A 57,671-nucleotide genomic window follows, 5' to 3' on the forward strand; every position below is an offset into this window, starting at 1 on the left:
GTAATTTTACGTAAAGAATTAGATATAACGTATTTAGAAGCACTTGTAGAAACGGGTGACAATTTATTTGAAGGAACAATTTTACAAGAAGGCTTAGAACAACCAACAATTGAACGATTAGAGCGTGAATATAGCAAGTTTAATGAAGAAAACTATAAAGGCGAAGAAATTCGCAAAGCGTTCCAACTTGCCATCTTAAAAGGGATGAAAGATGGCGTACAAGCAAATCATGAAATGACGCCTGATGCAGTTGGGATGTTTATGAGTTATTTATTCCATAAATTTATGAAGGATCAAAAGGAAATAACTGTACTAGATCCTGCAGTTGGAACGGGAAATTTATTAACGACAATTTTCAATGGCTGCTTAGAAGGGACAACGATGAGTGGCTTTGGAGTAGATGTGGATGACTTGCTTGTTAAACTTGCATTAGTCAATGCAAATTTACAAAAACAAGCGGTCGAGTTCTTTAATCAAGATGGACTAGCTTCTCTTTATATTGATCCAGTTGATGCGGTTGTATGTGATTTACCAATCGGCTATTATCCAAATGAAATCGGTGCAAGTGAATATACGTTAAAAGCAGATGAAGGTATGTCTTATGCACATCATCTTTTTATTGAACAAAGTGTCAAACATACAAAAGAAGGCGGCTATTTATTTTTCTTAGTGCCAAACTTCATTTTTGAAAGTGACCAAGCACCAAAGCTTCATGCATTTATTAAAGAAACATGTTTTGTGCAAGGATTACTACAGTTACCTGTTTCCATGTTTAAGAATGAAAAAAATGCAAAAAGTATATTTGTTCTCCAAAAGAAAGGGCAAAACGTAAACATGCCAAAACAAGCGTTATTAGTAGAATTACCGAAATTCTCTAATATGCAAGCGATGGAGAACATTATGCAGCAAATTAACGGCTGGTTTGTTGAGAAAAACTAAAAGGGTTCATATATAACAGATATACACTTATATATAGTACAGTTTTATATTGTTTACAAAATTCAGTAATATTTATAGGTGACAAAATTGAAAACTTTAAATCTGTAATATAAAAAAAAACGTTGTGTTACAATTTTTTCTCTTGAAATATGTGTCGTACGATGTTTAAATTAAAATCGTGAGTATTAAATTTTTATCAGTGGAACGGTTCTGTTATCTGAGAAAAATTGAAGACATAAAATTGAGCGGTTTGTGGAGAGATTCCACACAGCTAGAGAAAAAGGGGCGAAAGACTAGATGTCAAAAATCATCGCGATTAATGCAGGAAGCTCTTCCTTAAAGTTCCAATTATTTGAAATGCCAAGTGAAACAGTATTAACAAAAGGTTTAGTAGAACGTATCGGTTTAGACGATGCTATCTTCACAATTACTGTGAACGGTGAAAAACAAACTGAAGTAACAAATATCGCAGACCATGGCGTTGCGGTTAATATGCTTTTAAACAAATTAACTGAAACAGGTATTATTAAATCTCTTGATGAGATTAGCGGTATTGGTCACCGTGTTGTACACGGCGGTGAAAAATTCCCAGATTCTGCTCTAATTACTGATGAAGTATTAGCAGAAATCGATGCTTTAAGTGAGTTAGCACCACTTCATAACCCAGCACACGTTGTTGGTATTAAAGCATTCCAAGCAGTTCTTCCGAACGTACCTTCAGTAGCAGTGTTTGATACAGCGTTCCATCAAACAATGCCAGAAGAATCTTTCTTATATAGCTTACCTTATGAATACTATGAAAAATACGGCATCCGTAAATACGGCTTCCACGGTACTTCTCATAAGTATGTAACAGAGCGTGCAGCTGAATTATTAGGCCGTCCACTTGAAAGTTTACGTTTACTTTCTTGTCACTTAGGTAACGGTGCAAGTATCGCAGCTGTTGAAGGCGGAAAATCAATTGATACGTCTATGGGCTTCACACCACTTGCTGGTGTAACAATGGGTACACGTTCTGGTAACCTTGATCCTGCGTTAATTCCATATATTATGAAGAAAACAGGACAATCTGTAGATGAAGTTCTTAACGTATTAAACAAGAAAAGTGGTATGTTAGGTCTTTCTGGATTCTCAAGTGACTTACGTGATATTGAGCAAGCTGAAGAAGAAGGAAATCACCGTGCAGAAGTAGCACTAGAGATCTTTGTTGACCGCATCCATAAATACATCGGTTCTTATGCAGCTCGCATGAAAGGTGTAGACGCAATCATCTTTACAGCTGGTATTGGTGAGAACAGTGCACTAATTCGTGAGCGCGTATTAGAAGGACTTGAGTTTATGGGCGTATACTTCGATCCAAAACGCAACAACTTCCGTGGTGAAGAAGCATTCATCAGCTTCCCTCACTCTCCAGTAAAAGTAATCGTAATTCCAACAGACGAAGAAGTTATGATTGCTCGTGACGTAGTACGTCTTGGTAATATTGGTTAATATATGATGAAAAGACGGGATGATTCCCGTCTTTTTCTGTTATCTTTTTGAAAGTAGTTCGGTTAATCCGTTTGGGTATAATGTTTTTTCCTTTTGCAAAAACATTTCAATTGGGATCCATACAGCATAAGAGATGGTATCTCCTTCTGCAATTGTGATCTTATTCCTTTTATAAAGTTCTTTGTTTGAAAAGCAGATAGAATACAATTGGACTATTTCATGGCCAATTGTATTGCCTATTTGAAAGATGTTTTCTAAACAGCCTAAGTATGTACCGATTTCTACAGTGACGCCAAGTTCTTCTTTAAATTCTCGCATAACGGTTTGCGCCGCGTATTCCCCAAGTTCAATCGTTCCTCCAAGTGGTCGGTAATAACGTCCCTCACCACTTTCATGTTTTTCGTTATATTCTTCAACGAGGATGCAATCATTGTGTTCAATAATACCTAACGCTTTCGCACGTGGATACATAACATCCCTCTCCTTTTTTATTAGGACTTATTTGAAAATAACATATTTTTCAGAAAAAAACAGGGCGTACGGCCTCTCACGGCAAATATATTACAAGGTAGAAAAATAATCCAAGGGGATGTTTGTATGCTGTCAAAGGGCGAGGAACGAATTTTACATGATCTAAAAGGCTGGGAGCAACAACTAGTGCAATACGAATCAACGGATTTTCAGCAAATGTTTAATAAATGGTTAAATCGTACATTTTCGAAATTGCCAGAGAAGAAACGAAATGAAATTTTTTCGAAGGCAGATGGATGGCTCTTTCATTTACATGCGTTCATACAAAGCTCGCAGTCGCAGCTCGATGCGCGAGGGCGGATTTTGGGGGCGGCGCGTGTGTTTGATGATTCTATTGAACATATTGAAGAAATGAGAGAACTATCTATTCATCAACTAACATACATAGCAGAACAACAAACAGCTCGTCATCGTTTATATTCTTTCGTGCAAGGAGGAGTAACAGGAATTGGCGGTTTTTTATTATTAAGTGCAGACTTCCCTGTATTGATTGGTTTAAATGTGAAAGCTGTGCAGCTTATTGCCACATCATTTGGTCATGATGTGAATAAACCGTATGAAATGATGTTAGCGTTAAAGGTGTTTCATGCGGCTATATTGCCAGCGCATTTGCAGCAGTATGCTTGGTATAACTTACTGCAAGAGTTAGAACAAGAAGAGCCAGCGCCATTCTTTTATGAGGGAGAAGAGGAAGTAGTAAATCCGGCATCAGTACAAGTACTGTTAAAACAAATTTTGAAAACGTTCATTATTTATTCGCTACGCCGCAAGTTGTTTCAAGGTGTACCGGTACTTGGGATTGCGGTTGGATCTACGGCGAACTATCGGTTAACGCGGAGTGTGACAGAGTTTGCGAATCGATTTTATCAAATGCGTTATTTACGCCAAAAGTAAAAAGCGAAAGGCAGCTGCCTTTCGCTTCTAATTTGTTGCATGTTGTTTTGATAATGGAATTGCCACTGTTTTCTTTTCCTCTGCTGGATAATAGATTAAATCTAGCGCCTTCGCCTGTACAGCAAGGGAAAGAATTGTAAAGGCAATCTGAGTCCATGTTAAATAGTATAGTGAAAGTGCAATGACAATTACGTCAAAAACGAAGAAAATTTGCCCAACTGTAAAGTGAGTCTTTTTACTTAATACAATCGTTAAAATATCATCTCCGCCTGTTGCACCGCCGAATCGTAAAATAAAACCAAGTCCAACTCCAGCTAAAGCCCCGCCTATTACTGCAGCTACAAATAAATGATTAGATAAATCAACCGTGAATGGAGAATAATTTTCCATTAAAGAATAAAACGCTCCGAATGAAAGCGAACCGATAAATGAATAACCAACCATTTTTTTACCTAAAAATGTAGCACATAGTAAAATGACTGGAATATCCATTAAAACAGTTGAAATGGATGGTGAAATATCAAAAAAGTTTTGTAAAAACAGTGCGATTCCGACAAAGCCACCTTCAGTTAAGTGGTTTTGAAAATGAATGTGATATAGTGCGGTAGCTAAAATAAATGAACCAAGTAAAACCATAAAAATTTCTTTAATAATTCGTCGACTTTGGATGTTCTCCATCGTTATTCCTTCTCTCCGTAGTTAGTAGTTTTCTAGTTTGTATAAACTAACTACGCCTATATAGCAGCAGTTAGTTTACAGATGTCTAACTACGCTATATATCACTGAAGAAATAACGAATAATCCTCTCGTCCATCAATTCTCCCTACTTTCGTTTTAGTTTAGGCCTAAAATAGACTAAACAAAACTCAGAGTAGGATTTTTGTTTAGCAATCCTATTCTCTTCTAGGTTTTGTTTAGTGAGTGTCATACAACCTAAACAAAACGCTACGTGTAAGAAGAGTCTTTTTGTTGCCAAATTATCCTTCGGGTAATCATAATTTCCCCACTTTCGTATTTTTTTCGCTAGACAAAATATCTAAGCAAAAAAATACGCTACGTGTAAGATTCGTCTTTTCGATGCCACATGCTCCTTCGAGCGATCATGATATCTAAATCCTTTCTGTAAAAGATTTTATACTATTATATCATACTTTTTGAAAATGTATGATGCTGGAAACTGAAAGTGGGCAAAGAAAAACCTACATACTTCGTAAATATGAGAGGGTAAGGTGAAGTTCAGTTAAAGTTTGAGGGGAGATGGTGTAATAAAATAATATTTGCTGTCGAAAGTTTTTTATTATGAAAGTAAAATTTTGTGCGGTGTAAATGATCTAAATTCATTTTAATTTTTCGACATCTTTGTCTAGCTTCAGCGGCTAGAATAGTTGGTGGCTTCGCATTTTCCGTTGAGGCAAAAAGTACCTCTATGTCACAAGCTCTATCCCCTCTTGTTTTGAGCGAGTCGCTTTCGCTTTTCTGAAGAAGTTAGGGCCTGTAAAGGGGTGATAATCAGTGGGGATGAAGAAAACACCCATTGATTAAAGATTCGCTTTATGGCTGCTTTTCAACCTGTATTCATACAGAAATTTACTTTAATTAATTACATAATATTCATTTTAAAGTGAATATTCCCTATAATTCGAGTCATATAGGGGATGACTGGAGAGGTTCATATGAAAATAATAGATATGCAAACAAGCGTAGAGGAAAAAAGGGGAGAACTAACTGAACTTGTAAAAATGTATGGATTAAATCATGAGAAGGTAGTTGTATGCAGCAAAGAGTTAGATGAATTAGTCTATCGTTTGATGGGAAGTGTTACTTACCAAGAAAGTATGCATTCTATTTCTGTAAGGAAAAATATGAATGACAATATAAATTCCCCTTAGTTAAAAACGTTTGTGAATATTCATAATGAAAAATTCCCATCAGTAGAGCTCTACTGATGGGAATTTTTTTATTTGGTGGTTTTGTAAATACGTCTAAAGAGGCGACGTGACAAGAGTATATGAATCTGCCAGTGTAAGTGAATGAAGCAGTTTGGATACATTCGTCTCCTTTTACTAGCAGACCTCGCATTCCAAAGTATATTAAATCTCCTATGAAAGAAATTGTAGGTGACGAATGAAGTGTGTAAACTCCAAATAAGAATTACTGATGCGCTTTTCCTTCAGAAACATTTTGAGTAAGGCGGTACCAAAGCCAAAGGTCGTTAATGATGGAGGCAAGATCAGCAATTTCTGTATTCAATTTACAGGAAAGCTCGAAGTTTTCTTCGTTATTTAATTTATGCTGTTTCGTATTAATGATATGTTCAAGCTCCTGAATTCGATCGGGTATTTTCCCGCGAATTTGTTCCCACTTTAATAAAATGGCATGCTGCACAGTGGTAGGAATCTCTTCCCATTTTTCTTGTAAATCAGGTATTTCAATTCCTAGATGTTCATTATATATGAAATATTGTTTCATGCCTCTCCCCTCCATTTTCTGTTTTTATTGTATCGAAAAAGAGAATGAACTTCGATGGAATTGTTTAAAAAAATATTTGCAAATATCCCTTGCGCCATTTTTGAAAAGATGATAAATTATGAATTAATATTAATGATTATGAATAAATATTCTTTTTAGGGGGATATAAAATGGAAAACAAGAAAGTTGTATTAGCTTATTCCGGAGGCCTTGATACTTCCGTTGCAATTAAATGGTTACAAGAAAAAGGATACGATATTATTGCACTTTGTTTAGATTTAGGAGAAGGAAAAGATTTAGAATTTGTGAAAGAAAAGGCACTATCCGTTGGAGCTATTAAATCGTATATGATTGACGTGCAAGAAGAATTTGCGAATGAATATGCATTAAAAGCACTGCAAGCTCACACGTTATACGAAGGGAAATATCCACTTGTATCTGCATTATCTCGTCCGTTAATTGCGAAGAAATTGGTAGAAATCGCAGAGGCAGAAGGGGCAAGTGCAGTTGCACATGGATGTACTGGAAAAGGAAACGACCAAGTACGTTTTGAAGTTTCTATTCAAGCGTTAAATCCGTATTTAAAAGTGATTGCACCGGTGCGTGAATGGAAATGGTCACGTGAAGAGGAAATTGCGTATGCAAAAGAAAACGATGTGCCAATTCCGATTAACTTAGACAGCCCGTTTTCAATTGATCAAAATTTATGGGGACGAAGCAATGAGTGTGGAATTTTAGAAGACCCATGGGCAGCGCCGCCAGAAGAAGCATATGAAATGACGTTAGCACTGGAGAATACACCAAACAAACCAGAATTTGTAGAAATTGGGTTTGAAGCAGGGGTGCCAACAACATTAAATGGTGTATCTTATTCCTTGTCAGAGTTAATTAAATCGTTAAATGCTCTTGCTGGTAAGCATGGGGTTGGTCGCATTGATCACGTAGAAAACCGTCTTGTCGGTATTAAGTCACGTGAAGTATATGAATGTCCAGCAGCGATGACGTTAATTACTGCACATAAGGAATTGGAAGATTTAACGCTTGTAAAAGAAGTAGCGCATTTTAAACCAGTGATTGAACAAAAATTAACAGAGTTAATTTATAACGGCTTATGGTTCTCGCCTTTAAAAGATGCCCTTGCTGCCTTTTTACAAGAAACGCAAAAACATGTAACAGGTACAGTGCGTGTGAAATTGTTTAAAGGACATGCAATTGTAGAAGGACGTAAATCGAATTATTCTCTATATGATGAAAAATTAGCAACATATACAGTAGAAGATGAATTTAATCACGATGCCGCAATTGGATTTATTTCATTATTTGGTTTACCAACAAAAGTATATAGCCAAGTGAATCAAAAGAAGGTGGAGGCATGAGTAAACTTTGGGGCGGTCGCTTTACAGAGCAGGCTGAGCAGTGGGTTGAGGAGTTTGGAGCTTCCATATCCTTTGACCAGCAATTAGCAGTAGAAGATATAGAAGGAAGTATTGCGCATGTTACGATGCTTGCGAAATGCGGCATCGTAACAGCGGAAGAAGGAGAAAAAATTAAAAACGGACTTCAGTATTTACTGGAAAAAGCAAAGAAGCAGGAACTTACGTTCTCTGTTGAAGCAGAAGATATTCATTTGAACATTGAAAAAATGTTAATTCAGCATATTGGAGAAGTTGGTGGTAAGCTGCATACAGGAAGAAGTCGTAATGATCAAGTAGCAACCGACATGCATTTGTATTTGCGAAATGAAGTACAGTATATTATCGAGGCAGTAAAGCAAGTGCAGACTGTACTTACAGTGCAGGCAGAAGAACATATTGAAACAATTATGCCAGGATATACACATTTACAGCGCGCACAGCCAATTTCTTTTGCGCATCATCTTCTTGCATATTTTTGGATGTTAGAACGTGATGTGAATCGTTTTAAAGATTCGTTAAAACGTATTAACATTTCTCCACTCGGAGCCGGGGCACTTGCTGGGACGACATTCCCAATTGATCGTGAATATAGTGCACAGCTGCTCGGATTTGATGGGATATATGAGAATAGTTTAGACGCAGTAAGCGACCGTGATTTCATTCTTGAATTTTTAAGTAATGCTTCTATATTAATGATGCATTTATCGCGCTTTTGTGAAGAACTGATTTTATGGAGCAGTCAGGAATTTCAGTTTATTGAAATGAGTGATAGTTATGCAACGGGCAGCAGCATTATGCCACAAAAGAAAAATCCGGATATGGCAGAGCTCATTCGCGGGAAAACAGGGAGAGTATACGGCAACTTGTTTAGTTTATTAACCGTTATGAAAGGATTGCCGCTTGCTTATAATAAAGATTTACAAGAGGATAAAGAAGGTATGTTTGATACGGTTAATACAGTAAAAGGGTGTTTACATGTAATGGCCGGTATGCTTGAGACGATGACGGTGAAAAAAGATCATATGGCGAAAGCTGTTACGCAAGACTTTTCAAATGCAACCGAGATCGCAGATTATTTAGCGAGTAAAGGATTACCGTTTCGTCAGGCACATGAAATTGTAGGAAAGCTTGTCCTTCTTTGCATTAACAAAGGTGTATATTTACTTGATCTACCATTAGCAATTTATCAAGAGATGAGTCCATTATTTGAGGAAGATTTATACGAAGTCCTTTCGCCGTACGCTGCAGTAAAAAGAAGAAACAGTGCAGGTGGTACAGGATTCGAACAAATTGGGCAAGCGCTTCAAAAAGCAAAAGAACGAGTAGAAACCCCCGTGAATATGTAACATTTCACGGGGGTTTTCATAATTGTTACCTATATTTAATTAATGTACTTTCTAATGCTTTCGTTCTTTGCAGAGATGTTGTTTGCCATTTACGAGTTGTGGCAGTTCCAAACATAATATTTTTAGAATCTAGACTATGTGTTCGATATGAGTTTGTATCTGGATTTTTTCCTTGTAGTTTTCGATGAGAGTAGAATAAAATGTGTCCGAGTTCATGCGCAAGTGTATTTTCTAATGAAGATTTTGTAAGAATAATATGATTAAAACGGCTTTTTGTCATAAGAGAAGAGAACGATCGTCCCGTTGTATTGTTTGAGAGGTGTCTTGCATTTGTATAAAAGATTGAAATACTATTTGGATTTGGAAAGAGATATTTTCTTTCGCTAAATAATTGTTTTATATTTTTACTTTGCTTTTTCCGAAATGAAGTATCATTCGTTCGAACAGAAAAATCTTTCAGCGTTGTGATGCTAGTAATAACAAATTCTATCTTCCATATTTTTGTTGCTAATTCAACTTGTTTCTTAATTTCTTTTTCTGATACATTACAGCCGGAAAGAGTAAAGATGCATAAGTTTATAAACGGAGTAGTGCGCTTGCTTTTGACTGTGGTTTCGCTGTTGGTTTTCTTTTCATTATTCAAGAAAAATCACACCTTTATGCTTGGACATATTTATAGTGTATGCATAAAGGAAAAGGTTGCTTGTATCATATAAGCAACCTAGCGTCTATATTTTTTATTCGTATTTGTGCTTTCCTTCTGTAAGACGAATATATTCGATGTCCATTAAGTCGCGAAATAGTGCGCCATGACTTAATTCTACACCGTGTTTTTCTTTAAAGTGGGCACAAATTGTTTCTACCATGTCGATTTCTTGCCCATTTAAATCAAGTATAATACGTTCAGAACTTTCCATGTTAGCTCCTCCATTCTTTTTTTCTTATCATAACCGCAGAAAATAATTTTATTTAGAAGGAATGAAAAAAACACCAAGCCATTATATAGAGGCTTGGTGTGAGTTTATTAAAGTTATTAAATATCACCTTGTTCTTCTTCGCCGCGAACAACAAGGACATCGCATTTCGCATAGCGAATAATATGTTCAGAGACGCTGCCGATTAAGAAACGTTCTACTGCATTTAAACCAGTTGCACCGCAAATAATTAAATCAACTTGGTTTTTTGGTGCAATATCTTTTGAGATTTTTGATTTTGGATTACCGAATTCTAATACAGTTTCTACTTTTGTAACTCCTGCTTCAAGGGCAACCTTTTTGTAGTCTTCTAACAAATCTTCAGCAAATATATTTGCGCGCTCTGCGATTGCACGGCTATATGCTTCTACTGCAGAGTAAGCTTTAACGTCAACGATATGAACGATTGTTAATGTAGCATCGTTACGTTTTGCAACTTGAATTGCTTTTTTAAATGCTTTTTCAGCTTCCTTAGAACCATCAACTGCGATTAAAATATTTGTATATGTAGTATTCATGAACAATTCCTCCCCGATTTATAAGCGTTATAACTCTTACATTTTTATTATAAAGTAAATTATGGAAAATTGTTTGACAGAAACGTTACAGAATTTTGAAAACTCTGTTTCGAACATTTTAGTTGTAATTGTATAAAGAAGTTGTTACATATGAAGTATAGCAAGAAAAAAGGAGGCTTATGTTTGTGAGACATGCGCTCATTACAGCCGGTACAAAAGGTTTAGGGAAGAAAGTCACAGAGAATTTATTACATAAAGGATACTCGGTAACAGTAACATATCGCAGTGATGTACAAGCGATGGAAACGTTAAAGCAGCAATATAAAAATCTTGCACATCGTATGCAATTTGTACAAGCGGATGTAACGAAACAAGAAGATTTACATACAGTAGTAACAAAAGCGATGGATCGTTTTGGCCGTATTGACTTTCTTATTAATAATGCAGGTCCTTACGTATTCGAGCGTAAAAAGTTAGTTGAATATAAAGATAATGAATGGAATGAAATGATTCATGGTAATTTAACGGCTGTATTTCACTTACTAAAGCTTGTTGTTCCGATTATGCGTCAGCAAAAATTTGGTCGAATTGTGAATTATGGATTTCAAGGGGCAGATAGTGCGCCAGGGTGGGTGTATCGCTCTGCTTTTGCGGCTGCAAAAGTCGGACTAGTTTCGCTTACGAAAACAATTGCTTATGAAGAAGCTGAATATGGGATTACATCAAATATGATATGTCCCGGTGATATTATTGGTGATATGAAAGAAGCAACAATTGCGACGGCGCGTACATTATCTGATCAGCGTACACCGATTGGGCGTTCTGGTACAGGAGAAGATATCGCTCGTACAATTTCTTTTTTATGTGAGGAAGATTCAGATATGATTACGGGAACCGTTATAGAAGTAACAGGAGCAGTTGATGTCATTCATCGATATCGTCAAAATTAGACAAATTCTATCGGACAACTTGTATTGTTTTTGTCAAAAAATGAAAACTTATGATAAAATATAAGAGAATAGAAAGCGCTTTACAAAACTATTATAATCATTTAGGGGTAATTTTTATAATTTCAAGGGGGAATTTCCAATGCGTATCGGTGTACCAACAGAAATTAAAAACAATGAAAATCGTGTAGCGATGACACCAGCGGGTGTTGTTCATTTAGTTCACAACGGTCATGAAGTTTTTGTTCAAAAAGGTGCTGGTTTAGGGTCTGGATTTACAGATGAAGCGTATGTTGAAGCGGGCGCAACAATTGTAGAAACAGCACAAGAAGCGTGGAATCAAGAGATGGTTATGAAAGTGAAAGAGCCAATCCCAAGTGAATACGGCTATTTTCGTGAAGGCTTAATTTTATTCACATACTTACACTTAGCTCCAGAACCAGAATTAACAAAAGCATTAATTGACAACAAAGTAGTTGGTATCGCTTATGAAACAGTTCAATTAGACAACCGTTCTTTACCATTACTTGCACCTATGAGTGAAGTAGCAGGTCGTATGGCTGCGCAAATTGGTGCACAGTTCCTTGAAAAAAATAAAGGCGGTAAAGGTATTTTACTTGCTGGTGTTCCAGGAGTAAAACGCGGCAAAGTAACAATTATCGGCGGTGGTCAAGCTGGTACGAACGCAGCGAAAATTGCCGTTGGTCTAGGTGCGGATGTAACAATTATCGACTTAAGTCCAGATCGTCTTCGTCAATTAGATGATATCTTCGGCAACCAAGTAGCAACATTAATGTCTAACCCATATAACATTGCAGAAGCTGTAAAAGAATCTGACCTTGTTATCGGTGCAGTATTAATTCCAGGTGCAAAAGCACCAAAACTTGTAACAGAAGAAATGATTCAATCGATGGAACCAGGTTCTGTTGTAGTTGACATCGCAATTGACCAAGGTGGTATTTTTGAAACAACTGATCGTATTACAACACATGATAATCCAACTTATGAAAAACATGGCGTTGTTCATTACGCAGTTGCAAACATGCCTGGTGCGGTTCCACGTACATCAACACTTGCGTTAACAAACGTAACAGTACCGTACGCAGTACAAATCGCAAACAAAGGCTACAAAAAAGCTTGCTTAGATAACAATGCCTTATTAAAAGGTATTAATACATTAGATGGTTACGTAACATTTGAAGCAGTTGCAGAAGCACATGGCTTACAATATGCAGATGCAAAAGAGCTTCTTGAAAAAGCACCTGCTTTATCATAAGAAAGATTGTAAAGCGACTATCCGTTGGATAGTCGCTTTTATTATGATTTCATACGTGCTTGTGTCGTTTCGCGTTGCCGATTTACAGGGGTGGATTCACCAGCTTTTGTTAATCCAAAACGCGGCATGTTTACATATACACTTTCATATTGGCCTTTCTCAATCACATATGTTTCATGAAAAATACCAACTGATTCAGTTTTGGAAGATTTTAGGTTATGGTTTTTCCGTGTTTCTACATGGAAGGAAGCGTGGCATGCATAGTGTTCAAGAGCTTCAAAGGATTTCCAATATTGAATTTGTAAAGTGGTGCGGCCGTTGAAAAAAGATTTTGTACCGAGCAAACCTAGTTCTTTATTTTCATATAACTCTTTTAGCATTCCGCCCATTGCCCGGGCTACTGGTAACCATTTTGAAACAGCAAAGGGTCTATTAATACGCATACCAATTACAAATACTACAAAGGAATCATCCATCTGTGCAGTATAACGTTCAGGTATTACAGCTTTCATTATTTATCGCTCTTTCATTATGGATTTAATATACGTAAATGAATGTCGTACATGTCCATTATATGTTGGATTTGAAAGACATGAGATGTTAAATAGGCGCTGTAAAAAATAGAGTGTAATAGTTTTACAATTTGTGAAGTGTCCATCTGAAATGTAATTTCTCCTGCGGCTTTGTCTTCTTCTACGCAGTTTGCAAATACTTCATTCATATGTATACTCCTTTTTAGTCAATCAATTAATTTAATTTTGGGAATTTTCACTCGCTAAACTAGAAAATTTGATATGATGAGATTAGAAAAAATTGTAATATACCACTTGGATAATGGAGCGATAAATATGAACAATGAATTAACAAAAGAAATGAATCTAGAAAAAATTAATTTACTGGAGATCACGAAACATATCACAGAAAATCATAAAAATTTCGTTGTTTCAAATGTAAATAATCACTGTTTACGCATTGCTGTTTTTACAGGAGAATATGAATGGCATTTTCATTCGAATTCAGATGAGTTATTTATGGTAGTAGAAGGAGAACTATTGATTGACTTTCAAGATCGAGAAACGATTATTTTGAAGCCAAATGATACGTTGCTAATTCCAGCGGGAATCATTCATCGGACAAGAGCATTAAAACGTACTGTAAATCTTTGTTTTGAAGATTTAGAGGCTGATACAGTTATCGTGGAATAGGTCTCAATTTCCGGATAATTGCTATGCAATGAAGTGATAGAAAAATATAAATACTAATTTAGAGAAAATTTCAAGAAAGTTGTTAATTGAGGAAGAAATTTACGTGGTATAATGTGGATTTAGTGCTACTAATTTCAATAAACTACGTATGATTAAGGATGACATATACAATGAGAGAAAAGAGAATGAGCAGGACGTTTTTAAAATTTGCATTTACTATTACATGTACAGCTATGTTAAGTGCGTGTGGAAATGATGGGATAGACGGGACATGGGAGTTGTCGCAAAGGAAACAAAATCAATGTCCGGTATATTATAAATTTGACACGGTTACAAAAAAGGAAGAGAAAAAGGACGTTATTTATCATTTGGTAGAAATGCATACAAATGATCAAAAAGACAAATATAAAGGAACGTACAAACAAGAGAATAAAGGAGATTCGTATATCCTTGATTATGGAAATTCTTTTATCTCGAAACAGCAATTGAAAAGAGACGGAGACAATTTAGAAGTGATTTTTAGCGATGTGAATAAACGATGCACATATAAGAAAAGTGCATGAGAATAAAAGAAAAGGTAGTTTGGCGTTAGTGAAATTGAGAGCACATCAAATATTGATGTGCTTATTATTTTTGAACATTTTTTATAAAGTTTGTATACATTTTACATATTCAAACGTTAAGTACATAGAAAGGAGCGAGTGATGAATTATGATACATACGAAGTACTGTTATTAGAAAAATCAAAAGCAGTATATCATTACTTACGAAAGCTTGGCGTTGAAACAAAAGAAGCTGAAGATATTGTGCAAGATACATTATATAAGGCGTTGCTGTTCGAGGAGTGATGGTTGATAAGCAATAGATGAGAGGGAGTTATGATGAAAGGAATATACGTAACTATTTATATGATCTTATTCTTAATTGGAGTATCTTACTGTGTAGAGCAGTATTATGATGGAGCTATGAGTGAATTTGTGAGTGGATTTTGTATGTCAGTAGCTGTTTTTATGAACGTCATATCAATCATTCTCGTACGATTTCAATTAAAAATAAGGGAAAGAAAAGAAGGTACTTTTTAAAGCACCTTCTTTTTGTATTATATTTATTTCACAAACTGTAATTCTTTCGGGAACTTCGTTAAAATTTCTACGCCATCTTTTGTAATATACACATCATCTTCAATACGAACGCCGCCTACGTTTGGTACGTAAATACCTGGCTCAATTGTGAAGACCATGCCTTCACGAAGAGGTGAGTTGTTACCTTCTTTTACGTCTGGGAATTCGTGAACGCTAATGCCAAGTCCATGACCAAGGCGGTGCGGGAAGAAGTCGCCGTAGCCAGCATCTGCGATTACAGAACGAGCTGCACGGTCGATTTCACTAAATGTTGCGCCTGGTTTACATGATTCAACAGCGTTTAATTGACCTTTTAATACAGTTTCATAAATGCGTTTTTGTTCGTCTGAAATTTCGCCAAATGCAACTGTACGTGTAATATCAGAGCAGTAACCGTCGATAATAACACCTAAGTCAAATAGGACGAAATCACCACGTTGTATTTTGTTTGCGCCAGGAACGCCGTGCGGAAGTGCAGAGTTTGCACCTGTTAGTACCATAGTGTCAAAGGACATTTTATGTATGCCTTTTTTCTTTAATTCATGCTCAATTGTTGCAAGTACTTCAAGTTCACTACGATTTTCTTGAATGGCATTTACCCCGATTTCAACTGCATAATCAGCCATCGCAGCAGCTTCGCGTAAAATCGCAAGCTCTTTTTCGTCTTTAATTAAGCGGAGTTCGCGTACTTTTTCTTCAGCTGATCTGAAAGTTGCTTTTGGGAATAATTGTGATAAGTACTCGTAGCGTTCTACATTTAAATGTTCTTTTTCAATTGCTACTGCACTTGCATCGATGCCGCGTGCTTCAATTGCTTTTGCAATCATATCCCATGGGTTGTCTGTATCTGTATATCCAATAATTTCATGAGTCCAGCCAGCGCCTCTCGCGTGCCCTTCTTCCATTTTAGGACAAATTAGCATCGGTTCTTTTTCTTGGAATACAAATAGACCAAGTAGTCTTTCGTGCGGTTCACAGTGGAAGTTCGTCATATAGAAGACGCTCGGTGTAGAAGTTAAGAATGCAACCTCTGTATTTTGTTCTTGCAGCCATTGCATTAATTTTTCTAATCTAGTATTCATAGATTCGCACCTCCGAAATTTTCATTACATGTATAACTTTACATCGAGTGAAAGTATTCTGACAAGCAAATAGATGTTTGAAAAGACAGGGAATTATGAAATCATGTAGAATAAGAGGTGGAATGAAAACAAAGGAGGAATAGGCAGATGAAAGTATCTTATCATGGTCATTCTGTTGTAAAGATTGAAACGAATGGAAAGGTTATTTTAATTGATCCATTTATTACAGGCAATCCGAAAACAGATTTAAAAGTAGAAGATGTAACAGTAGATGTGATTATCCTTTCTCATGGTCATGGCGATCATGTTGGAGATACAGTTGAACTAGCGAAGAAACATAATGCAGTTGTCATTGCGCCGTTTGAACTTGCGACATTTTTAGGTTGGAAAGGTGTTCAGACATATCCAATGCATATCGGTGGTTCTCATACATTTGATTTTGGAACAGTGAAGTTTACACAGGCATTTCACGGCTCTAGTTATGTGGATGAAGAGAATCAAACAATTACATATACAGGAATGCCAGCTGGAATTGTATTTACGGCAGAAGGGAAAACAATTTATCATGCTGGAGATACAGCGTTGTTTTCTGATATGAAATTAATTGGTTCTCGTCATGCGATTGATGTGGCGTTTTTACCAATTGGCGATAACTTTACAATGGGACCAGAAGATGCCGCGCTCGCAGCGGAATGGGTCGGAGCGAAAGTTGTTGTGCCAATGCACTATAATACGTTCCCAGTTATTGAACAAGATCCGCATCAATTTGTAGAGAAACTAACCAGCAGTGTAGGAAAAGTATTAGCAGCTGGGGAAGGTATTGAATTGTAAAAAAGAAACCTTCATTTTGCGCAGCAAAGTGAAGGTTTTTATATATGAGAAGGGTATAATGTAAATGGTGTATTTGTTATATCATTTTTAGATTGCGGTTTGTCTGTTTCTATTTCTGCTGATCCGTTTAATTCTATCGCCACTCTCTTTCCGTCCACAAATGCTAACAATACCGCACCGATTAAAAGTAAAGTTTTTTTCATATCATATCGCTCCTTTTCTCTTAGTTCTTGATTTCATTGTACGATAAGGAAATGAAACAAACCATCGAATGAAGTGACAAGGAAATTACATTATTGTAAGAAACTTGTATAGATTTGTTATAAAAAAAATAGTACAGATATAGAAACATGCAGTGTAACAGTTTTGAAAATATAGTATACTAAAAATACAACACATGAAGAATCTAGGGAAAAGAAAGTATGGTGAAATTTTTTGGCTACGAAACACAACCAAATTTTGGAGTATATCAACAGTTTGCCAATTGGGCATAAAATTTCTGTGCGCCAAATCGCAAAAGAGCTCGGCGTGAGTGAAGGAACAGCGTATCGTGCGATTAAAGATGCAGAAAATAAAGGCTATGTAAGTACAATTGAACGGGTCGGGACAATTCGTATTGAACAAAAAAAGAAAGAAAATATTGAAAAGCTAACATTTGCAGAAGTTGTTAACATTGTTGATGGGCAAGTGCTTGGAGGAAGAGAAGGTTTACATAAAACGCTAAATAAATTTGTAATTGGGGCAATGAAATTAGAGGCGATGATGCGCTATACAGAAGCCGGAAATTTACTTATTATCGGAAACCGTACACAAGCACATCAATTAGCACTTGAAGAGGGCGCAGCTGTGCTCATTACAGGCGGATTCGATACAGAAGAGCATGTAAAGAGATTAGCAGATGAGTTAAAGCTACCAATTATTTCAAGCAGTTATGATACATTTACAGTAGCCACGCTTATTAACCGTGCTATTTATGATCAACTTATTAAAAAAGAAATTGTTCTTGTTGAAGATATTTTAACACCAATTGAAGAGACGATATGTTTACAGCCAAATGATACAGTAGAAAAATGGCATAAGTATAATGAAGAAACGATGCATGGACGTTATCCGATTGTAGATGAAGCAAATAAAGTGCTAGGTATTGTAACGTCTAAAGATATGATTGGTGTAGCAAAAGACACACCAATTGAAAAAGTAATGACAAAACAGCCGATTACTGTAAACGGAAAAATGTCTGTTGCAGCAGCGGCGCGTATGATGGTGTGGGAAGGGATTGAGCTTCTTCCTGTTGTTGACGATAGCAATACATTGCAAGGGATAATTAGTCGTCAAGATGTGCTCCAAGCACTCCAAATGATTCAGCGTCAGCCGCAAGTTGGAGACACGATTGATGATATTGTCACGAGTCAATTTATGAATCAGAAAGAAACAAAGCAAGATCACGCATACCATTTTTCTGTCACGCCGCAAATGACAAATTCAATTGGGACTTTGTCGTACGGTGTATTTACAACAATTGTGACAGAATCGACTAATCGTGTACTACGCGCGCTGAAAAAAGGTGATGTAATTGTTGAAAATTTAACCATTTACTTTGTAAAACCGGTTCAAATTGACAACGTTGTATCCGTCCATCCGAAAGTATTAGAAATTGGACGTAAGTTTGGTAAGGTTGAAGTAGAAGTACATCTCGAAAATAGTGTTGTTGGAAAAGCGTTACTTATGGTGCAATTGATTGATCGTTAAAAAGGGAAAGCTGTCTGAAGGGGCAGCTTTTCTTGTATAAATAAATAGGTTCATCACCAAAAGACGGGGGTGACATATAGATAGATGTACACTCCACTCCGAGTGGACGCTTTCCGCGGGCGAGAGCGAGCCTCCTCGGCAAGCCTGCGGGGTCTCACTTTCCTCGCTATTCCCGCAGGAGTCGCCACTCTCCGTTCCATGTATTGAAAATGATTCACTTTCAAAAAATCAACCCCAAGTTACGGTGATGAACCAATAAATATCTAAATATTCCATTTTATGTGTTATATGGAAGGGGAAGGGGTGTTGGTTATGTTATTTGCAAGTATCTTTTTTGGAGGTATTGCACTTTTTTACTTTCTCATTATGATTCCAATTCAATACTCTTATATATCTGGATTGAAAGAAAGAATGAAACGAACAGGCCTCACGCAAAATGAGTTATATGAAAAGATGTCATTTGAAGAAGAACAAGCGCATTTCAATTTGCAAGGAAGTTTGTTTAATTTGCCGTCTGCGCTTGTTGCGAGTTATATATATAAATTACGTCATCGTTACTCATAAAAAAGTGTTCATCCTTTCAGCGAATATTACTGAAAGGATGAGCGCTTTTTTATTGAATTGCAATGCCAAATTCGCGCAAAGCAAGTGCTTGAAAAGTTTGTATATCAATTGTTTGTTTAGATTTCTGCTTCCCTTTTGTTACGGTATACGTTTTGTCTGTTAGCGTAATGTGACCATCGTCTGTTCGTTTTGCAAGAAGTGGAGATTTATTGAATGGTGATTGTTCATGATGGGTAATGATTTGTTGTGCGTTCCGTAAAGCTGCTTCATTAATTGGCGATGTGAAGAAGTCGTAGCCGATTTCTAAAGTGCCATTTTGATATTTTTCAAATGCATATTCTCCGAAAGTTGTTTTTTTCTTTTGAATGCGGTATTCACCTGTTGAAGAAGGTATTAGTTCCCTTGTAAACGGAAGAGGTTGCAAAGCATGATGGGAACCGAAACCAACATCGATTAGGTATGGCTGATTATTATGCTGAAGAATCGTTGCAAAGTGTGTTCCAATTAGCCGAGTTTCTCCATCATTAAATACCGTACCGCATATCATATGGACTTGAAATCCTAGTTCTTTTAAAGCGTAGTAAAATAACGGATTCAGTTCATAACAAACACCGCCGCGCCGGTTGTCTATAATCTTTCTTTTTAAATCTTCAAAGGTCAGATCAATGTTTTCTTTTTGGATAATGCTCATATTTTCAAAAGGGATATGCTTCGCAAATTGAGATTGCAACACACGAATATCTTCAAATGTTACATCTTGTTTTTCATATTGAATCCGGTTGAAAAAATCGCTTAGAAAAGTATTCATTTCCTCTCACCCCAATTATTTTTGTAACTGCTCTGCTTCCTCAATCGCAAGCGGTAAGAAATGTTTATATTGGCGAAAGCCGTTATAAATACTAGCTCCGCCAACGATTGCAAATAAAACGCCAACGATAATACGAGCTGTTGAAATTTCTAGAAAAAATTGATTTACGCCAAATAAGAAAACGAATAATCCGAGGGCAATGGCTGATTTTCCTGCAAGCCATCCTTTCTCCATAGAACGATTTGTACGAAAATATTTTGTTTTGTAAAAGAGATACAACATAAATGTAACGATAATACAAAAGACTAATACTGGCATGACCCCAATCCCCCATCTATTTGTATGTTATCCTGCTATTCGCGGGCAGTAAGACCCCTACCTCAAGATTGAGAGAGAAACATTGTCCAGCTCTAGCGGCTAGAATCTCTGGTCGTTTCGCTCCCTCGGACGAGGCCAAAAGCGCCTCTCTGTCAGGGGCTCCAACGTCCTGCGATTCTGAATGAGCCGCTTCCGCTTTTCTAAAGAAGATAGGTGGGGGGAACTGCCCGTAAAAGCCCGATTAGTTCAACTAACCATCAGTGGGGGATGAAAAAACCACTGATGGAAGTTTCACTTTATTTCTTCATTGTAATTGAATTCTCCACCTGTATGAAGTGTTTTGAGCTATAATAGGAATAAATTGGCCGAAAAGGAGATTTTACATATGCATGAGAAAATTTTAGAAGCGATTAAGCAATTTGATACAATTATTATCCATCGCCACGTTCGTCCAGATCCAGATGCATTAGGTTCACAGTGTGGACTTGGTACGATGCTGCAAGAGTCGTTCCCAGAGAAAAAGATTTATATGGTAGGATACAATGAACCATCTTTAGCGTACTTACGCGTAATGGATGAAATTGATGATGCAACGTATGAAGAGGCTCTTGTCATTGTGTGTGATACAGCAAATCAAGAGCGTGTTTGCGATCAGCGTTATACAAAAGGAAAGCAGTTAATTAAAATTGATCATCATCCAAATGAAGATCCTTACGGCGATATTGTTTGGGTAGATACAACATCTAGTTCTACAAGTGAACTTATTTATGAATTTTATTTATACGGTAAGGATAAAGGATTAACGTTATCAACAGAAGCGGCACGTCTTATTTTAGCGGGTATAGTTGGTGATACAGGACGGTTCTTATTCCCAAGTACATCTGCTAAAACACTTCGTTATGCATCTGAGCTTGTAGAAAAGGGCGTTGAATTCCCAGCATTATATGATGAAATGTATAAAACAAATGAGCGTATCGCACGTTTAAATGGTTATATTTTACAAAACTTCACAATGACAGAAGAAGGCGCAGCATACGTTAAGCTAACAAAAGAAGTACTAGAACAATTTGGTGTGCTTCCGTCTCAAGCTTCAGGAGTTGTTGGGGCACTTGGGAATATTGAAGGATTAAAAGCGTGGGTACTATTTTTAGAGGAAGAAGATGTAATTCGTGTTCGTCTTCGTTCAAAAGGTCCGGTTATTAATACATTAGCTATGCGATATAACGGCGGAGGGCATCCGATGGCGTCCGGAGCAAAAGCTTTTTCTTGGGAAGAAACAGACCGCATTTTTGCAGACTTACGTGAATTGTGTAAATAACAAGAAAGGTAGAGGGAGCTCTACCTTTCTTGTTTTATTTTGACGCTAATTTCTAGTGTGGTATCAAATGAAACAGTTTCAATTTCAAATCGATAGACACGGTCGTAGTATTTATATACTTTATTTTCAATAACCTTCTTTAGTAGTTCTTTATTGTTTGCGATGCTTTGAATGTTTTGGGTAAGCAAGTGGCGGAGGTCATCACGAATAGAAGTTTGTAATGTTTCCACTGTTAGCGTGTCTAAATTGTATTTTTCGTGATTTGCAATCTCAATTTCAATTTCTTGAATGGTTAACAGTTTTTTGTTTTTTTCATTTTCTTTCTTTTGATCTTCCGTGAGTACACGTAAATCTTCCGTTAGTTTTTCTATTTGTGCTTCTTGTGTTTCAAGTGTTTTAGTTTGCTCTTCTTGAAACACGCCATATATGTACAAAAAAATAATCCAACTTAAAATACCACCAACCGCCGCACCGCCTAAAAATAATTTCCAGCGATTAGAGAGTGAACTTGGAACTTTCATACGTGATCCTGTGTAATCCATTTAATAATTGTGAATCCAGTTTGCATACCGCCCGTGGCAAAGAAAATAAGGAGAATTTGTTTCACAATATCTTTTGTATCTCCTCCAAAAAAGCTGCGTTCAAAGCTATAAAATGTATCGAAAGTTCCGCCAATGGCAGCGACGAGAGCCCAAATTCGTAAATTCTCTGCAAATTGTGTAATCATTGTGAGCGGTGGTTTTCCTACTAAAAAAGCACCAATTCCGCCAATTAATGACCCGCCAATCATAACACCAAGAGCAATAAAATAACTTGTAATGAGAAGAGAGAAAAAGCTTTGGTTCACTTCCATCATCATTCTCCTTTCTTTTTCATCCCGCATTAACGGGCAGTAATACTCCCACCTCAAAATTCGGTAAAGCAAAGAAGTTAGGTGGGAGATAAACTGCCCGTAAAAGCCCGATTGGTGAGGGCTAATAATCAGTGGGGGATGAAGAAAATCCCCACTGATTAAAGTTTCACTGTATGTATATGGACAAAGAAGGGGAAGTATGTTTTGATTTCACGTATAATAGGAAGTAGTCAAATAGATAAAGAGAGGGTATAAAAGTGAAGTTTGTGCATTTACAATGTCAAACCGTTTATAGTTTATTGAAAAGTGCTTGTAAAATAGATGAGCTTGTTCATCAAGCGAAAGAACTTGGATTTCCGGCATTAGCAATTACAGATGAAAATGTGATGTATGGTGTTATACCGTTTTATAAAGCTTGTAAAAAAGCGGGGATTCAGCCGATTATCGGTTTAACAGCTTCCATATGGAATGAAGAGGAGGATCAGTCTTATCCGCTTGTTTTATTGGCTGAAAACGAAACTGGGTATCGGAATTTACTTAAAATTTCTAGCAGCATTATGACAAAGTCAAAAGAGGGTATTCCAAAGAAATGGCTTACGCGTTATGCAGGGGGATTAATTGCGATTTCTCCAGGAAAAGATGGGGAAATTGAAAAGCTTTTATTGCAAGGAAAACATGAGGCTGCTGAGGAAGTAGCAAATATGTATAAGAATATATTTGCCAGCTTTTATATAAGTGTGCAGCACCATGCCATTCAAGAGGAATTGTTGCTTCAAGAAGAGCTTCTACCATTTGCGAAGCAGCTTGAAATTCCACTTGTGGCGACAAATGATATTCGTTATGTAAAACAAAGTGATGCAATTGTGCAGGAGTGTTTATTATCGGTTCATAGCGGGACGAAAATGACCGATTCAGAAAGGCCGCGTTTGCAGACCGATCAATACTACATGAAATCAGCTTCTGAAATGGAGGCATTATTTACCTCTATGCCAGAAGCAATTCAAAACACATTACGTATTGCTGAGCGTTGTCACGTAGAAATTCCGTTTCATACAAATCAATTGCCGAAGTTCCCGGTGCCGACAAATGAATCATCAGATCATTTTTTACGTCGCCTTTGTGAAGAAGGTTTAAAGAAGCGATATGTGGCGGTGACAGAAGTGCATACTTTGCGTTTAAATCATGAACTGCATACTATTTCTCGCATGGGATTTAGTGATTATTTTCTTATTGTATGGGACTTTATGACATACGCTCATAAACATCGTATTTTAACAGGGCCAGGCCGTGGTTCGGCAGCTGGTTCACTTGTATCTTATGTGTTGGAAATTACGGATATCGACCCGATTCAATACAATTTACTATTTGAACGCTTCTTAAATCCAGAGCGCGTTACACTTCCTGATATCGATATTGATTTTCCAGATATTCGCCGCGATGAAATGATTCGTTATGTGAAAAATAAGTACGGAGAACTGCGCGTGGCTCAAATTGTAACATTTGGAACACTTGCAGCAAAAGCGGCAATTCGTGATATTGCAAGAGTAATGGGACTGCCGCCAAATGAAATTGATATTTTTTCAAAACATATTCCGTCTAAGGTTGGGATTACATTAGAAGAAGCTTACGTAGAATCGCCATCATTACAAAGTTATCTACAAAGTAACCTAATCTTTCAAAGGGTATTTGATATTGCAAGGCGGGTGGAAGGTTTGCCGCGTCATACGTCTATTCATGCCGCAGGAGTGATTATGAGTGAAGAGCCGCTTACAAATAGTGTTGCTATTCAAGGCGGCCATGATGATGTATACGTCACGCAATATCCAGCAGAAGTATTAGAAGAACTTGGTCTGTTAAAAATGGATTTTCTTGGTTTGCGTAATTTAACATTGCTTGAAAATATTCGCATGTTTATTGCGAAGACAACGGGGACAAGTTTAGATATACGGAAATTGCCTCTTCAAGATGCAAATACATTTGCACTCCTTGGACGAGGGGATACGACAGGGATTTTTCAGCTTGAATCAAGTGGAATGCGAAATGTTTTGCGTTCGCTAAAACCGAATGAATTTGAAGATATCGTTGCGGTTAACGCCTTATATCGCCCAGGACCGATGGAGCAAATTCCCGTTTTTATTGATTCTAAACATGGGAAACGCGCCATTCAATACTTACATCCTGATTTGAAACCAATTTTAGAAAATACGTATGGCGTTATCGTTTATCAAGAACAAATCATGCAAATTGCCTCCCGTTTAGCAGGATTTTCTCTTGGCGAGGCTGATTTATTACGCCGCGCCGTAAGTAAGAAAAATCGTGATATTTTAGATGAAGAGCGCATGCACTTCGTGAAAGGGTGCTTGCAAAATGGGTATGATGAAGAAACTGCACAGCAAATTTATGATTTAATTGTTCGATTTGCCAATTATGGATTCAACCGAAGTCATGCAGTTGCTTATAGTATGATTGGATATCAGCTTGCTTATTTAAAAGCAAATTATCCACTTCAGTTTATGACAGCATTATTATCAAGTGCAATTGGAAATGAAGAGAAGATTGTACAATATGTTCGGGAAACGAAGCGGAAAGGATTCCGTGTTTTACCGCCGTCTCTTGATAAGAGCAGTTATGAGTTTCAAGTAGAAGGAAATGCAATCCGATATAGTTTACTTGCAATTCGCAATGTAGGGATGGCGACAGTAAACGCTGTAATTGAAGAAAGAAATAAAAAGCCATTTCAAGATTTATTTGAGTTTTGTTTGCGCATGCCGACGAAATTTGTGACAGAACGCAATTTAGAAACGATGATTTGGGCCGGTTGTTTTGATGATTTTAACGTTTCACGTTCTGTCTTATTTAACAGTATTAAAGGTGCGTTAGAATATGCGAGTTTAGCACGGGAAATTGGTGAGGAGCTTGTGCCGAAGTCGGAGTATGCACAGGAGGCAGAACTATCTTTTATAGAGCAGTTAAATAAAGAAAAAGAAGCGCTAGGCTTTTATTTAACAAGTTACCCAACCGCACAGTACGCAAAACTTGTTAAGGAATTGGAAATCCCTACACTTGCAGGAGCGATGAAGCAGCAAAAAAAAGTACAACGGGCCATTGTATATTTGACAAATATAAAAGTAATTCGGACGAAAAAATTACAAAAGATGGCGTTTATCACGTTTTGTGATCAAAATCATGAAATGGAAGGGGTTGTATTTCCAGAAACGTATATCCACTTTGCAGAGCGATTACAAGAAGGCGAAATTGTTTTAATAGAGGGGACAATTGAACAGCGAAACAATAAGCTCCAATGGATTGTAAATGGCTTGTATCCGTTAGAGAAGATGGACACTTACGAGGAAATGAAAGACGCTTCTATTTACGTGAAAATACCATCACAGTATGAAAAAAGGCTGTTAAACAATGTCAAGAAAATATTGTTTAACTATTCAGGTTTTGCGAAAGTACTAATTTATTATGAAAAAGAGCATAAGATGGTACAATTATCTCGCAGCTTATCCATTCATCCAAGTGAAGGGTGTTTACAAGCGCTTTATGAGATAGTCGGAAAGGAAAATGTCGTTGTAAAAATATAATGGACAATTTCCTACCATTTCGATTATAGTAGTAATAGCATTCGTGGTCAGACCACCTTGGAGAATGAATAACGTTATGCAGCAAGAAAATATGAGGAGAGTGGATCGTTTGTCAACACTTCGTGAAGAAGCACTTCACATGCATAGAGTGCATCAAGGAAAACTAGAAACAGTATCAAAGGTAAAGGTAGAAAATGCAAAAGATTTAAGTCTTGCGTATTCTCCAGGGGTTGCAGAACCATGTAAGGTTATTTATGACGATAAGAGCAAGGTATATGAATATACAATGAAGGGCAATATGGTAGCAGTTGTAACAGATGGAACGGCTGTATTAGGTCTTGGAAATATTGGACCGGAAGCATCACTTCCTGTTATGGAAGGTAAAGCTGTATTATTCAAGAGCTTTGCTGGTGTAGATGCATTTCCAATTGCTTTAAATACAAATGATGTAGATAAAATTGTTGAAACTGTAAAATTAATGGAGCCAACTTTTGGTGGCGTAAACTTAGAAGATATTGCAGCACCAAACTGCTTTATTATTGAAGAGCGTTTGAAAAAAGAAACAAATATTCCTGTATTCCACGATGACCAGCATGGAACAGCAATTGTAACAGTAGCGGGTCTTGTGAATGCATTGAAGCTAGTTGGAAAGAAAATGTCTGATATTAAAGTTGTTGCAAATGGTGCTGGGGCAGCGGGTATTGCAATTATTAAACTTTTATATCGCTACGGTGTACGCGACATTATTATGTGCGATACGAAAGGTGCGATTTTTGAAGGGCGCCCTGTCGGTATGAACCCTGTGAAAAATGAAGTTGCAAAATACACGAATAAAAATCGTGTAGAAGGTTCATTAGCAGAAGTGATTCAAGGTGCAGATGTGTTCATCGGTGTATCGGCAGAAGGAGCATTAACGGAAGAAATGGTTCGTTCTATGAACAATGATGCAATTATCTTTGCGATGGCGAATCCAAATCCAGAAATTATGCCACACATGGCAAAAGCAGCTGGAGCGGCAGTTGTAGGTACGGGACGCTCAGATTTCCCAAACCAAGTAAACAACGTGTTAGCTTTCCCTGGTATTTTCCGCGGTGCTCTTGATGTACATGCAACGCAAATTAACGAAGAAATGAAAGTGGCAGCAGTACAAGCTATTGCTGAACTTGTATCAGAAGAAGAGTTAACTGCTGAATATATTATTCCGGCTCCATTCGATGCACGCGTAGCACCGCAAGTAGCAGCGTATGTTGCAAAGGCTGCGATGGAAACAGGTGTTGCTCGCCGTCAAGTTGATCCGCAGGAAATAGCTGAAAGAACGAGAAATCTAGCGATTATCGGCAAAGAATAAGCGAGGAATGTTCATTGGCATCATCACAAACAAAAGTATATCTAGAAATAGTGAAAAAAATCCGTTTGATCATACAAGAGGACGGACTGAAGGCGGGCGACCGCCTTCCATCTGAACGTGAGTTAAGTGCACGTTTAAATGTCGGACGCTCATCTGTTCGTGAAGCGCTCAGATCGTTAGAACTAGTAGGTTTAATTGAAACGCGGCGCGGTGAAGGGACGTTCATTCGAAACTTTTATGAAAACGGTCTGGTGCAATTAATTGCACCGTTCGTATTACAAGATGAAAAGACACGGCGGGATTTGTTACAAATGAAAGAATTGCTTGAGAAAGATGCGATTCGTGTCTTATGTCAAACACAGGAAGAAAACAGCTTAAAGGCACTTCATAGCATCTTTTCTGAGGAACAATCATCTATCGCAGTATTTCATCAAACTTTTTTTAAAATGCTTGTAGAACAAGTCGATAATTATTTAATGTATCGTGTTTGGATGATTGTACGTGACTATGTTTCGACGATTTCTTGTGATGTTCATTTAAACGCGCGAGAGTTACATGAAAAGCTATATATAGCATTACAGAATAAACAAGAACAAATAGCATTAGAGTTGTACGATGCAATAATGAGAAATATACAGTTTCATTTGTAAATTTATCTTGCTTACACATGTATGAATAAGCAAGGGTTTACTTTATACAAAATTTGTCGAAATAACCATGACACGTTCTGACACAAATTCTGCAAGATAACGTTTAAAGTTAAACGTAAAGAGACGGGTTATAAGGCAAATTAAGAAAATAAGGCTAACACCAATTGATTTAGGTGTTAGCCACATTTTCTTACTCGTTAACCTTAGCTCTTTTATCACCTAAAGGAGGGTCAAACTTTGCTACGAGATTTATTCCTAAAGAAGAAAAAGTATGCTGCAATTCCTTCAGAGCAGGTACGAAAAGATGTACCGGACGGTGTCATGACAAAATGTCCGAAATGTAAAAAAATCATGTATACGAAAGAACTTCTGAAAAATTTAAAAGTATGTGTAAACTGTGGCTATCATCACCCGATGAATGCATGGGAGCGCCTTGAAAGTTTGTTAGATGAAAATTCATTTCGTGAATATGACAAAGAAATGATTTCGGCAAACCCGCTTCAATTCCCTGGCTATGAGGAGAAACTCGAGAGTGATCGTAAAAAAACCGGATTAAATGAAGCGGTTGTGACAGGAGAAGGAACAATCGAAAATATGCTGGTTGTTGTTGCGGTTATGGATTCAAGGTTTCGAATGGGAAGCATGGGCTCTGTTGTAGGTGAAAAAATTGCGCGTGCTGTTGAAAAAGCATATGAAATGAAAGCGCCGTTTCTTATTTTTACTGCATCAGGCGGAGCTCGTATGCAAGAGGGTATTTTAAGCTTAATGCAAATGGCGAAGACAAGTATAGCTTTGAAAAAACATAGCAATGCAGGTGGTTTATTCATTTCAATTATGACGCATCCAACGACGGGGGGAGTTTCCGCGAGCTTCGCTTCACTTGGTGATTACAATTTAGCAGAACCTGGTGCATTAATTGGGTTTGCTGGTCGTCGTGTAATTGAACAGACGGTTCGTGAGAAATTGCCGGAGGATTTCCAAACGGCAGAGTTTTTATTAGAGCACGGACAATTAGATGCAGTTGTGCATCGCGATGATATGAGAGACACGCTCCGTAAGATTTTAGAAGTTCATCAAGGGGAGGAAGTGGCGTCATGGCAGAATTAGAATTTGAAAAACCAGTTGTTGAGCTAAGAAATAAAATTAGCGAGTTAAAAGAATATACGAAAAACAGCCAGATGGACTTCGGTGAGGAGATTCGTATCTTGGAAGGTAAATTAGAGCATTTAGAAGAAGAAATATACGGTAACCTGAAAGTGTGGGACCGTGTTCAAATTGCTCGTCATGCCGAAAGACCTACAACACTGGATTACATTGAGCACTTATTTACTGATTTTTTTGAATGTCACGGAGATCGATTATTTGGTGATGATGAGGCAATTGTTGGTGGGATTGCGAAATATAATGGGATGCCTGTTACAGTAATTGGTCATCAACGCGGGAAAGATACGAAAGAAAATATTCGCCGTAATTTCGGAATGCCTCATCCAGAAGGATATCGTAAAGCGTTGCGTCTTATGAAGCAAGCTGAAAAATTTAATCGTCCAATCGTCTGTTTTGTTGATACAAAAGGTGCATATCCAGGAAAAGCAGCTGAAGAGCGTGGACAAAGTGAAGCAATTGCCCGCAATTTATTTGAAATGGCTGGACTGACGGTACCTGTTATTTGTATTGTAATTGGTGAAGGTGGAAGTGGAGGTGCATTAGGCCTTGGTGTAGGTAATTATGTACACATGCTAGAAAACTCCACATATTCGGTTATTTCTCCTGAAGGAGCAGCGACAATTCTTTGGAAAGATGCTACGAAATCAAAAGAAGCGGCAGAAACGATGAAAATTACAGCAGCTAATTTGAAAGAATTAGGTGTCATTGATGAAATTATTCCAGAAGCTCGCGGCGGTGCGCATCGCGACGTAGTGAAGCAAGCGGAATATATGAATCGAACATTGCAGAAAACATTCCAACAATTAGAAGGCGTTTCGAAAGAGCAGCTAGTTGAAAATCGCTACGAAAAATTTATGAAAATTGGACAAGTTTCGTTTTCAAACGCTTCCATTGGGGTAAAATAGAAAAAGCGTGCGTTCCATCTCGCGAATGCACGTTTTTCTTATGAAAAAAGACACATCTTCTCCATTGTCAATTTATATTTTTTCATGTTATTTTATTATAGGGCAAATAATCTTTATGAGGTGAGTACTAATGAAACGTATTGGTGTTTTAACAAGTGGTGGAGATTCACCTGGAATGAACGCTGCCATTCGTGCGGTTGTTCGTAAAGCGATATATCACGATTTAGAGGTATATGGGATCTATCATGGATACGCAGGATTAATTTCTGGTCATATTGAGAAATTAGAATTAGGTTCTGTAGGCGATATTATCCATCGCGGTGGAACAAAATTATATACAGCAAGATGTCCTGAGTTTAAAGAACTAGAAGGACAATTAAAAGGGATCGAACAATTAAAGAAATTTGGTATTGAAGGACTTGTTGTAATTGGTGGGGATGGTTCTTACCAAGGTGCGAAAAAATTAACAGAACATGGTTTCCCATGTGTTGGTGTACCTGGCACAATCGATAATGATATTCCTGGTACAGATTTCACAATTGGTTTTGATACAGCTTTAAATACTGTTATCGATGCAATTGATAAGATTCGTGACACAGCTACATCTCATGAACGTACATATGTAATCGAAGTAATGGGTCGCCATGCAGGTGACATCGCATTATGGGCTGGTTTAGCAGATGGTGCAGAAACAATTTTAATTCCAGAAGAAGACTATGATATGGATGATGTAATCGCTCGCTTAAAACGCGGTAGTGAACGCGGAAAGAAACATAGTATTATCGTTGTAGCTGAAGGCGTTGGCAGCGCGATTGAAATCGGTAAACAAATCGAAGAAGCGACTAGTTTTGATACACGCGTTACAGTATTAGGTCACGTACAACGCGGAGGATCGCCAAGTGCGATGGATCGTGTATTAGCAAGTCGTCTTGGTGCAAGAGCAGTTGAGCTTTTATTAGAAGGACAAGGTGGCCGCTGCGTAGGTATTCAAAATAACCAACTTGTTGATCATGATATTATTGAAGCATTAGCGAAAAAACATGAAATTGATGCAGCGATGTATCAGTTATCAAAAGAATTATCCATCTAATTGGTGTAATATAAAGTTATTGGTAACGTTTTCATAAATATTCGGAGGTGCGGTATGCGCAAAACTAAAATTGTATGTACGATTGGTCCCGCTAGTGAAAGTATTGAGAAGTTAGAACAATTAATCGAAGCAGGTATGAACGTTTGTCGTTTAAACTTCTCTCATGGTAGTCATGAGGAGCATGGATTACGAATTAAAACGATTCGTGAGGCTGCGAAGAAAACAGGTAAAACTGTAGCAATTTTACTTGATACAAAAGGTCCAGAAATTCGTACACATGACTTTGTAGACGGACAGGCTGAACTAAAAACAGGTGCAGAAGTTGTTATTTCTACAGAGCAAGTGTTAGGAACTGCAGAAAAGTTCTCTGTAACTTACGCAGGACTTTATGACGATGTAGACCCAGGTTCTCGTATTCTAATTGATGACGGTCTTATTGAGTTAGAAGTAATTGAAAAAGCAAACGGTGATATCCGTACAAAAGTATTAAACAGCGGTATGGTAAAAAATAAAAAAGGTGTAAACGTGCCAAACGTAAGTATTAAGCTTCCTGGTATTACGGAAAAAGATATTCAAGATATCATCTTCGGTATCGAGCAAGGCGTTGACTTTATTGCAGCTTCTTTCGTACGTAAAGCATCTGATGTATTAGAAATTCGTGAGCTATTAGAAGCGCATGGCGCAGGATACATTCAAATTATTCCAAAAATCGAGAACCAAGAAGGTATCGATAATATCGATTCTATCTTAGAAGTTTCTGACGGTTTAATGGTAGCACGCGGTGACATGGGTGTAGAAATTCCACCAGAAGAAGTACCGTTAGTACAAAAGCGTCTAATTAAAAAATGTAACGTATTAGGAAAGCCAGTTATCACTGCAACGCAAATGTTAGATTCTATGCAACGTAACCCTCGTCCGACGCGCGCAGAAGCAAGTGACGTAGCGAACGCTATTTTCGATGGTACAGATGCAATCATGCTTTCTGGTGAAACAGCAGCAGGTTTATATCCGCTTGAATCAGTACAAATGATGGCGAACATTGCAATTCGTGTTGAGAAATCACTGCAATACGAAGATATGTTCCAAAAACGTCTTAAAGAGCAATCTAGCACAATTACAGATGCAATTAGCCAATCTGTTGCACATACAGCGCTTGCACTTGATGTAGCAGCAATCGTAGCTCCTACAGAAAGTGGTTATACTGCAAAAATGATTTCTAAATATCGTCCGAAATCTCCAATTGTAGCTGTAACATCTAATGAGCAAGTATGTCGTCGTCTTGCCCTATCTTGGGGTGTACAAGCGTTTATGGCAGAGGAAAAAGCGAAATCTACAGATGAAATGTTAGAAACAGCGATTCAAACAGCTATGGATGCAGAGATGATCGGTCTTGGTGATACAGTTGTAATTACTGCTGGTGTACCACTTGCTGAAACTGGCACAACAAACTTAATGAAAATTCATGTTGTTGGCGAACAAATCGCTAAAGGGCAAGGAATTGGACGTAAAACAGCAAAAGGTAAAGTTGTTGTAGCTAAAACAGCTGAGGAAGCATTAGCGAACGTAACAGAAGGATCTATTCTTGTTACAGTAAGCACTGATAAAGATATGATTCCTGCGATTGAAAAAGCAGCAGCACTTGTTGTAGAAGAAGGCGGATTAACAAGCCATGCAGCAGTTGTTGGTGTGTCAATCGGTATTCCAGTTATTGTTGGTGTAACAACTGCAACTGCTACGCTAAAAAATGGCCAAGAAGTAACAGTTGATGCGGCACGTGGAATTGTATATAATGGACATGCGGAAGTGCTATAAGTAATAAATTGTGGGGAAGGATGTAAATCCTTCTCTTTTTTTTACAAAATTTGAAAATATGAAGATTTAGAAAAAGAGGTGAGAGGAATGAAAGTGTTTCTCTTTTTGTTTATTTTAATACCAGCGTTAGAAATTACGGTACTGATCGGATCGAGTCAGTGGATTGGGTTATGGCCGACATTTTGTGTTATTATGCTAGCGAGTATAATTGGAGCATATATAGCAAAGCGACAAGGGTTAATGGTATGGAGAGATATTCAATATCGACTCAGCAGAGGTGAACTTCCAGGTGATGCGGTATTGGATGCAATTTGTATTTTTGCTGGCGGTATACTTTTAATGATTCCTGGCTATATAACGGATTGTGTAGGAATGGTTTTATTAATTCCGGCAGCGAGGAAGTCAGTGAAATATATGATAATCAAATGGATGGAACGAAAAATAAATCGAAACAATACAATTATTGTGCAAAAATAACGCTTGAGAGAGAAAAACTCTTCAAGCGTTATTTTTTGTCGGAAAAACAGATGAATATTTATTCACTTGTAGAAAAACAAAGAAAAATATTGTATTTTTATCCGTTTTTATAAATAAAAAAACAAAGAGAAACTTCTCCTTGTTTTAGGTGATTTTTATTAGCGAATCTATGTTTCACTTTATCCTTTTATAAATTTCCAAAGGTCTTTAAATACATTTGCTTTATGTAATGTATTTAATAAAACGAGTGTGACAGGACCGATAATTAATCCTAAAAAACCAAATAGTTTAAATCCGATAAATAAAGAAAATAATGTTGGCAGTGGATCAAGTCCAATGTTAGATGATAATACCTTTGGTTCCATTAATTGACGCTGCACAATGACAACGATATATAAAATAAGTAAACCAAGCGCCAAGGCAGTATTTCCTGTAAAGAATACATAAAGGATCCATGGAACGAAAACAGTGCCAGTTCCTAAGTATGGAAGTAAATCCACAACTCCTGTAATAAGGGCAATCGTAATTGCGTACGGTACACGCAAAATTAATAGGCCAATTAGAACGATAATGGTCGTCATGGATATGAGAGTAAATTGTGCTTTCACGAATCCGAACAAAGCTTTTCGTAAATCAACAAAAATTGTTTTTCCATAACCGTGTAATCGATTAGGTAATAATTTTTCAATTTTACGGGCAAGGCGGTGCCAGTCATAGCTAATAAAGAAAGTAGCTAACAAGATGAATACAAGAACAGTTAAGGTGGTCGGAAGAGCGCTAATGAAGTTTGTTAATCCGCTAATAATGGCTGTCAAAATGGATTTCATTTGTTGCGTTGCTTCTGCACCGAGATTTTGAATGTTTGTTGTAATCGTACTTTGTTGTGTAGCACCAAGATGGTTAAACTTAGCAATTAAATCGTTGTAGAGTGGCATAATATTGGTAAGAGCAAATTCCTGTAAATATTGAACAAGAGACGGGAATTTTTCTGGTACGATTTGTAACAAATAGGTTGTTGCGGAAATAGCTTCTGTTACAAGATACGTAACAAGCCCAACGATAGCGCCAAACACAAGAACGAGGCTAATTAGGACAGACAAAGCACGAGGAAATCGTAGTTTTCGATCAAGAAAGTTTACAACTGGATTGATCAAATATGCAATTGCAAAAGCGATAATAAATGGGTAGACAAGACCTGCTATATACAAAAGTGCGCAAATTCCTAATATAGTTGCTGCAATAACAAAGAGAAGTCGAAGTGCTATGTAAAGTGAATTTCGATTCAAAGGTGTTTTCCCTCCTCTATAAAAATGTTACGTATGAGCGAAGCTTGTGTAATTATTCACTTGAAAGTATACAGCAAATAATGAGATGCTTTCATGCCTCTTTTGTAAATGGTATGATGTAATATAGATTATTTCTTTCTTATTTTACCTTTTTCTTATAAGAAAGAAAAGGAAAGTGATCACTTTCGGTATAAGTGGAAACGATTCTCTATTTGAAGGGTGAATTCCTTTTTTATTTTAGAAAAGGGACATATTTGAGAGCTCTTCATTATTCTCAGAAAGGATGTGACATCATGATTAGTCAGTCGACTTTATTTTTATTCATACTTCTTATTGTTGGACTTGTCGCAAAAAATCAATCTTTAACAGTAGCGGTTGGCGTTTTATTTTTGCTGAAGTGGACGTTTTTAGGAGATAAAATATTCCCTTATTTACAAACGAAAGGAATTAACCTCGGGGTTACTGTTATAACAATTGCGGTCCTTGTCCCGATTGCAACAGGGGAAATTGGATTTAAGCAGCTTGTAGAGGCGACAAAATCTTATTATGCTTGGGTTGCTCTCGCTTCAGGAATAGCTGTGGCGCTTATTGCAAAAGGCGGTGTACAACTTTTAGCACATGATCCGCACATTACGACTGCTCTTGTTTTTGGGACAGTTCTTGCGGTAGCACTATTTAATGGAGTGGCGGTAGGACCATTAATTGGAGCAGGAATTGCCTACGCTGTGATGAACATTATACAGCTGTTTAAATAAAAAAATTTATTGTAATATAAATTTTTCAAATTCTATCCATTCACAAAAGTCAGATAATTGTTTATAATGTATTTAAGGCACTTCTTCGAGTTACATAACAGCATAGACCTACACCAGATAAAATAAAAATAACATGAAATAATTTTGTTAATATTGTTTTATGCTGTTTTTATAGGAAAGCTCTCCGAAATTATATTTCCTCACTATGTGTCGTTTTTAGCGTGGGGATTCGGGGAGAAGCTCACACCCATGCTCCATAGTGCGGGATGATAGATAGATGTAAAAATGGTAATGATTGTGCCATTATGTATTTCACTTGTTTAAGAGGTGAACGGATGCTCATTCACTTTCTTGAACAGTGGAACACATATTTAATTGAGAAAAAAGTATTAGGTTGGGGAGAATTTTCGAGGAAAAGGAGAGATTATAATGACTGTTATTCGAGGTTTAGAAGGGGTAGTAGCAACAACATCATCTGTAAGTTCTATTATTGATGATACATTAACTTATGTGGGATATAATATTGATGATTTAGCTGAAAATGCTACATTTGAAGAAGTTGTATATTTATTATGGCATCGCAGACTTCCAAATGAAGTAGAATTAGAGGAATTAAAAACACAATTGGCCGATTATGCGGCAGTGCCAAAAGATATTTTGGAATATTTAACACGCACAAACTTAACAGTGGCGCATCCAATGTCTGTTTTACGTACAGCAATTTCCATGTTATCATTGTATGATGAGAGTGCTGAATTAATGGATGAAGCGTCCAATTATTTGAAAGCGGTTAAATTACAGGCGCAAGTTGCAACTCTTGTTGCAGCATATGCGAGAATTCGCAAGGGGTTACCGGTTGTCGAGCCTCGCAAAGATTTATCATTAGCAGCAAACTTTTTATATATGTTAAATGATCGTGAACCAAATGAAGTTGAGATTGAAGCGTTTGATAAGGCGCTTGTACTTCATGCGGATCATGAATTAAATGCATCTACTTTCACAGCACGTGTTTGTGTGGCTACACTTTCTGATGTATATTCCGGTATTACAGCAGCAATTGGTGCTTTAAAAGGACCACTTCATGGCGGAGCAAATGAAAACGTAATGAAGATGCTAATGGAAATTGGTGAAGAAGAAAATGTAGAATCGTATATTCATAATGCACTTGATAATAAAGTGAAAATTATGGGCTTTGGTCATCGTGTATACAGCAACGGTGATCCACGTGCAAAACATTTACGTGAAATGTCTAAGCGATTATGCGTGCTAACAGGACAAGAGAAGTGGTATAATATGTCTATCAAAATTGAGGAGCTTGTAACTTCGGCAAAACCGCTTCCACCAAATGTAGATTTTTATTCTGCATCTGTTTACCATTGCTTAGGAATTGATCATGATTTATTTACACCAATCTTTGCAGTCAGCCGTATGTCTGGTTGGTTAGCTCATATTCTAGAACAATATGAAAATAACCGCCTCATTCGTCCGCGTGCAGATTATACTGGTCCGATTAACCAACGCTATGTACCAATCGGACAAAGAATATAATGCGCTTTCATAAGTCTGACTTTTTCGTAAAGATATAATGATTGAAATATTTAAACTTAATTTATGATTTGAACTGAGGGGTTTATCCCTCAGTTTCATATATATGAAATTTCAAACATGGGGGTAATCACAGTGACTACAGGAGAAAAAATTACCGTAACGAATGGCATTATGAACGTACCTAACAATCCAATCATTCCTTTTATTGAAGGAGATGGAATTGGACCAGATATTTGGGCGGCAGCATCTCGTGTGTTAGAAGCAGCTGTTGAAAAAGCATATAATGGCGAGAAGAAAATTGTTTGGAAAGAAGTGCTTGCAGGGGAAAAAGCATTTAATCAAACAGGTGAGTGGTTACCAGAAGAAACGTTAGAATTGATTCGCGAATATTTAATCGCAATTAAAGGACCGTTAACAACTCCTGTTGGTGGCGGAATTCGTTCTTTAAACGTAGCACTTCGTCAAGAATTAGACTTATACGTATGTTTACGTCCTGTTCGCTACTTTGATGGGGTTCCTTCTCCAATTAAGCGTCCGGAAGACACTGATATGGTGATTTTCCGTGAAAATACGGAGGATATCTACGCTGGTATTGAATATGCGCAAGGTTCTGAAGAGGTTCAAAAGCTTCTTGCGTTTTTACAAAATGAAATGGGTGTGAAGAAAATCCGTTTCCCAGAAACTTCTGGAATTGGTATTAAACCAATTTCTGAAGAAGGTACAAAGCGTCTTGTTCGCGCTGCGATTCAATATGCGATTAATGAAAAACGTTCTTCTGTTACATTAGTTCATAAAGGTAACATTATGAAATTTACAGAAGGTGCTTTCAAAAACTGGGGTTATGAAGTAGCAGAACAAGAATTTGGTGACAAAGTATTCACTTGGGCTGAATATGATCGTATTGTTGAGAAAGAAGGAAAAGATACTGCGAATAAAGCGATGGCAGACGCAGAAGCGGCTGGAAAAATTATCGTAAAAGATTCAATTGCAGATATTTTCTTACAACAAATCTTAACACGTCCACGCGAGTTCGATGTTGTAGCAACTATGAACTTAAATGGCGATTATATTTCTGATGCACTTGCAGCACAAGTTGGCGGCATCGGTATTGCACCTGGTGCTAACATTAACTATGTTACTGGACATGCTATTTTTGAAGCAACACATGGTACGGCTCCAAAATATGCAGGTTTAGATAAAGTAAATCCATCTTCAGTTCTTCTTTCAGGGGTATTAATGTTAGAGCATTTAGGATGGAATGAAGCAGCGAAATTAGTTACTAATTCTGTAGAAAAAACGATTGCTTCTAAAGTGGTAACATATGACTTCGCACGTCTTATGGAAGGTGCAACCGAAGTGAAATGTTCCGAATTTGCTGACGCTCTTATTAATAATATGGACGCAGCAGTTATTAAAAACGCATAATTCAAAGTGGGGGAGAATTTATGACGATCAAACGCAAAAAGGTTTCAGTCATCGGTGCAGGATTTACAGGGGCAACAGCAGCATTCTTACTAGCGCAAAAAGAATTAGCAGACGTTGTATTAGTGGACATTCCACAACTTGAAAATCCAACAAAAGGGAAAGCGTTAGATATGTTAGAAGCAAGCCCTATACAAGGTTTCGACGCTAATGTTATCGGCACATCTGATTACGCAGATACAGCTAATTCTGACGTTGTAATTATTACGGCAGGTATCGCTCGTAAGCCAGGTATGAGTCGTGATGATTTAGTAGCAACAAACTCTAAAATTATGAAAAGTGTAACGCAAGAAATTGCGAAATATTCTCCGAATACAATTATTATTGTATTAACAAATCCAGTTGATGCAATGACATATTCGGTATTTAAAGAAGCTGGGTTCCCGAAAGAGCGCGTTATCGGTCAATCTGGTGTATTAGATACAGCTCGTTTCCGTACATTTATTGCACAAGAATTAAATTTATCTGTGAAAGATATTACAGGATTTGTTCTTGGTGGACACGGTGATGAGATGGTGCCGCTTGTTCGTTATTCTTATGCAGGTGGTATCCCGCTTGAAACATTAATTCCGAAAGAACGCCTAGATGCGATTGTTGAACGCACTCGTAAAGGCGGCGGTGAAATTGTAAATCTATTAGGAAACGGTAGTGCATACTATGCACCAGCTGCTTCTTTAGTAGAGATGGCTGAGGCAATCTTAAAAGACCAACGCCGCGTATTACCAGCTATTGCATACCTTGAAGGTGAATACGGCTATAGCGATCTTTACTTAGGTGTTCCAGTTATCCTTGGTGGTAACGGAATCGAAAAGATTATTGAATTAGATCTTCTTCCAGAAGAAAAAGAAGGATTAGATCGTTCTGTAGAATCTATCCGCAGTGTAATGAAAGTTCTTGCATAAGAAAAGAAAGAAAAAGATTCGGGGCTCCCGAATCTTTTTCCACTATTAGAAGGATATTTTTGTAAAATAATTTGAAAGCGCCAACAAAGAGGTATCCTACACTATAACATATAGATTCGTAGCGAATGTTCTCTCGTCTTTATAAAGATTTGTATAATATACCACTTCGAGTAGGATAATGAAAATATCGATCGGAGGGATTGTATCATGTTAAAGAAAAGAAGCAAATTAGGTCGTAAAATGGATGAAATTACAGTAGGGGAAAAGTTATCCGTTACAGAGAAAATAGAAGACAAAGATTTGTTATTATATTTAGGATTAACGAATGATTCGAATCCGTTATATATTCAGCATGATTACGCATCCCAAACTCCGTATGAAAAACCAATTGTACCAACTATTATGCTAACGGGGATTGTTACAACTGCAGTTACGAAGTACTTACCTGGTCCAGGAAGTCACGTCGTAAGACAAGAAATCGAATTTATAAAGCCTGTATATCACTACGCAACGCTGCAAATTCATTTTGAAGTTGTTTCCGTTCACCCAAAAGATCACTTAATTGAAATGCAAATGGTTGCGTATAATGAACAAGAAGAAGTGATAAAAGGGTTACTAACAGTAGCACCACCGCATCATTTAACGACGATATTTGAAAGATCGCTGGATAATTTTTAATGAAAGAAGCTGTCCTAAAAGTAGTGCTTTTGGGACAGCTTTCGTTTTTTTACCCACGCGGCCATAACATAATAAATACGCCAACGATACAAACGGAAGCCCCAGCCCAGTCGAATAAGTCGGGAGTTTTCTTATCAACCCACAAGCCCCACAGCAAACTCATGACAATAAATACGCCGCCGTAAGCTGCATACACTCTTCCGAAGCTAGAGAAAACCTGGAACGTAGCGATAACACCATATAAAAATAAAATAACTCCTCCGATGATTCCAATTCCAATAGAACCGCCTTCGCGCAGCCATTTCCAAATGAGGTAACCGCCGCCAATTTCAGCTAAACCTGCAAGAAAAAAGATAATAAATGCTTTTAACATAAAAGCTCCTTTCTATTCTATATACATCCAAATTAAAAAAACGAAATAAAGTGAAACTTCCATCAGTGGGGGTTTTCTACATCCCCCACTGATGGTTAGTTGAACCAATCGGGCTTTTACGAGCAGTTATCTCCCACCTATCTTCTTTGCTTCTCTCTCAATCTTGAGGTGGGAGTATTACTGCCCGAGAATAGCGGGATAAAACCATTCTTTTTCGGTGGGCGAGAGCATCTAGCCCTGCATAGAAACGGTCAGTGCCCTTTCCTGCCACATGCAAGGTAAAACAAAGGGAGAAAGCAAGTGCGGGCTCTTCTGCATGGCCGCAATCTATATGTCGAAAAAGAATTTAAATTACTCCACTAGATGCTCTTTACTCTTGAAAAGAAGAGTGGTTTATCCCGCTATTTATGGTCTGTCTCCCCGATATAAGCTAAGAATATCATCATCAATATATAATCAATAAATACAAGTAGAATATTGTTACCAGTTTTAGACTTATGGTATCTAAATGTCCCTACTAATACCCCTACTATCATCATCAGTGCAGAGTTGGTTTTCGCTTGCTCTCCTTGTTGTAACTTCTTCTTTTGTAATACTAGTACTAAAATAACAATTGCTAAAACAATTATTAACATGTTTATAGTTTCCCTTATTGTAGTTTAAAATCTATCTTTCTCGTCAAAACCTTTAGACAACCAAAAGATACCCCTTTCTGGAAACAAAGCCTACACTGCTTAACAATATAGGGAAATGTATTTTATCGTTTTCTTGTATAAGGGTAGCATAAAGTGAAACAGCAGTCAGTAGGAGATAAAGTCACATTTTTCAAAGCACAATTGTATTGAGAGGGGTTTTGTTTTCTAGTATGATGGAAATATCGGGGAAGGATATTAGGATGAGGAAGGTTTAGAGCCTATAACTTGGAGGAATAGAATGAGCAATCGAATTTTGGTCGTAGACGATGAGGAGTTTATTTTAACTTTAATCGAATTTAATCTGCAGCAAGCAGGGTTTGAGGTCATAACAGCGATGGATGGGGAAACAGCACTGCATAAAGCGCAGACAGAACGCCCTGATCTCATTATATTAGATTTAATGCTTCCGAAGATGGATGGCATGGAAGTCTGTAAAGAACTGCGTCTAGGGCGTATAATGACCCCTATTTTAATGTTAACTGCAAAAGACGATGAATTTGATAAAGTATTAGGTCTTGAGCTTGGAGCGGATGATTACATGACAAAACCGTTTAGTCCAAGAGAAGTAGTTGCGCGTGTAAAAGCGATTTTGCGCCGTACGAAAATTCATGATGAACAAGCTCCGGAAGTAGAAGATGAAAATAGTATTATCATTGCTGAATTAAGAATTTTACCAGATTTTTATGAAGCGTATTTTAAAGGGGACAAATTAGAACTTACGCCAAAAGAATTTGAATTACTCGTATATTTAGCAAAACATAAAGGCCGCGTGTTAACGCGCGATCAGCTTCTAAGTGCAGTGTGGAATTATGACTTTGCGGGTGATACACGAATTGTTGATGTTCACATTAGTCACTTGCGAGATAAAATCGAAAAAAATACAAAAAAACCAACTTATATAAAAACAATCCGCGGATTAGGTTATAAATTGGAGGAGCCAAAAGGAGATGAATAAATTTCGCTCCCGGCTTCTCCTTACGTTTATTTCTCTCATTGTCCTTATTGTTGTTGGGACAGGGATATTGATTGAAAAAGTATTTGAAGGGTTTTATGTTGATCATGTCCATGAGAGAATCGAGAAAGAAACAAAGTATATTGCTTCTATCGTTGAGGCGGATGGAATTGATCATGTTCTAAAGAACCCAAATGTATTTTCGAAAATAGAAGAGCATTTCGGTTTATATGTAACGTTTCTAGATGAGCAAAAACAAGTTCAATATAATACTGTGAAAGAGCAGATGGTGTTACAGAAAGAAGTGATAGAAGAACTTCTTCCTGAAGCAAAAAAACAAATGCATACAGTGGTGATGAAAGAAACAAAGGATAAATACCCGTATTATTATGTGACTTTTATTCAAGATGCGCAGGGGAAGAAAGGGTATTTCATTATTAACGCTTCTATAGAATCTTTGAAAACTGTACATCCGAAAATGTGGGGCTTGTTAATTGTTGGCTTTATTAGTTCTTGTCTCGTTGTTATATTTCTTGGGATGAAAATTACAGCACAATATATTCGGCCGATTGAGTCTGTTACAAAAGTAGCGATTGAGTTGGCGAAAGGGAATTATAAAGCGCGCGCTTATGAAAATCATTCAGATGAGACGGGAATGCTCAGTAAAGCAATGAACGTTTTAGCGCGCAATTTACAAGAGATGACATTGGAGCAAGAAATGCAGCAAGATCGGTTGCATACCCTTATTGAAAATATGGGAAGCGGTATGATTTTAATTGATAGCCGTGGATATATAAGTCTTGTTAACCGCTCTTATAAAGAGATTTTCCATGTAACGGATGAAGAGTATTTGCATCGTTTATATTATCAAGCATTTATACATAAAGAAATTGTTGAGCTAGTGGAAGAAATTTTTATGACAGAGGTTAAAGTGCGAAAACAAATGTTGTTACCTCTTGAAATTGAAAGAAAACACTTTGAAGTATACGGTGCTCCTATTATTGGAACGAACCATGAATGGAAAGGCATTGTCCTTGTTTTTCATGATATTACGGAGCTGAAGAAACTTGAGCAAATGCGTAAAGATTTCTTGGCAAATGTTTCGCATGAACTGAAAACGCCAATTACTTCAATTAAAGGATTTTCAGAAACATTACTTGATGGAGCGATGGAAAACCAGCAGTTTCGTGAGCACTTCTTACATATTATTTTGAAAGAAAGCGACCGAATGCAAGCGTTAATTGAAGACTTACTTGATTTATCGAAAATTGAGCAACAAGGGTTTCAATTAAATATGGGTGTTGTGGACTTAAAAGAGCTACTAGAAGAAGTTGGGATGATCTTAAATAATAAAGCTGCAGATAAGGACATTCGTTTGCATGTTGATATGAATGAACATGTTTCTGTCATAGGTGATGCAGTTCGCTTAAAACAAGTTTTTATTAATTTAATGAATAACGCGATTCTATATACGCCGGCTGGGGGAACTGTGTCTGTTACGTTTTCTCATGATAGCGAAAACGTATATATAAAAGTGTTGGATACAGGTATTGGAATAGAGAAAGCAGAGATTCCTCGTATTTTTGAACGTTTTTATCGCGTTGATAAAGCGCGCAGTCGTAATACAGGTGGTACAGGACTTGGTTTATCTATTGTGAAACATTTAGTTGAAGCGCACCAGGGGATGATTACTGTGGAAAGTAAGATTGGGGTTGGAACGACATTTATTGTTACTCTTCAAAAGTATAATAAATAGACATTTACATTATATTAACAATAGCTTCATTTTATATTAATAAAGCCCTGTTACTATAATATATGAAAACCCCTTCATCCAAGGAGTAGTTTGGGACGAGGATAAGGAAACTTATTCTCGTCACTTCCCTTTTTCGTGACAAAATAGTTTTTACTTATTATGTTAAATATAGTTATAAAGAAAGCCGTTGTTTTTCTTCTCTCTTTCAGTCGTGGTAATATAGAGAGAAGAAAAGGAACGGTTTTTTCTATTGGATTGAGAAATCGTTTTAATTTTTTACGGGGAGGTTGTTCCATTTGGAAAAGAAAGTGGTTTTAGTTGATGGAAATAATATTGCGTATCGCGCGTTCTTTGCGTTGCCACTTTTAAATAACGATAAAGGTATACATACAAATGCCATTTATGGTTTCACGATGATGTTAATGAGAATTTTAGAAGAAGAAAAACCAACGCATATGCTCGTTGCGTTTGATGCGGGGAAAACGACATTTCGTCATAAAACATTTAGCGAGTATAAAGGTGGTCGCCAAAAAACGCCACCAGAATTATCAGAGCAGTTTCCATTCATTCGTGAATTGTTAGATGCGTTTCATGTGCCTCGCTACGAATTAGAGAACTATGAAGCGGATGACATTATGGGAACATTGGCGAAAGAAGCAAGTGAGCAAGGTATTGAAGTGAAAGTGATTTCAGGAGATAAAGATTTACTTCAACTCGTTTCAGACAATACGCGCGTTTGTATTCCGCGTAAAGGAATTACAGAAGTAGATGAGTATACAAAAGAAACGTTATTTGAGAAATATAGCTTATCACCAAAGCAAATTATTGATATGAAAGGACTAATGGGAGATCAATCAGATAATATCCCGGGTGTCCCTGGTGTTGGTGAGAAGACAGCTATTAAATTGTTAACACAATTTGAAACAGTAGAGGCTGTATATGAAAACTTAGATAAAGTGAGCGGTAAGAAATTAAAAGAGAAGCTTGAAGAGAATAAAGAACAAGCGTTGATGAGTAAAGAGTTAGCAACAATTATTACCGATGCACCAGTTACAATCCATGTAGAAGATATTGCTTATAACGGATATGAGAATAGTGATATAATCCCGATGTTTGAGAACTTAGGGTTTCATTCTCTCTTAACAAAGTTAGGCGCACCGGTTGCAGAAACACCTGCAGCTGAACTAGAAGATATTTCATTTGAAATTGTAGAAGAAGTAACGGAAGAAATGTTGCAGCAGGATAGCGCAATCATTGTAGAAGTGCAAGAGGATAATTATCACGGAGCGGATATTCAAGGGTTTGGTATTCAAAACGAAAATGGATGTTACTTTGTTCCAGCTGATATTGCTTTATCATCACAAGCTTTTACGGACTGGTTAGCGAATCCAGAAATGAAGAAGTATACATTTGATGCAAAGCGTGCAATTGTTTCGTTAAAGTGGAAAGGCTATGAAATAAAGGGAATTGACTTTGATTTATTAATTGCAGCATATTTACTTGACCCAGCAGAGACAGATAAAGATTTCCGTGCTGTTGCGAAAATGAAAGATATGCATGCTGTGCAGTCAGATGAAGAAGTGTATGGAAAAGGTGCAAAACGTGCTGTACCAGAGCTGGAAGTTGTTGCGGAACACGTAGCACGAAAAGTACATGTATTATATGATGTACAGCAAACGTTTACTGAAGAGCTGAAACATAATGAGCAGTACGAATTATTTACTGAACTGGAAATGCCGCTTTGTCGTGTATTAGCTGATATGGAATGTAAGGGCGTTACAGTTGATACAAATCGCCTCCGCACTATGGGGGATGAATTGGCTACGCAGCTAAAGAAAATGGAAGAAGAAATTTATGAGCTTGCAGGAACAGAATTCAATATTAATTCACCGAAGCAACTTGGTGTAATCTTATTTGAAACCTTAAACTTACCAGCTATCAAGAAGACAAAAACAGGCTATTCTACATCAGCGGATGTTTTGGAAAAATTAATGGAGCATCATGAGATTATTCCGAAAATCTTACATTATCGCCAGTTAGGGAAATTAAATTCTACGTACATCGAAGGATTATTAAAGGTGGTGTATACAGATTCTTCTAAAATTCATACGCGCTTTAACCAAGTGTTAACACAAACAGGGCGTTTAAGCTCAACGGAACCTAACTTACAAAACATTCCGATTCGTTTAGAGGAAGGAAGAAAAATACGTCAGGCGTTTATTCCGTCAGAAAAAGATTGGGTTATGTTTGCTGCAGATTATTCTCAAATTGAATTACGTGTATTAGCCCATATTTCTAAAGATCACGGTTTAATGGCAGCATTTCAACATGATATGGATATTCACACAAAAACAGCGATGGATGTGTTTGGTGTTGAAAAGGATGATGTAACTTCTAATATGAGACGTCAAGCGAAAGCGGTAAACTTCGGGATTGTATACGGAATTAGTGACTATGGTTTATCGCAAAACCTAGGCATTACGCGAAAAGCAGCAGCTGATTTCATTCAAAAGTATTTAGAGAGCTTTCCAGGAGTTAAGGAATATATGAGTGATATTGTGCAAGAGGCGAAACAGAAAGGCTATGTATCTACATTGCTAAACCGTCGTCGTTACATTCCAGAAATTACAAGTCGTAATTTTAATGTGCGCGGCTTTGCAGAGCGGACTGCAATGAATACACCTATTCAAGGAAGTGCTGCTGATATTATCAAAAAAGCAATGATTATTATGGCGGATCGATTAGAAGAAGAAGGGTTACAAGCACGTCTCCTACTTCAAGTGCACGATGAACTTATTTTTGAAGTGCCGCAAGAAGAGGTAGAAAAGTTAGAAAAGCTTGTACCTGAAGTTATGGAGCATGCGATTGAGCTTTCCGTTCCGCTAAAGGTTGATTATTCGTACGGTCCAACGTGGTATGACGCAAAGTAAGGAAGGGATAGTATGCCAGAATTACCAGAGGTTGAAAATGTCAGGCGAACGCTAGAAGAGCTCGTCAAAGGAAAGACAATTGAAGAAGTGATTGTAACATATCCAAATTTAGTGAAAGAACCAGATGACGCTGAACTTTTTAAAGAGATGCTGCGCGGCGAAACGATTGAAGAGATCAGACGCCGCGGCAAGTTTCTTCTTATATATGTAACCCGTTATGTCATTGTGTCTCATTTACGAATGGAAGGGAAGTATATGCTTAGCGATAGTGAGGATCCAGTTGATAAGCATACACACGTCCGTTTTCGTTTTACAGACGATACAGAACTTCGTTACAAAGATGTGCGGAAATTCGGTACGATGCATCTATTTGAAAAGGGTACAGAATTTACTGTTATGCCGCTTGCAGATTTAGGGCCGGAGCCTTTTTCAACGGAGTTAACATCTGCGTATTTACAAGAAAAATTGCAGAAAACTGCTAGGAAAGTAAAGGTTGCCTTACTGGATCAACGTATTTTAGTGGGCCTTGGTAATATATATGTAGACGAAGTGTTATTTCGTTCACGTATTCATCCAGAGCGAGAAGCGTCTTCTTTAACAAATGAAGAATTTGAAACGTTGTATGAAGAAATTGTTGCAACGTTAACTGAAGCGGTAGAGCGCGGTGGAAGTACAATTCGTACGTACGTGAATTCACAAGGAAAGATTGGTTCATTTCAAGAACGTCTTTATGTATACGGAAGAAAAGGTGAGCCGTGTGAAACGTGCGGTACTTTACTTGAAAAAACAGTTGTTGGTGGGCGAGGTACACATTATTGTCCAGCTTGTCAGCCGAAAAGTTAAACAAACGAAACATCGGTAAAAAGATTTACTGCTCGTAAAAGCATGATTGGGCGGGCTTTTCATCAGTGGGAGGTGAAAAAACCTCACTGATGGAAGTTTCAATTTATTTTTCACAATAACATCGGATAGGCTTCTGTCATATATATAAGCAAAGCTATATATAGGGAAGGAGCTTATCGATGTATCATTATTTCTCTCTTATTTTATTAGCTTTTACGTTAAGTTTAGATAGCTGTAGTGTAGGGCTCACGTACGGGCTCCGAAATGTTCGGATTCCACTGAAATCAATTATTGTAATTGGAATTTGTTCAGCTGTTGTGATGATACTCTCAATGGGAATCGGACATATGATTTCTCAAATTTTTTCACCGGTGCTAGCGAAAAGAATTGGAGGATTCGTTCTTGTAGTAATCGGTGCGTGGGTGTTGTATCAGTTTTTTCAAAGTGATAAAAAAGAGGATGCGTTGCAAGAAGAAAAAGTTTGGAACTTAGAAATTGCTTCTCTTGGTCTTGTTATTCAAATTTTACGAAAACCGACTGTTGCTGATTTTGATAAGTCTGGGATTATTTCTGGAATAGAAGCGCTTCTCCTTGGGATGGCACTTTCATTAGATTCATTTGGAGCTGGGATTGGGGCATCTTTACTTGGATATTCTCCGCTCATGATGGCAGGATTAGTTGCGGTAATGAGCTCGCTATTTTTGTTCAGCGGAATGAAAGTAGGAACAGTATTATCAAATATGCGATGGTTACAAAAGTTCACGTTTTTACCAGGTGTATTACTTATTATTATTGGAATTTGGAAAATGTAAGAGGCGTGAAACGATTGTTTCACGTCTTTTATTATAAGGGGGATTATGATGACAGTTGTAATTGGATTAACAGGCGGCATTGCCAGTGGAAAAAGTACAGTATCAAAAATGTTTCAAGGTTTTCACATTCCAGTCATTGATGCAGATATTATTGCAAGAGAAGTTGTGGAGCCTGGTAAGGAAGCGTATAACGAAATTGTAGAAGCATTTGGACAAGAAGTGCTTGAAGAAAGTGGGGAGTTAAATCGCCCGAAACTTGGCAACATTGTATTTTACAATGAAGAAAAAAGGTTGCTGTTAAATGCGATTGTGCATCCAGCTGTACGAAAGGAAATGAATGCACAAAAGGATAGATACATAAGAGAAAATACGCAAGCGGTTGTGCTCGATATTCCACTCTTATTCGAGAGTAAATTAACAAGTCTTGTCGATCAAATTTTACTCGTTTATGTGGACAATGAAACGCAAATTACAAGGTTAATGGAACGAAATAATTTTACAGAAGAAGAGGCAAAAGCGCGAATTGCTTCGCAAATGCCGTTGCAAGAGAAAGTAGCATTAGCGGATAAAGTGATTAATAATAATGGCACAATCGAAGAAACGAAAACACAATTAAGTAGCATTTTAAAAGAATGGAACATTATTAAATAAAAAAATTTGAAAATAATGAAATTGTTTAGTGACATATCTTCTTTTTGTGTTATACTATTATTGGGATTTGAGATGAATAGTATAACGCAATCAAGGGGGATAACATATTATGATTCGTGTGGCAATTAATGGGTTTGGACGTATTGGGAGAATGGTGTTTCGTCAGGCAGTAAAAGAAAGCGCATTCGAAATTGTAGCGATTAATGCGAGCTATCCATCAGAAACGTTAGCACATTTAATTAAATATGATACAGTTCACGGTAAATTTGATGGTACAGTAGAAGCGTTTGAAGATCATTTATTAGTAGATGGTAAAATGATTCGCCTTTTAAACAACCGCGATCCAAAAGAATTGCCTTGGAAAGAACTAGGGGTAGACATTGTAATTGAAGCAACAGGTAAGTTTAATTCTAAAGAAAAAGCAAGTCTTCATGTAGAAGCTGGTGCGAAAAACGTTATTTTAACTGCGCCAGGAAAAGATGAAGATGTTACAATTGTTGTTGGTGTAAATGACGACCAACTTGATATTACAAAACATATCGTTATTTCAAATGCATCTTGCACAACAAACTGTTTAGCGCCTGTTGTAAAGGTGTTAGATGAGCAGTTTGGAATTGAAAACGGTTTAATGACAACAGTTCATGCATACACAAATGACCAAAAAAATATTGATAATCCACATAAAGATTTACGTAGAGCACGTGCATGTGGCCAATCTATCATTCCAACAACGACAGGTGCTGCGAAAGCGTTAGCAAAAGTTCTTCCGCATTTAAATGGAAAACTTCATGGTATGGCACTTCGCGTTCCGACGCCAAATGTATCTCTTGTTGACCTAGTTGTAGATGTAAAACGCGACGTAACAGTGGAAGAGATTAATGAAGCATTTATGAATGTTGCGAATGGTGCATTAAAAGGAATTGTTGCATTTAGCGATGAACCGCTTGTTTCTATAGATTTTAATACAAATACGCATTCTGCAATCATTGATGGTTTATCCACAATGGTAATGGGTGATAGAAAAGTAAAAGTACTTGCTTGGTACGATAACGAATGGGGTTATTCTCGTCGTGTTGTAGATCTTGTAAAGCTTGTTGTAGATCAATTTGCGAAACAAGAAAACGTACAACATATTTAATAGATGAGAAAAGGGCAGGCGTTAGCCTGTCCTTTTTCTATTTATAATAGAAAAATATTACATATTTTTTCTGTGTAAATCACCTAGAACAGCTATGATTACTGTGGTTTCGGAGCTATTCTATTTTTTTAGAAAAATAAATGGGAAAATGTCATTTGAAAAAATAAAAAACTGTTGTTGCAAAATAAAAATAAACAAAGTATACTAACATTCGTAAACTTAAGAGCTGAGGTGGTAGTCACTGCTTAAAGGGTTAGGACCTCTCTGGACTAACTTTCCCCCGTGGTAGTGGAGCAAGCCAAATTGCAAATTAGTTTTCAATTCGAACAGTTAAATTAAATTAACAAGGGGGAACTGTAGAATGGATACTATGGATACTATGGGTCGTCACGTAATCGCGGAACTTTGGGATTGCGATTTCGACAAGCTTAATGATATGCCTTATATTGAAAAATTATTTGTGGATGCAGCACTTCGAGCAGGCGCTGAAGTACGTGAGGTTGCTTTCCATAAATTTGCACCACAAGGTGTAAGCGGAGTTGTAATTATTTCTGAATCTCACTTAACAATTCATAGCTTTCCGGAGCATGGTTATGCAAGTATTGATGTATATACTTGTGGTGACCGCATTGATCCAAATGTTGCTGCAGAGTACATCGCTGAAGGTTTAGGCGCAAAAACGAGAGAGAGCATTGAACTTCCTCGCGGTACAGGTAGCTTCGAAATTAAGCAAAGAGAAACAAAAGCTCTTTAAAAAAGAAGATAATTGATTTAAAATGTAAAGAGGTGTATAATACACCTCTTTTTAGTTTTTTTTTATATCTATAATATAAGAAGAAATTTGTTTATACATAAGTATATTTGATTAAGTGTTTATAATATAGAAGAGAAAATTCTTGTTTATAATGTTTTAGTTTTGTTAAGATAAAATTAAATTGTAAAGGAGTGAATGGATTGCGTTGTCCATCCTGTTTTCACAATGGTACGAGAGTATTGGATTCACGTCCGGTTGACGAAGGGCGATCAATTCGCAGAAGAAGAGAGTGCGAAAGCTGTCTCAATCGATTTACAACATTTGAACGCGTCGAAGAGCCGCCGCTTATTGTTGTAAAGAAAGAAGGGACACGAGAAGAATTTAACAAAGAGAAAATTTTGCGTGGTTTAATTAAAGCGTGTGAAAAGCGACCTGTAACGTTAAAACAATTAGAAGAAATCACGCAACATGTAGAACGGGAATTGCGTAACTTAGGAATGTCAGAAGTAAAAAGCGATATGATTGGTGAAATGGTCATGGAAGCGCTTCGAGATATTGATGATGTTGCATATGTACGTTTTGCATCTGTTTACCGACAATTTAAAGATTTGAACGTATTTATTGAAGAGTTGAAAGATATTCTTCAAAAAGAACGAAAATAAAAGAGCTAGAAGCGTAAGCTATTAGCTCTTTTTTCACTCATAATGATAATAAGAATGGATGATAGAAAGGATTTGCAAGGATGGAAAGACAGTCATGGATGGAACTGTTGCCAATTGACCGTTATAAAGTAAGTGCAAGGGGGCTGCTCAGCAACTATGATCGTAAAGTGCTGACAATGTTATATCAACCGCTAATTGGTAGTAAAGCTTTTAGCCTATATATGACGTTGTGGGGCGAGTTAGAGCAGGAGCGTTTATTTGGAAAAGAAAATACACATCATTCTATTATGGTAACAATGCAGATGCAGCTCCCGGAGATTTATGAAGAACGTCTAAAGTTAGAGGCGATTGGGCTTTTAAATGTGTATGTGAAAAAAGAAAAAGATATTCGCATGTTTATTTATGAGTTACGGCCACCGCTTATGCCAAAGCAATTTTTTGATGATATTGTATTAAGTATTTTTTTATATAACCGCTTAAGCAAGGCGAAATATAATCAAGTGAAGCAATATTTCTTAGAAGAAGAATTTGACTTTGCTTCATATGAAAATGTAACACGATCTTTTAACGATGTGTTTGGTTCTTTTAATCCAGGACAAGTTGAGCATGCCAAGGAAGAACTGCTTATACCAAATGCAACTGTGATGCCGAGCAGAGCAGAGGGGAATGCGCCGCAAATTTGGAATGATTTCTTTGATTTTTCATTATTTGTAGAAGGATTATCCGCGCTTGTGCCGCGCAAAGCAATTACGGATCAGATGCGTGAATGTGTGATTATATTAGCTTACGTATACGGCATTGATCCGTTATCCATGCAAAATATTGTTCTTGGCGCTGTTACGGAGCATAATACAATTGATATGGAACGATTGCGAAAAGGTGCGCGTGATTGGTACCAATTTGAGAATGGACAGGCACTTCCTAAGTTCAGTGAGCGAACGCAGCCATTGCATGCACGGACAATGAAGGAGAAAGAACCGACAACACAAGAAGAGATGCTCATTAAACAGTTAGAGGAAATTTCACCAAGAGAGTTATTAAAAGAAATTTCGGGCGGGGCTGAACCGACGAAGGCTGATTTGCAAATTATTGAAGATGTGATGTTGAGTCAGAAATTAACGCCAGGTGTTGTAAATGTACTTATTTATTATGTAATGCTTCGTTCTGATATGAAGTTAGCGAAATCGTATGTAGAGAAAATTGCCGGACACTGGGCTCGTAAAAAAATTACAACCGTAACGGAAGCGATGGGACTTGCGAAAGAGGAAAATCGCCAATATCAAGAATGGGCAGAAACAAAGAAAAAAGGAAAGACAACGAAGAAAACGGTTCGTAAAGAACTTGTACCAGACTGGTTAAAGGAACAAACAGAAGATAGCAAACCATCACATCGTAGTGAAGAGCAAGGGAAATTAGAAGAAGAGCGTAAAAAGTTAGAGGAAGAGCTGAAAAAATATAAGCGAAACTAACAGAGGCGAGCTCCTTTTGAGGTGAAGAAATGGAACCAATTCAAAATACATTTGCGAAGTTAATGCAAAATGAAAATTTTAAGAATAGATATGAAGTATTAAAAGAAGAGGTAATGGCGCATCCGCGTGTGAAAGCATTTATAGAAGAACATCAAGGTGAAGTAACAACGTCGATGATTGAGCGCAGCCTTGTGAAGCTATATGAGTACATTGGACAGAGCGTTGGATGTAAAGATTGCCCAAACTTAGAATCATGTAAAAATATGATTCAAGGATACGAACCGAAGCTTATTATTCAAGGAAAGATGATTGATATTCAATATGATCGTTGCGTAAGAAAAGTGGCTTATGATGAACGGAAAAAGCATGAGAAATTGATTCAAAGTGTATATATGCCAAGCGATATTTTGCAAGCTTCGATGGAAAATTTAGATCCATCTGATTTAGAACCGCGTATTCAAGCGATTCGTGCTGCAAATGAATTTTTAAGTGAATATGAGGTAGGGAAAAAAGTGCAGGCACTCTATTTCTACGGATCATTTGGAGTAGGAAAAACATATCTTTTAGGGGCAATTGCTAATGAACTAGCACTGCGCAAAATTAGTTCTATGATTGTCTACTTACCAGAATTTTTGCGTGAAATTAAAAGTTCATTGCAAAATAATACGATTAGCGAAAAAATTGATGCGGTAAAGCGTGTTCCGGTACTTATGTTAGATGATATTGGAGCGGAAGCGATGTCGAGCTTTGTGCGCGATGATGTACTTGGAGCGATTTTACAATTCCGTATGCTGGAGAACTTACCGACGTTTTTCACATCTAACTTTGATTTCAAACAATTGGAGCATCATTTAACGTATACACAGCGCGGAGAAGAAGAAGAAATGAAAGCAGCTCGCATTATGGAGCGTATTAAATATTTAGCGAAGCCGATTCCTATTGGCGGGAAAAACCGTAGGCATACGTAAAGAGCAAGCAGTGAGCTTGCTCTTTTTTTTATCCTGCTATTCGTGGGCAGTAATACTCCCACCTCAAAATTAAGAGGAAATCGATGTCCAGTTCCAGTGGCTAGAATGTTCGGTGGCTTCGCTTCTTCGTACGAGGTAAAAAGCGCCTTTCCGCCTTGTGCGTGGGCGTCCTGCGATTCTGAGCGAGCCGCTTCCACTTTTCTTCAGAAGTTAGGTGGGAGATAAACTGCTGGCATGCGCCCGATTGGTGAGGGCTGATAATCAGTGGAGGATGAAGAAAACCCCCACTGATTAAAGTTTCACTTTATATTGTTTGTTTTCGTTCGAAAATAAGTTCGAAATATGCAGCTGATCCAGTTCCTGCTGTACTAGGAGCAAAAATTTGTACGAAGCGCCAATCTTCTTTAGCATGTTCTGTAATAATTGTTTGATAATCTTCTTTTGGTTTAGATGCCATTAGAGCGGATTTTAGTTCGACTTTTACAAATTTGTATTCGTACATATTGTATTGCTCCTTTTAAAATCTTTTTAGAAAATTATACAATGAAAATGGCCTGTGAATATAAAAAAATCATATTAGCTTGTATCATTTTTTGTCCATCCCCCTAATATATATGGAAATAGCAAGAATTATAAAAGGGGGGACAAAAGTGATTGAAATCTGCTTCGAAGAAAAAAATGATGCTATTGTTATATATAAAGAGCTTAAAAAAAGGACAGATCATATATATGAAGAAATAAGTATTTATTTGTACGAACAAATAGTAATTGTTCATATACCAATACAAGAGTCTCGATATATTGATAAGGTGGTCATTCCTGTATTTATACAATATATTATCAACACAAAACAAGATGAATGGATAAGTGCGATTTTAAAAGATAAATTTTATTATGAAGAGCGAGAAGAACGAAACCAAATTTTACATATGGCTCATTCTATTTTAAAAGGGAAACGAAAAGGATTAATTGATGCACCTTCGAAAGAAAGAGGGAGAGAATTGGTGCTTTCGTCTTTACAAGGTTGGATGCATGATACGATGTCTTTTTCGTTTGGAGCATATATTCGTTTTCGTTTGAGAAAGTATAATGAATTTTTATATCGAACGGCGGAGATGGCGATCGATGAATATAAGTTAGAACAAGAGTATCAAATGTTCGTAGAAACACTTCGCCAACAAGTAAGCAGCCGAAAATCACGTTTGTCTTGCTTGCATCTCGTGTTTAATGATAGTTGTATCTTTTATGATGAAAAGGGGCGACGTTTAAAAGAAGAAAAACTTGTTCAGTATATAGAGGAAGAATTACTCTCTCAAAAAGGTGTATATATTGATCCGAATGTTATGGCACCGCTTCTGTCAATCGCGCCTGAAAAAATTCATCTGTATGTGAAGGAACAAGATCATAATATGATTGTAACGATTCAAAATGTATTTCAAGAGAGAGTGCAGTTATATGCGCTTCATGAGTTTGAAAAGAATGTGACAAAATTTAAAAATAGAGGGAACGCTCTTGATTTTCTAAATTTTTGAGCATATAATTACGTACATACACGAGAATACATCAAAATGTTACGATGAGGACATGAGTAGTTATCTACGATTCGCAGAGAGAGAAGCCTTAGGGTGTGAGCTTCTTAATACGAGATTATTACTTACCACCTCTGAACTTCAGCAGTGAACGAATGTCTAGTAATTGCTGACGGCAAGTGCCGTTATCATGAACTTGAGCAGTTAACAATGTGTTAACTGGAACAAGGGTGGAACCGCGAATTCAACACTCGTCCCTTTTTATAGGGATGGGTGTTTTTTATTTTGACTATGAAAAAGGAGTGATTAAAGATGGCAGATGTAGTAAAAATTACATTTCCAGACGGAGCTGTGAAGGAATTTCCAAAAGGAACAACAACTGAAGATATTGCTGCTTCTATTAGCCCTGGCTTAAAGAAAAAAGCGATTGCAGGGAAATTAAATGAGGAAATGGTAGACTTACTTACACCGATTGAGCAAGATGGTGCAATTTCTATCATTACATTAGATTCTGAAGATGGGCTATACATTTTACGCCACTCAACAGCTCACTTATTAGCGCAAGCATTAAAGCGTTTATATAAAGATGTGAAGCTTGGAATTGGGCCTGTAATTGAAAACGGCTTCTACTATGATATCGATATGGAATACGCGATTACAGTTGAAGATTTCCCAAAAATCGAAAAAGAAATGCAAAAGATTGTGAACGAGAACTTAGAAATCGTTCGTCATGAAGTACCGCGTGCGGAAGCACTTCGTCGTTATGAAGAAATTGGCGATGAACTAAAATTAGAACTAATTAACGATCTTCCAGAAGATGCGGTTATTTCAATTTATGAACAAGGCGAATTCTTCGACCTTTGCCGCGGTATTCACCTTCCGTCTACAGGGAAAATTAAAGTGTTTAAATTGTTAAGCGTGGCAGGTGCTTACTGGCGCGGCGATAGCAACAACAAAATGTTACAACGTATTTACGGTACTGCATTCGTGAAAAAAGCAGAATTAGATGAGCACTTACGTATGCTTGAAGAAGCGAAAGAGCGTGACCATCGTAAATTAGGTAAAGAGTTAAAACTATTTACAAATAGCCAAAAAGTAGGACAAGGCTTACCGCTTTGGTTACCAAAAGGTGCAACAATCCGTCGTATTATTGAGCGTTACATTGTTGATAAAGAAGTAAGCTTAGGATATGACCACGTATATACTCCAGTATTAGGAAGCCGAGACCTTTATGAAACTTCTGGTCACTGGAATCACTACCGAGATGGCATGTTCCCATCAATGGAAATGGATAATGAAGAATTAGTACTTCGTCCGATGAACTGCCCTCACCATATGATGGTGTATAGAAACGATATCCACAGCTACCGTGAGTTACCAATCCGTATTGCGGAGCTTGGAACAATGCACCGTTATGAAATGTCTGGTGCTCTATCTGGATTACAGCGTGTTCGCGGGATGACTTTAAATGATGCGCACATTTTCGTACGCCCAGACCAAATTAAAGAAGAGTTCAAACGAGTTGTAAATTTAACTTTAGAGGTATACAAAGACTTCGATTTAGAAGATTATTCATTCCGTTTATCTTATCGTGATCCAGCAGATACTGAAAAGTACTATGATGACGATGAAATGTGGGGAAAAGCACAATCAATGTTAAAAGAAGCTATGGATGAAATGGGTCTTGAGTACTATGAAGCAGAAGGTGAAGCGGCATTCTACGGTCCGAAACTTGACGTGCAAGTTCGTACTGCGCTTGGAAAAGACGAAACACTTTCAACTATACAACTAGACTTCTTACTTCCA

General features: G+C 37.3%; 59 protein-coding genes, 1 pseudogene and 1 other annotated feature (2 of these 61 only partly in view). Of the genes and pseudogenes, 42 read left to right on the forward strand and 18 right to left on the reverse strand.

Annotated elements, in window-relative coordinates:
- Both AB1280_RS22710 and AB1280_RS22715 read left to right on the forward strand, forming a co-directional pair.
- On the forward strand, positions 1-939 hold the 3' portion of the coding sequence (locus tag AB1280_RS22710) for a class I SAM-dependent methyltransferase (RefSeq protein ID WP_272186485.1). 48 nt of this gene lie to the left of the window's left edge; 939 of the gene's 987 nt are visible here — the last part of the coding sequence; the start codon falls outside the window, past its left edge; its stop codon occupies positions 937-939.
- Positions 940-1,236: 297 nt separating this feature from the next.
- A complete protein-coding gene (locus tag AB1280_RS22715; RefSeq protein WP_272186486.1) occupies positions 1,237-2,430 on the forward strand; it encodes an acetate kinase in 1,194 nt (397 codons plus the stop codon).
- 39 nt (positions 2,431-2,469) lie between these two features.
- On the opposite strand, the gene AB1280_RS22720 is transcribed toward AB1280_RS22715, so the two are convergent.
- On the reverse strand, positions 2,470-2,901 hold the full coding sequence (locus AB1280_RS22720) for an NUDIX hydrolase (protein ID WP_429757099.1): 432 nt from the start codon (positions 2,899-2,901) through the stop codon (positions 2,470-2,472).
- A gap of 126 nt (positions 2,902-3,027) precedes the next feature.
- Here AB1280_RS22720 and AB1280_RS22725 point away from each other — a divergent pair, with 126 nt between their 5' ends.
- Positions 3,028-3,855 carry an EcsC family protein gene (locus AB1280_RS22725; protein WP_429757100.1) on the forward strand — a complete coding sequence of 276 codons (828 nt, stop codon included), beginning with the start codon at positions 3,028-3,030 and terminating at the stop codon, positions 3,853-3,855.
- Between the two features lie 27 nt (positions 3,856-3,882).
- Here the strand turns inward: AB1280_RS22725 and AB1280_RS22730 are convergent, their stop codons facing one another.
- Complete coding sequence (locus tag AB1280_RS22730) at positions 3,883-4,533, reverse strand: YitT family protein (protein ID WP_272186488.1); 651 nt, start codon at positions 4,531-4,533, stop codon at positions 3,883-3,885.
- 995 nt (positions 4,534-5,528) lie between these two features.
- On the opposite strand from AB1280_RS22730, the gene AB1280_RS22735 reads away from it, so the two are divergent.
- Complete coding sequence (locus tag AB1280_RS22735; protein WP_272186489.1) at positions 5,529-5,744, forward strand: aspartyl-phosphate phosphatase Spo0E family protein; 216 nt, start codon at positions 5,529-5,531, stop codon at positions 5,742-5,744.
- Positions 5,745-6,006: 262 nt separating this feature from the next.
- Here the strand turns inward: AB1280_RS22735 and AB1280_RS22740 are convergent, their stop codons facing one another.
- On the reverse strand, positions 6,007-6,324 hold the full coding sequence (locus tag AB1280_RS22740; protein ID WP_429757101.1) for a radical SAM protein: 318 nt from the start codon (positions 6,322-6,324) through the stop codon (positions 6,007-6,009).
- A 170-nt stretch (positions 6,325-6,494) separates the two neighbouring features.
- On the opposite strand from AB1280_RS22740, the gene AB1280_RS22745 reads away from it, so the two are divergent.
- Both AB1280_RS22745 and argH read left to right on the forward strand, forming a co-directional pair.
- A complete protein-coding gene (locus tag AB1280_RS22745) occupies positions 6,495-7,700 on the forward strand; it encodes an argininosuccinate synthase (RefSeq protein WP_272186491.1) in 1,206 nt (401 codons plus the stop codon).
- Entirely contained in the window at positions 7,697-9,085 is a 1,389-nt protein-coding gene (gene argH / locus AB1280_RS22750) for an argininosuccinate lyase (protein ID WP_429757102.1), read from the forward strand. The genes AB1280_RS22745 and argH overlap by 4 nt, the downstream gene beginning before the upstream one ends.
- Before the next feature lie 25 nt (positions 9,086-9,110).
- On the opposite strand, the gene AB1280_RS22755 is transcribed toward argH, so the two are convergent.
- The 3 genes from AB1280_RS22755 to AB1280_RS22765 all read right to left on the reverse strand — a co-directional run bounded on the left by AB1280_RS22755 (position 9,111) and on the right by AB1280_RS22765 (position 10,577).
- Positions 9,111-9,728 carry a hypothetical protein gene (locus AB1280_RS22755; RefSeq protein WP_272186493.1) on the reverse strand — a complete coding sequence of 206 codons (618 nt, stop codon included), beginning with the start codon at positions 9,726-9,728 and terminating at the stop codon, positions 9,111-9,113.
- A 94-nt stretch (positions 9,729-9,822) separates the two neighbouring features.
- Positions 9,823-10,002: a ProA domain protein gene (locus AB1280_RS22760; protein ID WP_272186494.1), complete on the reverse strand. Its 180-nt coding sequence runs from the start codon at positions 10,000-10,002 to the stop codon at positions 9,823-9,825.
- A 116-nt stretch (positions 10,003-10,118) separates the two neighbouring features.
- Entirely contained in the window at positions 10,119-10,577 is a 459-nt protein-coding gene (locus AB1280_RS22765) for a universal stress protein (protein ID WP_272186495.1), read from the reverse strand.
- Between the two features lie 185 nt (positions 10,578-10,762).
- On the opposite strand from AB1280_RS22765, the gene AB1280_RS22770 reads away from it, so the two are divergent.
- Together AB1280_RS22770 and ald are read left to right on the forward strand one after the other, a co-directional pair.
- A complete protein-coding gene (locus AB1280_RS22770) occupies positions 10,763-11,527 on the forward strand; it encodes an SDR family oxidoreductase (RefSeq protein WP_429757103.1) in 765 nt (254 codons plus the stop codon).
- Between the two features lie 139 nt (positions 11,528-11,666).
- Positions 11,667-12,800: an alanine dehydrogenase gene (gene ald / locus AB1280_RS22775; protein WP_272186496.1), complete on the forward strand. Its 1,134-nt coding sequence runs from the start codon at positions 11,667-11,669 to the stop codon at positions 12,798-12,800.
- A 41-nt stretch (positions 12,801-12,841) separates the two neighbouring features.
- Here ald and AB1280_RS22780 read toward each other — a convergent pair whose 3' ends face one another.
- Positions 12,842-13,312: a DUF4188 domain-containing protein gene (locus AB1280_RS22780; RefSeq protein ID WP_429757104.1), complete on the reverse strand. Its 471-nt coding sequence runs from the start codon at positions 13,310-13,312 to the stop codon at positions 12,842-12,844.
- Between the two features lie 17 nt (positions 13,313-13,329).
- Positions 13,330-13,521 carry a hypothetical protein gene (locus tag AB1280_RS22785; protein WP_429757105.1) on the reverse strand — a complete coding sequence of 64 codons (192 nt, stop codon included), beginning with the start codon at positions 13,519-13,521 and terminating at the stop codon, positions 13,330-13,332.
- A gap of 127 nt (positions 13,522-13,648) precedes the next feature.
- Here AB1280_RS22785 and AB1280_RS22790 point away from each other — a divergent pair, with 127 nt between their 5' ends.
- The 4 genes and pseudogenes from AB1280_RS22790 to AB1280_RS22805 all read left to right on the forward strand — a co-directional run bounded on the left by AB1280_RS22790 (position 13,649) and on the right by AB1280_RS22805 (position 15,087).
- Positions 13,649-14,005 carry a cupin domain-containing protein gene (locus tag AB1280_RS22790; protein ID WP_429757106.1) on the forward strand — a complete coding sequence of 119 codons (357 nt, stop codon included), beginning with the start codon at positions 13,649-13,651 and terminating at the stop codon, positions 14,003-14,005.
- Positions 14,006-14,175: 170 nt separating this feature from the next.
- Positions 14,176-14,568 carry a hypothetical protein gene (locus AB1280_RS22795; RefSeq protein WP_429757107.1) on the forward strand — a complete coding sequence of 131 codons (393 nt, stop codon included), beginning with the start codon at positions 14,176-14,178 and terminating at the stop codon, positions 14,566-14,568.
- A 141-nt stretch (positions 14,569-14,709) separates the two neighbouring features.
- A pseudogene (locus tag AB1280_RS22800) lies at positions 14,710-14,850 on the forward strand (RNA polymerase sigma factor); the annotation flags it as partial.
- 33 nt (positions 14,851-14,883) lie between these two features.
- Positions 14,884-15,087, forward strand: coding sequence for a hypothetical protein (locus AB1280_RS22805; protein WP_429757108.1), 204 nt, complete (start codon positions 14,884-14,886; stop codon positions 15,085-15,087).
- A 23-nt stretch (positions 15,088-15,110) separates the two neighbouring features.
- Here AB1280_RS22805 and pepQ read toward each other — a convergent pair whose 3' ends face one another.
- Positions 15,111-16,208: a Xaa-Pro dipeptidase gene (pepQ, locus tag AB1280_RS22810; RefSeq protein WP_429757109.1), complete on the reverse strand. Its 1,098-nt coding sequence runs from the start codon at positions 16,206-16,208 to the stop codon at positions 15,111-15,113.
- Positions 16,209-16,355: 147 nt separating this feature from the next.
- On the opposite strand from pepQ, the gene AB1280_RS22815 reads away from it, so the two are divergent.
- Positions 16,356-17,039 (forward strand): metal-dependent hydrolase, encoded by a 684-nt coding sequence (locus tag AB1280_RS22815; protein ID WP_429757110.1) that lies wholly within the window; start codon positions 16,356-16,358, stop codon positions 17,037-17,039.
- 38 nt (positions 17,040-17,077) lie between these two features.
- Here AB1280_RS22815 and AB1280_RS22820 read toward each other — a convergent pair whose 3' ends face one another.
- Positions 17,078-17,242: a hypothetical protein gene (locus AB1280_RS22820; RefSeq protein WP_272186505.1), complete on the reverse strand. Its 165-nt coding sequence runs from the start codon at positions 17,240-17,242 to the stop codon at positions 17,078-17,080.
- Between the two features lie 232 nt (positions 17,243-17,474).
- On the opposite strand from AB1280_RS22820, the gene AB1280_RS22825 reads away from it, so the two are divergent.
- Both AB1280_RS22825 and AB1280_RS22830 read left to right on the forward strand, forming a co-directional pair.
- Positions 17,475-18,788, forward strand: a complete 1,314-nt coding sequence (locus AB1280_RS22825; protein ID WP_272186506.1) for a DRTGG domain-containing protein — start codon at positions 17,475-17,477, stop codon at positions 18,786-18,788.
- A 312-nt stretch (positions 18,789-19,100) separates the two neighbouring features.
- The gene (locus AB1280_RS22830; protein WP_429757111.1) at positions 19,101-19,352 is read left to right on the forward strand and encodes a DUF3949 domain-containing protein; all 252 of its coding nucleotides are present in this window, start codon (positions 19,101-19,103) and stop codon (positions 19,350-19,352) included.
- A gap of 49 nt (positions 19,353-19,401) precedes the next feature.
- Here AB1280_RS22830 and AB1280_RS22835 read toward each other — a convergent pair whose 3' ends face one another.
- Positions 19,402-20,160, reverse strand: coding sequence for an arylamine N-acetyltransferase family protein (locus tag AB1280_RS22835; RefSeq protein ID WP_429757112.1), 759 nt, complete (start codon positions 20,158-20,160; stop codon positions 19,402-19,404).
- Between the two features lie 15 nt (positions 20,161-20,175).
- Positions 20,176-20,478: a YtpI family protein gene (locus AB1280_RS22840; RefSeq protein ID WP_272186509.1), complete on the reverse strand. Its 303-nt coding sequence runs from the start codon at positions 20,476-20,478 to the stop codon at positions 20,176-20,178.
- 385 nt (positions 20,479-20,863) lie between these two features.
- Here AB1280_RS22840 and AB1280_RS22845 point away from each other — a divergent pair, with 385 nt between their 5' ends.
- The gene (locus AB1280_RS22845) at positions 20,864-21,796 is read left to right on the forward strand and encodes a DHH family phosphoesterase (protein ID WP_272186510.1); all 933 of its coding nucleotides are present in this window, start codon (positions 20,864-20,866) and stop codon (positions 21,794-21,796) included.
- A 20-nt stretch (positions 21,797-21,816) separates the two neighbouring features.
- Here the strand turns inward: AB1280_RS22845 and ytrI are convergent, their stop codons facing one another.
- Together ytrI and AB1280_RS22855 are read right to left on the reverse strand one after the other, a co-directional pair.
- Positions 21,817-22,317, reverse strand: a complete 501-nt coding sequence (ytrI, locus tag AB1280_RS22850; protein WP_272186511.1) for a sporulation membrane protein YtrI — start codon at positions 22,315-22,317, stop codon at positions 21,817-21,819.
- Positions 22,314-22,655 carry a YtrH family sporulation protein gene (locus tag AB1280_RS22855; protein ID WP_081625685.1) on the reverse strand — a complete coding sequence of 114 codons (342 nt, stop codon included), beginning with the start codon at positions 22,653-22,655 and terminating at the stop codon, positions 22,314-22,316. Before AB1280_RS22855 ends, ytrI begins: the two co-directional genes overlap by 4 nt.
- A gap of 251 nt (positions 22,656-22,906) precedes the next feature.
- On the opposite strand from AB1280_RS22855, the gene dnaE reads away from it, so the two are divergent.
- The 8 genes from dnaE to AB1280_RS22895 all read left to right on the forward strand — a co-directional run bounded on the left by dnaE (position 22,907) and on the right by AB1280_RS22895 (position 33,682).
- Positions 22,907-26,236 (forward strand): DNA polymerase III subunit alpha, encoded by a 3,330-nt coding sequence (dnaE, locus tag AB1280_RS22860; RefSeq protein ID WP_429757113.1) that lies wholly within the window; start codon positions 22,907-22,909, stop codon positions 26,234-26,236.
- A gap of 91 nt (positions 26,237-26,327) precedes the next feature.
- Entirely contained in the window at positions 26,328-27,584 is a 1,257-nt protein-coding gene (locus AB1280_RS22865) for an NAD(P)-dependent malic enzyme (RefSeq protein WP_272186987.1), read from the forward strand.
- A 14-nt stretch (positions 27,585-27,598) separates the two neighbouring features.
- Entirely contained in the window at positions 27,599-28,234 is a 636-nt protein-coding gene (locus AB1280_RS22870; protein WP_429757114.1) for a FadR/GntR family transcriptional regulator, read from the forward strand.
- Between the two features lie 237 nt (positions 28,235-28,471).
- Positions 28,472-29,341 (forward strand): acetyl-CoA carboxylase, carboxyltransferase subunit beta, encoded by an 870-nt coding sequence (gene accD, locus AB1280_RS22875; protein WP_272186514.1) that lies wholly within the window; start codon positions 28,472-28,474, stop codon positions 29,339-29,341.
- Positions 29,329-30,303 (forward strand): acetyl-CoA carboxylase carboxyl transferase subunit alpha, encoded by a 975-nt coding sequence (gene accA / locus AB1280_RS22880; RefSeq protein ID WP_272186515.1) that lies wholly within the window; start codon positions 29,329-29,331, stop codon positions 30,301-30,303. The genes accD and accA overlap by 13 nt, the downstream gene beginning before the upstream one ends.
- 130 nt (positions 30,304-30,433) lie before the next feature.
- Complete coding sequence (gene pfkA / locus AB1280_RS22885; RefSeq protein ID WP_272186516.1) at positions 30,434-31,393, forward strand: 6-phosphofructokinase; 960 nt, start codon at positions 30,434-30,436, stop codon at positions 31,391-31,393.
- 54 nt (positions 31,394-31,447) lie between these two features.
- Positions 31,448-33,205, forward strand: coding sequence for a pyruvate kinase (gene pyk / locus AB1280_RS22890; protein ID WP_272186517.1), 1,758 nt, complete (start codon positions 31,448-31,450; stop codon positions 33,203-33,205).
- A gap of 87 nt (positions 33,206-33,292) precedes the next feature.
- Positions 33,293-33,682, forward strand: a complete 390-nt coding sequence (locus AB1280_RS22895) for an FxsA family protein (RefSeq protein WP_429757115.1) — start codon at positions 33,293-33,295, stop codon at positions 33,680-33,682.
- 179 nt (positions 33,683-33,861) lie between these two features.
- On the opposite strand, the gene ytvI is transcribed toward AB1280_RS22895, so the two are convergent.
- Positions 33,862-34,968, reverse strand: coding sequence for a sporulation integral membrane protein YtvI (gene ytvI, locus AB1280_RS22900; RefSeq protein WP_272186519.1), 1,107 nt, complete (start codon positions 34,966-34,968; stop codon positions 33,862-33,864).
- A gap of 293 nt (positions 34,969-35,261) precedes the next feature.
- Here ytvI and AB1280_RS22905 point away from each other — a divergent pair, with 293 nt between their 5' ends.
- From AB1280_RS22905 to AB1280_RS22925, 5 genes are all read left to right on the forward strand, one after another.
- Complete coding sequence (locus AB1280_RS22905) at positions 35,262-35,723, forward strand: DUF441 domain-containing protein (protein WP_272186520.1); 462 nt, start codon at positions 35,262-35,264, stop codon at positions 35,721-35,723.
- 429 nt (positions 35,724-36,152) lie between these two features.
- Entirely contained in the window at positions 36,153-37,271 is a 1,119-nt protein-coding gene (gene citZ, locus AB1280_RS22910; RefSeq protein WP_429757116.1) for a citrate synthase, read from the forward strand.
- A gap of 132 nt (positions 37,272-37,403) precedes the next feature.
- On the forward strand, positions 37,404-38,696 hold the full coding sequence (gene icd / locus AB1280_RS22915; RefSeq protein WP_272186522.1) for an NADP-dependent isocitrate dehydrogenase: 1,293 nt from the start codon (positions 37,404-37,406) through the stop codon (positions 38,694-38,696).
- A 20-nt stretch (positions 38,697-38,716) separates the two neighbouring features.
- Positions 38,717-39,655, forward strand: a complete 939-nt coding sequence (gene mdh, locus AB1280_RS22920; protein WP_272186523.1) for a malate dehydrogenase — start codon at positions 38,717-38,719, stop codon at positions 39,653-39,655.
- Positions 39,656-39,862: 207 nt separating this feature from the next.
- A complete protein-coding gene (locus AB1280_RS22925; RefSeq protein ID WP_272186524.1) occupies positions 39,863-40,333 on the forward strand; it encodes a MaoC family dehydratase in 471 nt (156 codons plus the stop codon).
- Between the two features lie 49 nt (positions 40,334-40,382).
- Here AB1280_RS22925 and AB1280_RS22930 read toward each other — a convergent pair whose 3' ends face one another.
- Together AB1280_RS22930 and AB1280_RS22935 are read right to left on the reverse strand one after the other, a co-directional pair.
- Positions 40,383-40,706 (reverse strand): YnfA family protein, encoded by a 324-nt coding sequence (locus tag AB1280_RS22930; RefSeq protein WP_429757117.1) that lies wholly within the window; start codon positions 40,704-40,706, stop codon positions 40,383-40,385.
- A gap of 401 nt (positions 40,707-41,107) precedes the next feature.
- Positions 41,108-41,341, reverse strand: a complete 234-nt coding sequence (locus tag AB1280_RS22935; protein WP_272186526.1) for a hypothetical protein — start codon at positions 41,339-41,341, stop codon at positions 41,108-41,110.
- Positions 41,342-41,639: 298 nt separating this feature from the next.
- On the opposite strand from AB1280_RS22935, the gene AB1280_RS22940 reads away from it, so the two are divergent.
- The 11 genes from AB1280_RS22940 to dnaI all read left to right on the forward strand — a co-directional run bounded on the left by AB1280_RS22940 (position 41,640) and on the right by dnaI (position 54,336).
- Positions 41,640-42,356 (forward strand): response regulator transcription factor, encoded by a 717-nt coding sequence (locus AB1280_RS22940; protein ID WP_272186527.1) that lies wholly within the window; start codon positions 41,640-41,642, stop codon positions 42,354-42,356.
- Positions 42,349-44,109: a two-component system histidine kinase PnpS gene (gene pnpS, locus AB1280_RS22945; protein ID WP_429757118.1), complete on the forward strand. Its 1,761-nt coding sequence runs from the start codon at positions 42,349-42,351 to the stop codon at positions 44,107-44,109. Before AB1280_RS22940 ends, pnpS begins: the two co-directional genes overlap by 8 nt.
- Positions 44,110-44,405: 296 nt before the next feature.
- Complete coding sequence (gene polA / locus AB1280_RS22950; protein WP_429757119.1) at positions 44,406-47,039, forward strand: DNA polymerase I; 2,634 nt, start codon at positions 44,406-44,408, stop codon at positions 47,037-47,039.
- A gap of 12 nt (positions 47,040-47,051) precedes the next feature.
- Complete coding sequence (gene mutM, locus AB1280_RS22955) at positions 47,052-47,882, forward strand: DNA-formamidopyrimidine glycosylase (protein ID WP_429757120.1); 831 nt, start codon at positions 47,052-47,054, stop codon at positions 47,880-47,882.
- Between the two features lie 179 nt (positions 47,883-48,061).
- On the forward strand, positions 48,062-48,694 hold the full coding sequence (ytaF, locus tag AB1280_RS22960; RefSeq protein ID WP_429757121.1) for a sporulation membrane protein YtaF: 633 nt from the start codon (positions 48,062-48,064) through the stop codon (positions 48,692-48,694).
- A gap of 48 nt (positions 48,695-48,742) precedes the next feature.
- A complete protein-coding gene (gene coaE / locus AB1280_RS22965) occupies positions 48,743-49,345 on the forward strand; it encodes a dephospho-CoA kinase (protein WP_429757122.1) in 603 nt (200 codons plus the stop codon).
- A 109-nt stretch (positions 49,346-49,454) separates the two neighbouring features.
- On the forward strand, positions 49,455-50,483 hold the full coding sequence (locus AB1280_RS22970; protein WP_272186533.1) for a glyceraldehyde-3-phosphate dehydrogenase: 1,029 nt from the start codon (positions 49,455-49,457) through the stop codon (positions 50,481-50,483).
- A 370-nt stretch (positions 50,484-50,853) separates the two neighbouring features.
- A complete protein-coding gene (gene speD, locus AB1280_RS22975; protein WP_170857660.1) occupies positions 50,854-51,237 on the forward strand; it encodes an adenosylmethionine decarboxylase in 384 nt (127 codons plus the stop codon).
- Positions 51,238-51,437: 200 nt separating this feature from the next.
- Positions 51,438-51,899, forward strand: a complete 462-nt coding sequence (nrdR, locus tag AB1280_RS22980) for a transcriptional regulator NrdR (RefSeq protein WP_090916416.1) — start codon at positions 51,438-51,440, stop codon at positions 51,897-51,899.
- Positions 51,900-51,979: 80 nt separating this feature from the next.
- A complete protein-coding gene (locus tag AB1280_RS22985) occupies positions 51,980-53,368 on the forward strand; it encodes a replication initiation and membrane attachment family protein (RefSeq protein ID WP_272186534.1) in 1,389 nt (462 codons plus the stop codon).
- 29 nt (positions 53,369-53,397) lie between these two features.
- Positions 53,398-54,336: a primosomal protein DnaI gene (gene dnaI / locus AB1280_RS22990; RefSeq protein WP_429757123.1), complete on the forward strand. Its 939-nt coding sequence runs from the start codon at positions 53,398-53,400 to the stop codon at positions 54,334-54,336.
- Positions 54,337-54,640: 304 nt separating this feature from the next.
- On the opposite strand, the gene AB1280_RS22995 is transcribed toward dnaI, so the two are convergent.
- Entirely contained in the window at positions 54,641-54,838 is a 198-nt protein-coding gene (locus AB1280_RS22995) for a DUF4177 domain-containing protein (protein WP_429757124.1), read from the reverse strand.
- Positions 54,839-54,986: 148 nt separating this feature from the next.
- On the opposite strand from AB1280_RS22995, the gene ytxC reads away from it, so the two are divergent.
- Together ytxC and thrS are read left to right on the forward strand one after the other, a co-directional pair.
- Entirely contained in the window at positions 54,987-55,868 is an 882-nt protein-coding gene (ytxC, locus tag AB1280_RS23000; RefSeq protein ID WP_272186537.1) for a putative sporulation protein YtxC, read from the forward strand.
- A gap of 32 nt (positions 55,869-55,900) precedes the next feature.
- Positions 55,901-56,127, forward strand: a binding site (T-box leader).
- A gap of 50 nt (positions 56,128-56,177) precedes the next feature.
- A protein-coding gene (thrS, locus tag AB1280_RS23005) for a threonine--tRNA ligase (RefSeq protein ID WP_429757125.1) crosses the window boundary here: on the forward strand, positions 56,178-57,671 show its 5' portion. 438 nt of this gene lie beyond the right edge of the window; 1,494 of the gene's 1,932 nt are visible here — the first part of the coding sequence; it begins with the start codon at positions 56,178-56,180; its stop codon lies off the right edge, out of view.

This window comes from Bacillus sp. S10(2024), assembly GCF_050473865.1.
In the GTDB taxonomy this organism is placed as follows: domain Bacteria; phylum Bacillota; class Bacilli; order Bacillales; family Bacillaceae_G; genus Bacillus_A.

What these genes read in the sequence shown, in the direction of transcription:
- AB1280_RS22815 (WP_429757110.1), top strand. Translation starts at nt 16,356, where the DNA reads ATGAAAGTATCTTATCATGGTCATTCTGTTGTAAAGATTGAAACGAAT.
- AB1280_RS22985 (WP_272186534.1), top strand. Translation starts at nt 51,980, where the DNA reads ATGGAAAGACAGTCATGGATGGAACTGTTGCCAATTGACCGTTATAAA.
- coaE (WP_429757122.1), top strand. Translation starts at nt 48,743, where the DNA reads ATGACAGTTGTAATTGGATTAACAGGCGGCATTGCCAGTGGAAAAAGT.
- pnpS (WP_429757118.1), top strand. Translation starts at nt 42,349, where the DNA reads ATGAATAAATTTCGCTCCCGGCTTCTCCTTACGTTTATTTCTCTCATT.
- accA (WP_272186515.1), top strand. Translation starts at nt 29,329, where the DNA reads ATGGCAGAATTAGAATTTGAAAAACCAGTTGTTGAGCTAAGAAATAAA.
- AB1280_RS22805 (WP_429757108.1), top strand. Translation starts at nt 14,884, where the DNA reads ATGATGAAAGGAATATACGTAACTATTTATATGATCTTATTCTTAATT.
- argH (WP_429757102.1), top strand. Translation starts at nt 7,697, where the DNA reads ATGAGTAAACTTTGGGGCGGTCGCTTTACAGAGCAGGCTGAGCAGTGG.
- AB1280_RS22730 (WP_272186488.1), bottom strand. Translation starts at nt 4,533, where the DNA reads ATGGAGAACATCCAAAGTCGACGAATTATTAAAGAAATTTTTATGGTT.
- AB1280_RS22995 (WP_429757124.1), bottom strand. Translation starts at nt 54,838, where the DNA reads ATGTACGAATACAAATTTGTAAAAGTCGAACTAAAATCCGCTCTAATG.
- AB1280_RS22970 (WP_272186533.1), top strand. Translation starts at nt 49,455, where the DNA reads ATGATTCGTGTGGCAATTAATGGGTTTGGACGTATTGGGAGAATGGTG.
- AB1280_RS22830 (WP_429757111.1), top strand. Translation starts at nt 19,101, where the DNA reads ATGTTATTTGCAAGTATCTTTTTTGGAGGTATTGCACTTTTTTACTTT.
- speD (WP_170857660.1), top strand. Translation starts at nt 50,854, where the DNA reads ATGGATACTATGGGTCGTCACGTAATCGCGGAACTTTGGGATTGCGAT.
- AB1280_RS22835 (WP_429757112.1), bottom strand. Translation starts at nt 20,160, where the DNA reads ATGAATACTTTTCTAAGCGATTTTTTCAACCGGATTCAATATGAAAAA.
- AB1280_RS22845 (WP_272186510.1), top strand. Translation starts at nt 20,864, where the DNA reads ATGCATGAGAAAATTTTAGAAGCGATTAAGCAATTTGATACAATTATT.
- AB1280_RS22795 (WP_429757107.1), top strand. Translation starts at nt 14,176, where the DNA reads ATGAGAGAAAAGAGAATGAGCAGGACGTTTTTAAAATTTGCATTTACT.
- pfkA (WP_272186516.1), top strand. Translation starts at nt 30,434, where the DNA reads ATGAAACGTATTGGTGTTTTAACAAGTGGTGGAGATTCACCTGGAATG.
- dnaI (WP_429757123.1), top strand. Translation starts at nt 53,398, where the DNA reads ATGGAACCAATTCAAAATACATTTGCGAAGTTAATGCAAAATGAAAAT.
- ytaF (WP_429757121.1), top strand. Translation starts at nt 48,062, where the DNA reads ATGTATCATTATTTCTCTCTTATTTTATTAGCTTTTACGTTAAGTTTA.
- AB1280_RS22765 (WP_272186495.1), bottom strand. Translation starts at nt 10,577, where the DNA reads ATGAATACTACATATACAAATATTTTAATCGCAGTTGATGGTTCTAAG.
- AB1280_RS22740 (WP_429757101.1), bottom strand. Translation starts at nt 6,324, where the DNA reads ATGAAACAATATTTCATATATAATGAACATCTAGGAATTGAAATACCT.
- AB1280_RS22725 (WP_429757100.1), top strand. Translation starts at nt 3,028, where the DNA reads ATGCTGTCAAAGGGCGAGGAACGAATTTTACATGATCTAAAAGGCTGG.
- AB1280_RS22840 (WP_272186509.1), bottom strand. Translation starts at nt 20,478, where the DNA reads ATGCCAGTATTAGTCTTTTGTATTATCGTTACATTTATGTTGTATCTC.
- AB1280_RS22780 (WP_429757104.1), bottom strand. Translation starts at nt 13,312, where the DNA reads ATGAAAGCTGTAATACCTGAACGTTATACTGCACAGATGGATGATTCC.
- AB1280_RS22855 (WP_081625685.1), bottom strand. Translation starts at nt 22,655, where the DNA reads ATGATGATGGAAGTGAACCAAAGCTTTTTCTCTCTTCTCATTACAAGT.
- AB1280_RS22790 (WP_429757106.1), top strand. Translation starts at nt 13,649, where the DNA reads ATGAACAATGAATTAACAAAAGAAATGAATCTAGAAAAAATTAATTTA.
- mutM (WP_429757120.1), top strand. Translation starts at nt 47,052, where the DNA reads ATGCCAGAATTACCAGAGGTTGAAAATGTCAGGCGAACGCTAGAAGAG.
- AB1280_RS22925 (WP_272186524.1), top strand. Translation starts at nt 39,863, where the DNA reads ATGTTAAAGAAAAGAAGCAAATTAGGTCGTAAAATGGATGAAATTACA.
- ytrI (WP_272186511.1), bottom strand. Translation starts at nt 22,317, where the DNA reads ATGAAAGTTCCAAGTTCACTCTCTAATCGCTGGAAATTATTTTTAGGC.
- AB1280_RS22895 (WP_429757115.1), top strand. Translation starts at nt 33,293, where the DNA reads ATGAAAGTGTTTCTCTTTTTGTTTATTTTAATACCAGCGTTAGAAATT.
- AB1280_RS22865 (WP_272186987.1), top strand. Translation starts at nt 26,328, where the DNA reads ATGAGGAGAGTGGATCGTTTGTCAACACTTCGTGAAGAAGCACTTCAC.
- AB1280_RS22760 (WP_272186494.1), bottom strand. Translation starts at nt 10,002, where the DNA reads ATGGAAAGTTCTGAACGTATTATACTTGATTTAAATGGGCAAGAAATC.
- AB1280_RS22935 (WP_272186526.1), bottom strand. Translation starts at nt 41,341, where the DNA reads ATGTTAATAATTGTTTTAGCAATTGTTATTTTAGTACTAGTATTACAA.
- citZ (WP_429757116.1), top strand. Translation starts at nt 36,153, where the DNA reads ATGACTGTTATTCGAGGTTTAGAAGGGGTAGTAGCAACAACATCATCT.
- AB1280_RS22930 (WP_429757117.1), bottom strand. Translation starts at nt 40,706, where the DNA reads ATGTTAAAAGCATTTATTATCTTTTTTCTTGCAGGTTTAGCTGAAATT.
- AB1280_RS22735 (WP_272186489.1), top strand. Translation starts at nt 5,529, where the DNA reads ATGAAAATAATAGATATGCAAACAAGCGTAGAGGAAAAAAGGGGAGAA.
- AB1280_RS22905 (WP_272186520.1), top strand. Translation starts at nt 35,262, where the DNA reads ATGATTAGTCAGTCGACTTTATTTTTATTCATACTTCTTATTGTTGGA.
- AB1280_RS22745 (WP_272186491.1), top strand. Translation starts at nt 6,495, where the DNA reads ATGGAAAACAAGAAAGTTGTATTAGCTTATTCCGGAGGCCTTGATACT.
- AB1280_RS22720 (WP_429757099.1), bottom strand. Translation starts at nt 2,901, where the DNA reads ATGTATCCACGTGCGAAAGCGTTAGGTATTATTGAACACAATGATTGC.
- AB1280_RS22820 (WP_272186505.1), bottom strand. Translation starts at nt 17,242, where the DNA reads ATGAAAAAAACTTTACTTTTAATCGGTGCGGTATTGTTAGCATTTGTG.
- mdh (WP_272186523.1), top strand. Translation starts at nt 38,717, where the DNA reads ATGACGATCAAACGCAAAAAGGTTTCAGTCATCGGTGCAGGATTTACA.
- pyk (WP_272186517.1), top strand. Translation starts at nt 31,448, where the DNA reads ATGCGCAAAACTAAAATTGTATGTACGATTGGTCCCGCTAGTGAAAGT.
- AB1280_RS22715 (WP_272186486.1), top strand. Translation starts at nt 1,237, where the DNA reads ATGTCAAAAATCATCGCGATTAATGCAGGAAGCTCTTCCTTAAAGTTC.
- ald (WP_272186496.1), top strand. Translation starts at nt 11,667, where the DNA reads ATGCGTATCGGTGTACCAACAGAAATTAAAAACAATGAAAATCGTGTA.
- AB1280_RS22940 (WP_272186527.1), top strand. Translation starts at nt 41,640, where the DNA reads ATGAGCAATCGAATTTTGGTCGTAGACGATGAGGAGTTTATTTTAACT.
- AB1280_RS22785 (WP_429757105.1), bottom strand. Translation starts at nt 13,521, where the DNA reads ATGAATGAAGTATTTGCAAACTGCGTAGAAGAAGACAAAGCCGCAGGA.
- pepQ (WP_429757109.1), bottom strand. Translation starts at nt 16,208, where the DNA reads ATGAATACTAGATTAGAAAAATTAATGCAATGGCTGCAAGAACAAAAT.